This window comes from Pelagihabitans pacificus, from assembly GCF_009371985.2.
GTDB classification, from domain to species: Bacteria; Bacteroidota; Bacteroidia; order Flavobacteriales; family Flavobacteriaceae; genus Pelagihabitans; species Pelagihabitans pacificus.
The window spans coordinates 461371-505588 of sequence record NZ_VIKU02000004.1 but is presented as its reverse complement, the minus strand read 5'-3'; the positions used below and the strand labels follow the sequence as shown (position 1 = coordinate 505588).

The following is a 44218-nucleotide window of genomic DNA, read 5'->3' as shown; positions in this document are numbered from 1 at the left end:
CCAAGGAAGAGGCCCTCTTTCTCGAAAGATTCCTTAAAAGGATGAAAAGCCGAAAATTCGTTGAGAAAGTCATCGCGGACCCCGACATCCTCGACGACCTCCTGGCCGAAAGATGAACACCCCCCCCTGGTTCCCCCGAAGCGTCGGGGCTGGAGGTACCACTTGAAACCCTGCATATGCGGGGTTTTTTGTTTACAATACGCGGCGTAATTGTCAAAGCCCATGAGACCTTAGTTCATGGTACACAACTATTCTCGTGCGCCATTTCCATTTTTTATCAAATCTTCCAGAAAACCCGTTATAAATTCAGTTTTTTCGATGAATTTGAACCAACTTACCATTCATTTCCCAATATTTTCCATTTGACCAATTCTTTTCCGAGAACATCCTCTAGACCCCAATTTTGTGATAAAGAACATTGAAAATGAAAACGCTACTCTCACTTTTGAAAAAGGAATTGGACGCCGAAAACCGGTTGGCCTTTTTGACCTGTCTCGTTATTTCAATTACCATATTCTTTATTATCAAAGTGATTACTAGGCAAGTGCCCCTCTAAATTATTTGCCCTGCCTTACCGACCTTTATCTGCCAAGTTGATTAACTTTAGGGTCTTTAAAACGGCATGTAGATGGTATTGAACACTCTCAGAAAACTCTTCAAAAGAGATCTCCAAAAGTTAGCTACCGAAATTACCTCCTATAAAAGCGAAGGAGCACTTTGGGCCATAAAGGGCGATATCCTTAATTCTGGAGGTACGCTTTGCTTGCACCTGATCGGAAATCTCAATGCCTATATCGGGGCGGAATTGGGCAATACAGGTTATAAAAGGCAAAGGGAAAAGGAATTCTCGCAGCGGGATGTCCCGAAAGCGGAGCTGTTGAGAGAAATTGGAAAAACACAAAAAATGGTCGACCATACCTTGGATTGCTTGGACGAAGGTGTTTTGGAAGAGGAGTATCCGCTTTTGGTTTTCAGGGAGAAAATGACCACTGGTTATTTTTTGATTCATCTAGCGACCCATCTTACCTATCACCTTGGCCAAATAAATTATCATAGAAGATTATTAGATTCGTAACGCTAAAATATAGCTTTTGAACACTTTTGATACGATTACGCCTATTGCAGAGGTAGCGGCCTTTTTGCTTTCAAAAGGCTGGATATCAACCGATGAGAAGGTACATCATATAGAAAAACCGGGGGAGGGCAATATGAACGTAGTACTACGTGTGCGTACCAATCAACGCTCTTTTATCCTTAAACAGTCGCGGCCCTATGTACAAAAGTATCGGCAGGTCGAAGCTCCACTTGCCCGTATCGCCGTAGAACATCGCTTTTACCAACTGGTTCAAGACCCTTCCATTGCCGAACATCTTCCTGAAATCTATGCGTATGACCCTTCGGATCATCTGATGATGATGGAAGATCTGGGTCAGTGCGAGGACATGACCTATCTATACCAAGACCGGGAAATAGATGCCTCACAGCTCGGGAAACTGGTGTCTATCTTAGAAAAAATCCATCAAACATCGATTCCTGAAGATTTCCCCGAAAACCTGGAAATGCGACACTTGAACCACCAGCATATCTTTGTGCTACCTTTTTTAGAGGATAACGGGTTTGAACTGGATGCTGTTCAAGAAGGCCTCCAAAAACTATCCTTGCCCTATAAAAAAGATTGGGCACTGGCCCAAAAGATTTCCGAAATCGGAAAAAAATATTTGGCCAAAGGCACCGTACTACTGCACGGCGATTACTACCCCGGCAGTTGGATGGTGAAGGGAAAGAACCTCTATGTCATTGATCCCGAATTTGGATTTGCAGGTTTCCCCGAGTTTGATTTAGGGGTGATGGCGGCACATTTGGTGATGGCGACCATGGACGGCGAATACCTCAAAACCATTCGAAGGCATTACCAAGGAAATTTCGACCCTCACTTGATGAAACAGGTTGCGGGAATCGAAATTATGCGCCGATTGATTGGGTTGGCCCAACTTCCACTTCAACGGAGTATCGAGGAAAAAGACTATCTTTTACAGATGGCCCACAAAATGATTTTATCATGAGAAAAGTCGGTCTTTTCACAATCATGGGCGTTCTGCTCATCACGGGGTGCAAACGCCCTAAATCCAAGGTGGATATTCCTTCCCCTAAAAAAGTGGCTTATACCGGCGACTCGCTCCGGCTATCGGAGGAAGTCTATTATGATAAGGTACTAGGGGCCTTGGTCGGTTCGGCCATTGGGGATGCCATGGGCGCTTCTACCGAAATGTGGCATCGCAAGGACATTCAGTTAAAATACGGCTACATTACCGGACTTACGCCTGCGGTAAGGGTTCAGTCGCCCGAGGGCACATGGGACCATAATTTGGTGGCGGGGACTACTACCGACGACACCCGATGGAAATATTTGATGGTCAAATACTTTGGTGAACACAAAGGTGAATTGAATGCCCGAAATTTTTCCGGTTTCATTAGCGACCATTATCAAACCGTGGTAAAAACCTTGGGAGATGAGGAAGTCTTGACCGATACCGAGGCTTTGGACGAGCGCATCGAAAAAATGGAATGGATCAAGGAATGGGCCCGGGTCGCCATGGGCTATCAGGAAAGTCAAACTGCCTACCAAAAGGCACTTAACCGTTTCTACGGTGGGGAAATGTCATGTGCCGGACAATTGTACACCCCCATGTTCGGTCTGCTGGCCCATAATCCGGAAGAAGCCTATGATATCGCCTACGAACATACCCTTTTTGATTTGGGATATGCCAAGGATATTTCAGCCCTGGTCGCCGCTATGACCCATATGGCATTGCGCACCCAAGATATAGATTCCATACTTGACCCCGCCACTTTCATAGACCCTTTAGGATATCAAGACAGTCGGTTGGTGGGCCGTATTCCTTACTCCATTGCCGATGGGTCGATAAAGAGTGTACTCGCCGTGAAAGATCTTGTGTTGATCGACTCGTTAGTGGCAAAAGACTCCCTGGTTTATAGAATACCCACCGGATTTCCTGGAAGCCGTGACGAATGGGTCCGTCAGGAAATGGTCAACCAACTCTTGGAAAAAGATGAAAAGGCCATTGCATTCCATGCGGGGGAAATTTGGCAAATACTGATCACCTCACTTCAATTTGGGGAAGGCGATTTTGAAAAAACGATGCGGTTCATCGTGAATTACGGGCGGGACAATGATACGGTAGCCGCTATCGCCGGAATGATCTTGGGTGCGAAAGAGGGGTACACAAAACTTCCCGAGGATTTAAAAAAGGAGGTTCTTCGGGTAAATAGGGAAGTATTGGGAATCGACTTGGAGGTATTGGCGAAAGAACTGGTTGCACAATCCAAAATGTAAAAGTGGCACCCTTTTTTCAATGGTATGCGCCCTTAATCCAAACTAATCGCCCAATGCCCATTCCACTGCCTTATGCGCATGTATTTTGGTGGTATCAAAAACGGGAAGGGACACATCGTTTTCCGATAGTAACAACCCTATCTCGGTACAACCTAGGATGACTCCCTCGGCCCCTCGGGATTGTAGGTTTTCCGTAATCAATTTATAGCGTTCCCTGGAGCTTTCCGTCATTTTTCCATGTACCAACTCATTGTATATAATTGCGTGCACCTCCTCTCTTTCCGAAGTTTCGGGGACCAATACTTCCAAACCGAAGTCATCTTCCAGAAGGCCTTTGTAGAAAACTTCCTCCATCGTAAATTTGGTCCCTAGCAAGCCTATCTTTTGCAAGCCAATTTTTGCGATTTCCTCCCCGGTAGCCAAGGCGATATGCAAAAAAGGGATTTTTGTGTGTTGTTTGATGGCATTGCTACATAAATGCATGGTATTCGTACACAGGATGATAAAATCTGCCCCGGCTTTTTCCAAACGTTGGGCGGCATCCACCATTTTTTGGTTCAGCGCATTCCAACTTCCCACATGCTGTAAGGCTTCGATTTCGGCAAAATCGACCGAATACAACAGAATCTTGGCCGAGTGGTGTCCCCCTAGGATTTCCTTTACCTTCCTGTTAATCGATTCGTAATAAACGATTGAAGATTCCCAACTCATTCCTCCTATTAATCCGATGGTCTTCATACACTTGCGGAATCGTTACCAGATGCCCTTGAGGGGGCTTACCATTACTTCTTTTAAACGTAGCGTGGACTTGGACGTGTTTTGGACCTCCACGGTAGTATAGTGCTCCGTAGGGAATATTTGTGCTGTCATCACATACTGTCCTTTATCGATAAAGACTTCAACAGAGGACCAATCGATCAATATCCGCACCTCATACTCCCCACCTGGAAGGTTTTCAATGGGTATCTGCTGCATGGTATTTGCAAACCTCTCGTTGAAATCGGTTTTCCCCGACGCTATCCGGTCCAATAGAAAAAGTTGTTGCCCACTATCCATGGTCAATACGGTTTCTTCTCCATTTGAATTCTTGAGTTTGAGTATGAAATCCCTACCGGAAGTGGTGAACTTCACTTCGGCCTGACTCAAATTGGTAAGCTCGATGTTTTCGTTCGCTCCAACTTCCAGTTCCACCTCTTTCTTTAGGGGTTCGGTGCGTAATGTTTCCAAGGCTTTTATAGGGTAATTGAACAAGGTATACTCGTCTGCTATCTTCTCCAAATAGAGGGTTCTGGGAACCGTCATCGCACTACGCCACATTTCGGTCGGGGTCTCCCGGGCGTAGGCCCAATTGCTCATCCACCCGATAAAAATTGGTTTGTCATCAGGGGCATTGCTGTAAGTGACCCCTGCATAATTGTCGGTACCCCAGTCGAGCCATCGAGTACCTTTTTGGTCAGTAGTGAACCGCTTTCCATCAAAATCGCCTACAAAATATTGGGTGCCGCTGCCGCCGTTCGGCGCGCCGGGATTCATACTGATCAACAGGACCCATTTTTCCTCGTCACTATCCTCAACTTTTACCTTGAACAGATCAGGACATTCCCAAACCCCGCCATGCGCTCCTTGGTTTCTACCGAACTCACTTAGTTTGGACCAAACTTTCAGGTTGCTTGAGCCCCACAACTGCAAATGATCACCGGCTACCAAACTCATAATCCATTGATTGCTTTGGTCGTCCCAGAACACCTTTGGGTCCCGAAAATCTTTTAGGCCTTCATTGCCTATGACCGGATTTCCCTCATACTTTGTCCATGTATCACCATTATCCAGACTATAAGCAATTCCTTGGGTTTGATAATTATTTCTTCCCGCTTTTTCGCCCTCCATGTCGTGATACGTGAAAACTGCCACTAAAGGTGCATTGTCGGCAGTACCAAAACCGGAGGTATTGTTCGTGTCGACCACCGCGCTTCCAGAGAAGATATACCCATGTTCGTCGGGGAAAAGTGCAATAGGTTTGTGATTCCAATGTACCAAATCGGTGCTGATTGCGTGGCCCCAATGCATTGGACCCCACACAATGTCTTCGGGATAGTATTGATAGAAAAGATGGTAGATACCCTCATGGTAGACCATACCATTAGGGTCGTTCATCCACTTTTCCTGAGGGGAAAAATGGAATTGGGGCCGGAAGGCTTCCTTGTAGGAACTATCGACTGATTCCAATAAAGTTGGCTCGACTTTGGATTCCTTGTTTTTACAAGCCGCTAAACCGGCCAACATGCAAATAAACAGCACCCATTTTATGAATACACTCATCACACAATTTTTGCAATACCTACATAATAGTGATTCCATGAAAACCTCTAAAATACTATCTTTGCACCTCTTTTATTCGATTCGTATGAAATTTTTACCTTACCTAGTCATTTTCTTAATTGGACTGAGTCCCATTTTAGGGCAAAAATCCATTGAAAAGGCGCTGGAGACCTGGAACAAGGGAAGCGTTCCCTATATCGGGGTGACCGAAGTCGCAAAAATGCAAGATGTGGTTTTACTCGACGCCAGGGCCAAGGAGGAGTTTGAGGTAAGTCATTTGAAAAACGCGCTTTGGGTAGGTCATCAAGAATTCGAAATCGATTCGGTGCTAGCCCTACTGCCCGATAAAAATAAACCCGTAGTAGTGTATTGCAGTATAGGAGTGCGATCCGAAGATATCGGGGAAGAATTACTGGAATTTGGTTATACCGACGTAAAAAACCTCTATGGCGGAATTTTTGAATGGAAGAACAACGAGTATTCCGTGGTAGATCAAGAGGGAAAGGAAACCGAGAAAATTCATGCCTTTAATAAAAACTGGGGGGAACTGTTGAAAAAAGGGGAGAAAGTATACAGTAATAAGTAGTCAAACTTGGTGTTATCCTTAATTTATAAATCCGTAAGTAGTTTCTACCCAACCTAGTGTTCGCATTTGATTTTGACATATCCTTGAATTTGATACTTGAAGTAAAACTAACATAATCGCTTTTGGGCATTATCAATCCATTTAAAAAAGAACTTGACAAAAAAACGGTGCACTATCGGTTAGTGGTCCCTGGAAACTTGTTGATCATCTTTACCCGTAATCCAGAATTGGGAAAGGGCAAGCGCCGATTGGCGGCCACCGTAGGTAACCAAGCGGCTTTGGAAATCTACCGCTTTCTGTTGGCACACACCGCCAAGATAACCGAAAACCTAGCGGTAGAAAAACACGTGTATTATTCCGAAAGCATCGGAAGCGATGATCTTTGGAATGAGGGCACCTACACTAAAAAACTGCAGCAAGGCGAAGATTTGGGCGAGCGTATGGCCAATGCCTTTTTGGAAGGATTCGCCGCAGGCTTTGAAAAAATCTGTATCATAGGAAGCGATTTATACGACATGGAACAGCAAGATATCGAGAATGCCTTTCTCGCATTGACCGATAATGATTTTGTGATAGGTCCTGCGGAAGACGGCGGCTACTACCTGTTGGGAATGAAAACCTTTACCCCTTCGCTTTTCCAAGAGAAGGAATGGGGAAAGAGCACAGTATTGGATGCCACCCTTTCCAATTTAGAAAATGGCAAGGTACACTTGCTTCCTATTAGAAACGATGTAGATACCTATGAGGACATTAAGGATGTGGAAGTCTTCCATCCTTTTATAAAACATCTAAAGAATGACTAAAAAACAGCTAGAGGAATCGGTTGCCTATCTCAAAAATAAAGGGTTCGATCAGCCCGAAATCGGTATCGTACTAGGCACGGGGCTGGGGCAATTGGTAAACGAAATACAAAATTCCATAGAGGCCCATTACAACCACATCCCCTTCTTTCCGTTGGCTACTGTGGAATTTCACAGTGGGAAATTGATATATGGTACCCTTGAGGGTAAGAAAGTGGTTGTTATGCAAGGGCGTTTTCATCTCTATGAGGGCTATGATTTTTTGGATGTTACCTACCCTATCCGCGCAATGCGGGAACTGGGCATTCAAAAGTTGTTCATTTCCAATGCAGCCGGTGCGATTAACCTCGACTTCAGAAAAGGGGATATTATGTTGATCGAAGACCATATCAACCTACAAGGAGGATCTCCACTTGCCTTTCGAAATGTGGCCCAATTTGGTGAGCGGTTTGTGGATATGAGTGCGCCCTATGACAAAGAAATGTGCGAGAGATTGGTAGCCATCGCCCGTAGGGAGGGTATTTCGATGAAGCAAGGAGTGTACGCCTCCGTGATCGGGCCCCAGTTGGAAACCAAAGCCGAATACCGTATGCTCAAAATCATTGGTGCCGATGCCGTGGGAATGAGCACCATTCCCGAAGTAATCGTCGCCAATCATTTACGACTACCTGTTGTAGCAGTATCGGTCTTGACCGACGAATGTGATCCTGATAACCTGCAACCTGTTAATATTGAGGAGATTATCGAAGTAGCCGGTAAAACGGAACCTAAAATGATCCGGTTGTTTAAAGAGTTGATAAAGGAAATTTGAAAAGTGGGCGGGAAGGAGTGATGCGCAAAGCGTTAAGCGTAAAAGCGCAAAGCGTGCAACATAATGCACAGAGCGTAGAGCGTAGAGCGTGCATAAATAAAAAAAACACGACCGGACCTCGTAGGTCGTCAGCATATAAATATTGTTTACTATCCGAACTTGAATTTGATTCAGTATGAGCTATTTAGACGCCACCAACGATTTGTACAGGGAAGCAGCCTTGACACCCGATGTAGGCCTTTGTTGTACCACAAACCCCATTTGGCAGTTCCCCGGCCTATCGATTCCCAGAATAATGCAGGAGATGAACTACGGCTGCGGAAGTACCGTTTCCGCCCAAGATTTGACCAACAATCCCAAGGTTCTATATGTAGGGGTCGGAGGAGGAATGGAACTCCTGCAATTTGCTTATTTCTCCCGGCAAAAAGGGGGCGTCACGGGTGTTGATGTACTCGATGAGATGTTGAAGGCTTCCCGAGAAAATTTTAAGGTCGCCGAACAGGAAAATGACTGGTTCAAAAGCGAATTTGTGAATCTTATTAAAGGAGATGCCTTGAACCTTCCGGTGGCGGACGAAAGTATTGATGTAGCTGCCCAGAACTGCTTGTTCAATATTTTTAAGTTGGATGACCTAAAAAGGGCGGTCGCCGAAATGTACAGGGTATTAAAACCACATGGGCGGTTGGTAATGAGCGACCCAACGTGCGAACAACCAATGAACGAAACCTTGCGAAACGACGATCGGTTACGGGCCCTATGCCTCAGCGGGAGTATTCCTATCAAAGAGTATGTGAAGGTATTGACCGACGCAGGTTTCGGCACCATTGAGATCCGTGCCAGAAAATCGTACCGCGTATTATCGCCGAACCATTATCCCACGGACGAACTCATCTTTATCGAATCCATCGAAATTGCGGCCATTAAGGATCCAATGCCCGTAGACGGACCTTGCATTTTTACCGGAAAAACAGCAATCTATTATGGGGATGAAGACTATTTTGACGACCAAAAAGGGCATGTGCTCCTACAAAATCAGCCGCTTGCCGTTTGTGATAAGACGGCAGCCGCCTTGGCTAAAGCCAGCGATGAAATACATATCAGTAGGAGTACGTGGCATTACAACGGCGGGGGATGTTGTTAGCCTGCAAACGTAATTTTGTAAGGTTTTGGTACCACATCCTACTATCATAAAAGAAGTATTCAAAGTAATTGGAATGCATTACATACTCTTGTTCTCCCTACTTCTGAGTTGTTCGGGACCCATCGTCATTAAAGGCGACCAAACGGTCCCTACAGTAGATCATTCCTCTTGGAATGAGCTATTGCAAAAACATGTGGACACTGAAGGAAATGTCGATTACCAAGGTTTTGTCACAGATAAAGAAGCGTTGGCGAACTATTTAGAGCGCTTGGCAAAAAATCCGATTGCCAACAATGCGGATAAGAATGAACGATTGGCCTACTACATCAATCTGTACAATGCCGGGACCGTTCAGCTGATTTTGGACAATTATCCCCTTAAAAGCATCAAGGATATTTTCAGGCCCTGGGGTAAGGACATTATACCCATTGGCAACGACTCGTACTCGTTGGGAGATATTGAGCATAAGATTTTACGAAAGATGGACGAGCCTCGTATTCATTTTGCCATCAATTGCGCTTCCTATTCCTGTCCGAAATTGTTGAACAAGGCCTATACCGCCGACAAGATGGATGCACAATTGGAACAGGCGGCTATTGATTTCATCAACGACCCCAAACGAAACACCATCGAAGCGGATACCGTAGTACTGTCGGAAATCTTTAATTGGTTCAAAAGAGACTTTACCAAAAACGGTTCGCTATTGGAGTATATCGACCACTATGCGAATACAACGATCGATAAAAACGCGAAACTCAGTTATCGAAACTACGATTGGAGCCTGAATGAAGCTAAATAATCCAACAATAAGTATAATCATTCCCGTCCTGAATGAGCAGGAGTGTATCGGGGATACCTTGAACTATCTCCGGGAAAACAGTTCATCTTTTAACCTAAAGGAAATTTTGGTCGTAGATGGCGGCAGTACCGACCGTACTGTAGAAATCGCTCAAAAACAGGGAGTAAGGGTTGTTTCGTCGGCAAGAGGGAGGGCCAAACAGCAAAATGCGGGGGCGAAACATGCACAGGGTGATGTCTACTACTTTCTCCACGTAGATACCCTACCCCCAAAAGATTTTGACCAAAGTATTCTAGAGGCGGTAAATAAGGGGCATCAGGTAGGCTGTTTTCAGATGAAGTTCGATAGCGACAGTCGCTTTCTCAAATTTTTCGCATGGTTTACCCGTGTCAACATTAAGTTGTGCCGTGGGGGAGATCAGTCTTTGTTCATCACTAAGGACCTCTTTCAAAAATCGGGAGGCTTCAACGAACAGTACCTTGTATACGAAGACAATGAGTTTATTGGGAGACTCTATGGGTTGGCCCCTTTCAAAATTTTGCCTCGAAAGGTAAAGACCTCCGCCCGTCGGTATGAAGAAAGAGGTGAGGTCTCATTGCAATATCACTTCGGCATGATACATCTCAAAAATTATCTAGGGGCCGGACCGGAACAACTCCTAGACTACTACAAACGGAAAATAGTGTCCTAAAAATCGACTTGTCCGATTGTTTTTGAATTGGCTTGGCTATCTTTAAAACCGTGAAAACGGTTGAAGTCTTATTGGTAGTGCTACTCGCCATAGGTGCCCTTCAGGGATTGGTATATGGATTCATCCTCTGGAACAATAAAGGACCCAACAAAACGGCGAACCGTTTTTTGGCGGCCATCCTTTTCTTTTTTTCATACCGCCTACTTGTTGAAACCCTGAAGATTTTTGGTTTGGGTCGCTACGACTTTTGGTACCACACCTTATTGGAATACAATTGGGTCTATGGCGCCTTGATCTATTTCTTCGTGAAAAGTTACGTACGACCCACCTTTAAACTTGGTCGAAAAGATTGGATCCACTTTTTACCGGTTGGTATCGAGTTTGCTTGGAGTAATTTCATAAAGACACAGAATTTTTATTGGGACGGCACTCGGGAAAGCCTTTCGTGGCTAGGGTATTGGGGCTACGTTGTATGGATGCTCTACCCTACCATGTATGTTGTGGCAGGGTCGCTCATCATTTATTACACCTATAGGGCACAGTTTCTGTTGAAAAATGAAGCCGGGCCGGAAAACATTGAAATCATTCCCGGTAAAACCCGTTGGCTTTATCGCGTATTGCTAACACTCCGCATTTTTTCGGTCATCTATGTGGTGGTCATCCTCATCGACTTTTTCTTTTTCAACTTTGCCAGCAACTTCTTTTACGCACATCCGGTGTTCATAGGAATGGCCATTATCACATATTGGTTGGGTATCGAAGGATTTAATCGAAGGAACGAGATCATCGTAAAGGTGAGACAACCCCTTTCGGGAAAGGAAAAGGTTCAGATGGAGGAAATCGCCCAATCGCTGGAAAAAGCCATGAGGCGCGACCAATTGTTCAGGGATCCCGATTTAAGCCTTACCAAACTCTCCAAACAGCTCGAGGTAAAATCGTACCTTATTACCAAATGCCTCAACCTTCATTTTGGAAAAAAGTTCAACGATTACGTAAATGATTTTCGTATCGAAGCCCTAAAAGAACTGCTTAAAGACCCAACAAACGATGATTACACCCTACTTGGGCTGGCCTTCGACGTTGGCTTTAATTCAAAGGCTTCCTTTAACCGGGCCGTTAAGAAAAGTACGGGCCAATCCCCTACCCAATTAAAATCGACGCTATAACGTCTCAATTTCAAAATTGAGACCGTCGTCCATCGGCAAAAAGGTCTCAACTCTACATTTGAGACGACTTTAAAGCCTAATCGGTTCATATTTGTGACATCATAAACACAATCATCATTATGAAAAAGATCTACACCTTGGTATTCCTATTATCGATAATGAATGCCGTTGGGCAAGTACGTTACGGCACCCCAACAAATGAGCCATTGCCCGAAAAACTCCAAAATGTAAGGGTAGGTATCGAAGTAAACAACTTTCCCAAAACAATCGATCCCGTCGCCATCGATGGGCAATACTACTGGAAGCACAATACAGCGATTCTTTGTAAGGAAAGTGAGGTGAAAATAATCGAATACGGGGCCTATCTGTTCTACAACGGCAAATGGAATCTCCGCCGTTCCTATCCGTTAAAACAACTGGACAAAGACTTTGGCACCAAAAAACAGGTAATGCTACAGTCGCAACCCTATACCTGGACCGACAATTGGCGGGTCGATAGCAAGCTGTACGACGGTTGGGCCCTTTGGTACTTTATCGGAATCGGCAAGAACGGTGAAAAAGTCTGTGGTTATGAAAAAATAGAGACCACCGAGAACCTTTTAAATAGATCAGAATGAGAACCAAACTACTCCTTTTATCGTTTCTAACGTTGCTATCGCTACATTACACTACGACGGCTCAGGAACAATCCTTCAATTTGAAAAAAAGCTCCCTTGAATGGACAGGAAAAGCGGCCTTTGATGCCTATTCGCTAACGGGCACCATTAAAGCCAAAAAAGGGAACTTGAAGGTGGTAAATGGCCAGATTACCAAACTGACCGTCACCATCGATATGAAAAGTCTCGATCATGATAACAACAATCTAAAGACCCATTTGCGGGGATCCGATTTCTTCGAGGTAAAAACTTATCCTACCGCCACCTTTGTGTTAAATGAACCTGTGACGGTCAAAGAAGGTGAGGTGGTACTAAAGGGAAACATGACCATTAAAAAAACCACAATGAAAGAAAGCATCAAGGTAAAGCTGGAAAAAGTTGATGAAGGGATAAAACTCTCTTTGGACCATCTTTTAGATCGTACGCTTTACGGTGTAGAATACAACTCGCCAAGCATTTTTGAGAGTATCAAAAAAAATGCGATAGCCGATGAGTTTCAATTAAATGGCGTCATAGTCTTTGAGAACTAGGGCCACCAGCATCTAAAAGATATGCCTCTTGAAGAAGAAATCTTACTTGGTCCATACCGTCTTTGTCGAATTCTTCCAACTATTAGAACACCTTTCTGGATAAGGTTTTTCGGACGGCTCTTTCGAAGAACCCATCGACCTTCTGCAATTAATCTGCTCGCCAAAATTCAAAGGCACCCCCTTTTTCAGATTTCCCTACGGAGCGTGGATGGCCATATAAAACAGATTCGGGAATGCCCGCAATAACAAGGCTTATTGTGGCCAACTATTCCTCAAAAAACGTAAAACGTTGAGCGTATGCCATCCCTTAAGGTATGGACAACAGTAAGTTCTTCTTAGGGAAGATGGTCTAAAAATCACCCCACCGAAAAACGTTCCTTTTAAAATTTATTCATGCTTCGAAGAATTCGAAAAAGAATTGAAGTGTTTCATAGTAACCGTTGAAAAATCGATGACCTTGAAATGCTCCATGATTTTTGGGTTTTGTTGCAACTCGATAGCGGCATTTTTAGCCTGTTGCATACTCTCCCAGTAAACAATATCTAAAAATTCACCTTCCTCGTTCACCGAAATCGTTCTTTTGATAAAACCATCGAACTCTTTGATGTATGCGTTCGTTTTGGCCATGGCTTCCTGCACCTGTACGGTACTAAATGCAGGGTTTCCTTTAAAACGTACCACTTCAATACATACTAAATTTGTCATAGTTTGCTGTTTTTGAGCACTTCCCACTCCCATAGAGAGCAATAAAGTAGTGACTATTAATTGTTTCATCTTTGTTATTTGCCGACAAAACTAAATTGGGTCTATGACAACCCTATGTCACGGTTTTTAAAAACCTGGATTCTTTTCAAAATAGTCGGAAAGGGTAAACTGATTGGGAGGAAACGAATCGGAGGTTTCGATAACGGATTGGATACGATCGGTACGAAATTCCCGTAATGCCGTTCGCAAACGGCAATAGGCAATCATCACCCAATGATCCTGTGTAAAGTAGACCGCCATCGGCTCTACATCCCGCTCGGTTATTTCCCCTTTGGAGCCAGAACGGTACCGCAAGCGTAATACGGTTCTTTTGGCAATGGCCTGCTGGATCAAGGAGACGGAGCTACTGCTCTTCTCTATTGTTTTGGCCGTTGATGGACTAATACGTTCCTCGAGCAATTGCAGCTCTTTCTTTTGCGAAGTGCGCAACACCGCCGTCACCTTCTGCATTGCTTTGCCATAGGCGCCGATAAAAGAACTATCATTATTCTGGGAGACGATTTTTTTTGCGGTCAGCATTGCATGAGCTTCTTCCTCGGTAAACATAATAGGAGGCAACTGGTAGCCATCGACCAAAAAATAGCCCTCGCTATTTTCATAACCAATGGGCACCCCGGCTTCGGACAAAGCTTCCAAGTCACGATAGATGGTACGAACACTTACGTCAAAATCAGTGGCCATCTCATTGGCCCTTAAAGAGGTCTTCGATTGCAACTTGGTCAATATGGCGGTCAAACGATGGAGTCGTTTCATGGTCTTGACGTTGAAGAATGCACAAATATAACGGTAAGATAGAAGATTTTCTCTTGAAGGTATACAACCCTGGGGCCCTTCGTTCACCGTCACAGCCAGGTGAAGGGGTAACCAACACACCAAACATTTAAAGGAAGTTTCATTTGATTGCTACGCAAGCCTCCCTAGACACTTGTCATGAGGGCCTGCCCACACCTTTAGTAGTGGGTGTCAAAGCAACTTGTTTGATGCCAGTCAGGTTTTAAACCATGAGCATCGATTAAAAGACAATACCGCACGAATTCTTTTTGGAGCTACTGTATCCATCATCGTTGCGGCATAACCGCATGTTCGGGCTTGCCGGTCAATATAAAGGTACAACCCATCTTAATATTGCGGAAAAGGGAGTACGCCTTGGAGGATAATGGTATTTGGCCGGCATCCAAGCCAGCATATCTTTATGTAAAGGATTGAAGGTAAACGAACAGCAAGCCGTTACCTTCGGTATCAAAACCTGACACCTGCTCCCGGAGCAATTCGAATACTTCGAAAAAGTGATCGATTGTCTGGGCGACCCCTCCAAAAAGAACAGGCCGTTGGTTCGCAACATTCCTCAAGCCAAAGGGTTAAAAAAGGAAATTGACCGAAAAACGTTAGTTTTAATCAAAAAATGGTATTTATTTATATAGAGAAGGCTCATTTTTGTTCCTTATGAAAGTAGTCCCGCAAGCATTTTACCAGCATCCGCATATTGAGAAAGTCATGGTCGACGGACTTTCCTGCATCCTCCTAAAAAGTGTACGGCATACCGACGTACAAAACCAACGATACCTCTCGGCCCATGCATTGACATTAGTACTGAATGGCTCCCTACGGATCGAGAGCTTTGAGGGCAATCTACAAATCGTTCGGAAAAACCAGCTGATCTTTCTACCCAAGGGACTTTATATGATTTCGGATATCATCCCGAAAGACCAAGCCTTTGAGGCCGTCGTTTTCTTTTTTGATGAAGAAGTCACCGATACTTTTTTGGAAAAAAACCCTCCTTTTAAAAACGGGAAAGAGATTGAAACGATAGTCATTGATTACAACGAGGAGCTTCGTTTGTTTACCGACACGCTCCTGACCCTGTACCGAGGCAGAAAACAACATCAATTTACCAAGGCCAAACTGGTAGAACTCCTTCATTTTGTCGCCTCATCGAGTAAGGGTAAAGACTTTAGGGCCCAATTGCAATCGTTAAAAATAAGGGGGCGAAAAAAAATTCGCGCGTTTATGGAGGAGCACTTTGACAAACCCTTGGACATCGAGGATTATGCCTATCTAACAGGCAGAAGTATCTCTACCTTTCAGCGCGATTTTAAACGTCGATTTCAAATTTCACCCAAAAAGTGGTTGATTGACAAACGGTTGAAAAAAGCGGCAAAGCTATTACGGGAACCTTCCGTTTCAGTCAATGAAATTACTCTCGAGGCGGGTTATGGGAACACATCCCACTTCATCAAGGCCTTTCGTAAAAAGTTCGGGACCTCCCCTAAACAATATCAAATACAACATCGGGAAAATACCTTTATCTAAGCTTTTGACCGAAAATCACGATTTTTTTCATTTACAACGGTTTTTTCTGATTTCGCTAGAAGATATTTGCCTTTACAACACGTTTCCCGAGCTCTCGGGGAGTTAAATTAAAATTATGGATATTGGATTTATCGGATTAGGTATCATGGGAAGCCGCATGGCCCTAAATCTTCAAAAAGCCGGACATACCCTTACCATCTTCAACCGTACAGTGAAAAAGACCCATGACTTAAAGGAAAAAGGGGCAAAAACCGTACTTAAACCCTGTGAGGTCCCTATGGGCAATGATATCGTCATCACCATGCTCTCTACTCCCGAAGTAGTACGGGAAACCGCTCTGGGCGCAGATGGATTTCTAGAAAAGATGTCTTCGGGCACACTTTGGCTCAACTGTAGCACAATCAACCCGTCCTTTGCCAAAGAGATGGGAATAATTTCAGCCGAAAAAGGCATCCGCTATATCGACGCCCCCGTAGCCGGAACCAAGGGTCCTGCCGAAAAGGGCGAATTGGTATTCTTGGTCGGGGGCGATCTCCAGGATGTTGCAGTGATTCAGCCTTTACTGGACATCATGGGGAAAAAAACGCTTCATCTAGGAAAAGTGGGCCATGGATCTAATATGAAAATGCTGATCAACCTGCTATTGGCGCAATCGATGTTGGCCTTTAGCGAAGCTATGATATTGGGCGAGGAAATGGACCTGCCCCGAGAAACCTTGTTCGATGTCTTATTGAATGTACCAGTGACCGCCCCATTCTTAAGCATGGTACGGCCCAAGCTCGAAAACTATGATTATGAAGCAAACTTTCCGTTGCAGTGGCTTCAAAAGGACCTGCATCTGGCAACCGTTACCGCCTACGAACAAGGCTTAGCAATGCCTTCCTTAAATGTTTCAAAGGAACTATTTGCCTTAGCCAAACAGAACGGTTATGGGGAGAAAGATTTTTCGGCTATTTACGCATATTTAAAAAAGGGTAGCGTCTAACGAATCGGTCCTATTTCGCCACCCTCGAAATCGAGGATAACCCCCTCAGAAATCCATTTAGCCAAAGCCTGTCGGTTGTCGGGATCCAAAATGCGTCGTTGATCTTTTTTGTTTCGGATGTTGCCGATTTCGATAAAGGTCATCGCCGGGTGTGTTTTCTTCACCAAATAGAGCGAGGTTCGGTCTTCAAACGTACCCGTATATGTTCGGTTGGGTTGGTATTTTTTATACTTTTTTTGGAATGTCTTATGAATGCTTTCGGCCAGTTTTTTGCCATTCTTGCTCTTTTCATGATGGTAAAAGAACACATCAATATTCTGTCCTTTGCTACGACTATCTACATGGGTCACGATCAACCGTTGAAACTTGCCCCGGTTCTTTCGATGAAGCTCGTTGATGATATCAACGCGCTGTCTTAAACGGGCCACCTGATTTAAAGGAATGGTCTTGTCCCCATAGGCCACTTCATCATGGTCTATTTTTAAAATACGCTCGTCCCGGATACCATCGTCGGCATCACGAATGATAACATAGACGGTAGCCCCATGTGAAAGTAGCTCCTTTGCCAGACGTAGGGTAATATCATAAGCGTACTCATCCTCCGAAATTTTGGTCCCGGCATAATTGGCCATCGCTCCTGGGTCTGGTCCTCCATGGCCGGAGACCAAATAATAAACCGCCCCTTTGAGCTTTTCGCTCCTGGGGAGTACGGCGGCATGCTTTTTCCCAAAGATGGGGAACTCTTTTCCAACCACCTTTTTGATTTCCTTTGACCTCTTTGCGATCGTATCGACGACGATGACCGAATCAACCTTTGAAAGAGGAATCCTGTAGGTACGGCCCTCATAGAGATGCACGCTGTCACGCAGGTTTTCCATATTCATCGCGATAAAGTCATCGTACATTTCATATGGATTCGCCCCTTGTTTCCGCAAAAGGGACAGAATACCATCCCCTTTCTCAGCGGTGACCGTCACCAAGGAATCTTGTGAAAGGCAATACGGACCCATCAAGAAAACAAACAGTGCGGCGAATAATCCTCTAGACGGAAGCATTCTCAAAATCATACCAGCGCAATTTCTTTTTTGCAAACCAAAAATAGTGCCTAATCGACATTTTCAATACAAAATTAAAGAATGAAGGGGGAATGCGGAAGGGACAATAAAAAATTAGTTAACGATTTATTCAACAATCCAATCGATCTCTATAAGACAACATTGACTAAAAAAGCATACCTTAGCAAGTGATTACTCACTTGAATGACGGATAAGAAGAAGCAAATATTGGCGGTTGCCCTTGAACTTTTTGCAAACGATGGTTTCAACGGAACTTCTACGAGTAAGATAGCAAAAGAAGCAGGCGTTTCGGAAGGTTTGATATTCAGACATTTTGAACACAAGAACGGTCTATTGAACGCCTTGGTTCAGCAGGCGGTAGAGCGAATACGCCTGTTGATCGAACCCATTCTTATTGAAACAGATCCAAAAAAGGTAATTCAAAAAAGTATTGACCTGCCTTTCGCCCTCCCGGAAAGCGAGTATCCGTTCTGGAAGCTTCAGTTCAAACTGAAATGGGAAAACGATTATGAGCAGGATAAAATGCGGCCATTTATCGAAAAATTGACATGGGCGTTTTCCAATTTAGGTTATATCCAGGCAAGGAAAGAAGCGGAAGTTTTGAACCATATCATCGAAAGTATATCCATCGGAATTTTACGCGAGGGGAGAAAAAGTCAGGAAGGTTTAAAAGAATTCATATTACGGAAATATCTCAAATAACAGGCTTATGAAAACCATACCCCATAGTATTCCCATAATCCTTCTTCTGGTCGGTGGAATTCTTATGACAGCCATCTATTCCCGCGGCGTAGTTTCAAGCTATTCATCGACCACCATTCCCAACAACGAGGTTTTAAAGGATACCCCTTTCGACAAAATGATGCAGGTATTGACCCACGAACGGTGTATCAACTGCCATCCAAATGACAACATTCCCAAACAAGGGAAAGATAGTCATCCACACTATTTCGGAATGAAGCGAGGAGAAGATAACCTCGGGTTCACCGCTACCCAATGTACTACCTGTCACCAGCCGGAAAACAACGACTATTCGGGAGTCCCTGGAGCACCGCATTGGTCATTGGCCCCAAAATCAATGGGTTGGCAAGGACTCGACAAATATGAAATCGCCAAGGCCATGCTCGACAGGGCCAAAAACGGAAATCGTTCCCATGATGAATTGGTCCATCATTTAACCGAGGATTCGCTGGTGCTATGGGCTTTCGACCCGGGTGTAGATCACGAGGGAATCCCAAGGGAAACACCACCGATTTCCGAAGCCGAATACAAAGCGGCCGTAATAGCATGGTTCGAAAACGGGGCCATCATTCCGAAAGAGTAAACGAACATAAAATTGATACAATGAAAATATCTTTCTCGGTAAATGAAGTTCCACATTCCATTGAAATTAAGGATGAAAACACGCCCCTACTCTGGGTCATTCGAGACATGCTACATCTCAAGGGCACCAAATACGGTTGTGGCAAAGCGGCCTGTGGGGCCTGTACGCTCCATGTAGACGGGGAGGCGGTGCGCTCCTGTTCCTATGCGGTCAAGTTTGCCGAGGGAAAGAAAATTAGGACTATTGAAGGATTGGGAACCAAAGAGAATCCCCACCCCGTACAGCAGGCATGGATAGAAGAAATTGTACCCCAATGCGGCTATTGCCAACCCGGTTTTATGATGGCTACCGCCGCTCTAATCGATAAGATTCCCGAACCGACGGATGACGATATCGATCGAAACATCATCAACGTATGTCGCTGTGCCACCTACTACCGAATGCGCAAGGCAATCCATCGCGCGGCGCAAATTCAAAGAACCACCTCAAAAACAATGGAATAATGGCAAAGGAAAAAAAGAAAGTATCGCGCCGAAAGTTTTTAATTAGGGGTGGATTGGGCACCCTTGGTGTCCTGGCCATTGGGACCTATGTATTTCGTAATACGATTCGAAGACAAATCGCAGGAATGGTAGATACCGCCGAAGCGCCCTATCTCGGAAATACCGATTCCCCCCTTATATGGTTCGAGATTACCAAAGATAACAAGGTCATCCTTTACAGCCCAAAAGTAGAAATGGGCCAAGGCATCTTTACAGGCTTGGCACAAGTAGCGGCAGACGAATTGGCGATATCCATGGATCAAATAAAAGTAGCCCATGCTCCGTCAGCTTCTGGGAATTTGGACGATTTTGCCACCGGTGGAAGCACTTCTATGTCAAGTTTATGGCAACCGCTTAGGGAATTGGCCGCCACCATGCGCGAAATGATCAAGGCAGAAGCGGCTCAAAAACTAGGTGTTTCCGTGGGTTCCCTATCGGTCAAGGATGGTATTATCTCGGGAGGGGATAAAACGATTACCTATGCCGAAGCCGCCACGAATGTTGTGGACTGGGATATCCCGGATACTCCCACCTTGAAGGATATCAAAGACTATCAATTCATAGGAAAACCCTTCTCGCGGGTCGACCTCAGGGACAAGGTGTTCGGCACACCCCTTTTTGGAATGGACGCTACCATGCCCGATATGCTCTACGGCGCCGTGGTGCGGCCTACGGTAATCGGAGCCACCTATATCGATGCCGATACTTCAAAAGCAGAAAATATGCCCGGCGTTGTCAAGATTGTAAAGGAGGCCGATTTCGTCGGTGTAGTCGCCAACTCCATGTTAGAAGCGGAAAATGCCAAGAATGCAATCGTTGTAACATGGGATATTCCCAAAGTGTGGCAGACCCAAGACATAGAGGCTATGATCGAAGTAGGTAAAGGGAAACCGTATGTGATTCAAAAGGAAGGGAGCCCAAAAGAACTATTGAAGGAAGATGAAAAACTCATCGTCTCGGAATTCAAAAGTCCCATCGGGGCACACGCCCAGTTAGAGCCGAATGGTGCCTTGGCCTTTGTAGAAGAGGATAGGGCCACCGTCATGATGTCGACACAGGTAGTGAAGATTACGCGTAACGAAATCGCCAAAAGACTGGAGTTGGATGAGGAGCAGGTGAATATCGTACCCACCTTTCTAGGGGGTGGATTTGGCCGGCGATTGCACACCCCAAATGGCATTCAAGCGGCTGTATTGTCCAGAGCGGTCGGAAAGCCGGTAAAGTGCTTCCTTACCCGGAAGGAAGAATTCCAGAACGATACCTTTCGCCCGCCCACCCACCATGTCTTAAAGGCCAAATTGAACGGGAAAGGATTGATTGAAGCCATAGAACACAATGTTTCCAGTGGTGATGTCGCCTGGGGTTCGCCGATGCTGCCCAGTATACTGGAGACTATTATGGGAGCCGATTTGGGTGCTTGGCGTGGAGGAATGATCCAATATGGGGCCATTCCTAATTACCGGGCTATTTCATGGCGGGTGAAGCTACCCTTTGCCACCAGTTGGTGGCGTAGCCTTGGACTCCTGGCCAATACCTTTGCCATTGAAAGCTTTATGGATGAATTGGCCGTAAAAGCAGGAAAAGACCCGGTGCAATTTCGTTTAGACCAAATCCAGGACGATAATCGGGGCTATCGCCTCAAGGAAGTAATCAAAGCAGCGGCCGATAAAGCCGGATGGACCAATCAAATCGTTGCTGGTCGTGCGATGGGTTTCGCCGCTTCTACCGATGTGAATACCCCTTGTGCGCAGGTGGCGGAAGTATCGATTGTGGATGATGAAATCAAAGTCCATAAGGTTACCTGCGCCATGGATCCCGGTCTTGTCGTGAACCCCGATCAGGTGAAGGCGCAATGTGAGGGAGCGATTATTATGGGCATGAGTGCCTCGCTATTCGAACGCATGTATGTAGCGGACGGACAATTGCAACCCACCATCTACGGACCCTACGAGATGGCCTTAATGAAACACGCCCCAAAGGAAATCGATGTAGTGCTCTTGCAAAACGCAGAAGCGCCAGGGGGCGTCGGGGAGCCTCCCCTAGGACCCATCGGGGCGGCGATTGCCAATGCCGTATTTCGGTTAACGGGACAACGGTTACGGGAGATGCCTTTAAAGCTTGCCTAACTATTCGGAAGGACTAATTTCCTTTCACTTTGATTTCAAGTTCGTTGGTCACCGGTTGGCTCAAGATGCCTATTTCGGCCTTGCGATCTGAACCCTTGACGAAGGTATCGAACAAATCGAGGGAATTGGCTCCATTATACAATTTCACGCCCTCATTCAGTCTGGCAACAGCCTCATGACCGGTATTGTCCCCTTTTACCAAAACCTGATAACGCGGTGCGGACGCGTTCATCTGATCGTAGCCCTGCAACCGCCAATTTTCCTTATTGATCGTTTTGGGCCCGTTCATATTCTTTTTCTGTTCCCCAACAACCGTAAAAATGGCCGTGTCCTTAATGAAGCTATATCCATTTGGGGTCTTGGTGATACCATACTGGTCGGGCGAGTATCCCGGAGGCGACATGGCATAGACCGCTTTGATGGCCGAGGCGCGGTAGTTGCCATGGGTAGTATTCATTCCCGCGGCAAATAAGCCTTCCATAGCACCGGCCGAATGTCCCGTATAGCCCTGGTTAGTGCCATTTACCTTCCCTTGAAAACCTATACAGTCCAACAAGCATTCCTCGATTGCTTCCGAGAGATAATTGACTTCCTCCCCCGAAGTTTGGCGATATTCGCGATATCGTTGCCCGCATTCCGATGGTCTACTTGTATCACCACATATCCTTTCGAAACATAGTAGTTAACGTAGGACAACAACCGTCCCCGCCCCTCACCAAACCCGTTACCTCCCCCTGGGATTATTATTACCAATGCTTCGTCTTCCTTTTCCAACGGAAAGGAAACCCGGTAAGACAAGTCACCGAAGGGAGTCGTGAGGACGGCATCGATGGAAATGTCCGAAAACGATTCCAATTCTTGTTGTTCTTGTTCCTGTCCCGTTTCGGGATTAGGAATCCCTTCATTCTTGAAACATGAAAAAAATAAGATGAGTAGGATGATGCCAAAAAAAGCGTGTTTCGCGGTTTTCTTCTTTGGACTCCCAACCAATCTTGAGGTTCAATTGGTTTGAATCATACCATAATGGCCATCAAAATATTTGAAAATCCGTTTCTAAGGAAAGTATCCCAAAAAGTGCACTTTTTCCCATCATGAACCCAAGAAATCTATTTTTGTCACATTGAGCAATTTGAAACGTCCTTATAAAAAGTAATACATCAACCATGAAGAAAGTACCGTTAGTGACACTGTTGACCCTTTGTTTTCAAATGCTTATAGCCCAGGGTATTGATTCTTTGGGCCTACAGTTACAAAAAATCGTCGATACCACCGAAATTCCCGGATTCGCGGTAGCTGTTGTTGGGAAGGACCGGATTCTTTACAAAAAAGGGTTTGGCTTTGCCGATGTCGAACAGGGCATTCCCTACACGGACAAGACGATTCACAACATCGGTTCGACCACCAAGACCCTCATCGCTTTTTCGTTAATGAAACTGGTTGACGAAGGCAAAATTTCTCTGGATGACCCCATTAATAAATACCTTCCGTTTAAGGTTGTACACCCGAGCTTTCCCGAGAGCGATATTACGATTCGACAGCTAGCCACCCATACGTCCAGCCTCACCGACGGCGTAGATGACCTATTGATAGAGAAAAGCTATTTATTCCACGGACCAATTAATTTTAAGAAAGAAGAATTGCCAGAAGATTACTTCGACTATTTTGAGATATACCAAACCAATCATGCCGTAAGCATGTCCGAATTTTTAAAAAATATCTATACCCCGGAAGGGGCTTGGTATGAGAGTTCGAATTTCTTGGAAGTATCTCCCGGCACTGCATACCACTACACCAACATTGGTGCTACGCTCTTGGCGTTCATCATAGAGCAAGTATCCTTGACCGACTTTGCCGAATATACAAAACAAATACTGTTCGGTCCTTTAAACATGAGCCATTCCTTTTGGGCGCTCGATGCCGTTCCGAAGGATGTGCTCGCCTCTTTATATTTATCAAACGGACTCAAAATACCACATTACGAGTTGATTACCTATCCCGATGGCGGACTGTTCACCAACATCTCCGACTTCAGCGTATATCTGATGGAAATGATCAAAGGAATCAACGGGGAAAGTAGTCTCTTGTCAACGACCTGGTATACAGAGATGATGCAGAATCAATTGACCGGGAAAAACTTTCCGAAGGGTAGCTTTGAAACCTCTAAGGGTCTTATGTGGTCGGTGAACCCGGAAGGTGACAACATTTCCGTGAACGGTGCCGACCCGGGTGTAATGAGCTACACCCTGTTTACTACGCAGGGGAACGTCGGAATCGTCATTTTCATGAACAAAACCATCTATGATAATGAAGAGCTTGAGTCTGCCTTTAAAGCGATTCGAGCAACGTTATTTCAGAATGCAGGGAAACTGATGAAGCGATAAACAAATTCCCAACCAACGGCAGCGGTAAAGTCAAGTTAAAAATACTGACCGATCCCGAACACCAATCCACGATCGGCATCCTTGGTAATACCATACCCATAGTCGATTCGGAAGATGGCATTGAAAATACGTTTATGCATGAAACGAAGGCCAACTCCAGGATAAATACGGATGTTTTGGTCATCGCCAAAATCACTAAAATCCCCTCCCGGATTTCGCCAAGACCCTCCATCTATGAATGCATTGCCCTGCAATACAAACCAGTGCTTGTCAATCAATGTATGTCGGTACTCGGTGTTGAATACAATGGCACCCGTACCCCGATCAATGGTATTGCCCACCCCTCGAATGTTTAAATTGTTATCGACTGTAAAGGGAGCGAAAGGAGTGTCGATATTGCTTGCCAAGCCTAAACGCAATCGGGTGGCCCAATTGCCCCGTTTTCCGATTCTTCGGAAATAGGCAAAATCGTTGAATCCGATTAAAAAGGGGGGCAACACTTGATTGGAAGTACCTACGTACTGAAAGTTCAAAGAACTCCGAAAACCGGATAGGTATTGGTACTCGTATGATACAGCATCAAAATTGTAAATGAGCTTTATCAAGTGCTTGTCGACCTTTAGCGCTTGAGGAACATCAGGGTCGGTAGCGCCCGCTAAGTATTCATAGTCCTCGGTAAATAGACTGCCTCCCAGATCGATACGGTTCTTGAAGTTGAGCTCATAGAGCCCCAAAAGCTCGAAACCCTCGTTGTTGTAACGATAGTCGGCCGTGTCGTCTGCAAAGAACACGGGTTCCTGGGTAGTAAAATTATTATAATTCAACGCCAGCCCCCATTTATTGCCGAATAGATAGGGGGCCCGGATGCTTATCCCGTAGGAATTGAATACATCCAATTGATAAAAACCTCCCAAGGTAATATTACGGCCGAAGGCGTTGAACTCCTGCAGGCCCGCACGAAAAGCAAAATCGTCGTTGGCAGAACTGAATAGGTTGGCAAAAGGAATCAGGGTGAAATTTTCCTCAATAGTATAGAATACGCTATGCCGACCGTCGTCAGCAGAGAACACCTGATAGTAGGCATGTGATATAGATGGCAATCGCTTTAAACGGGTCATGTCTTCTTCCATCAGTATAGAGTCCAACACCATTCCAGGCTGCAGGCCAACGATTTTTTTTAGGAAGGAAGGCCTAGTTCTTTTAAACCCCTGAATTTTTACATCGGCGACAACGGATTCTTGGGAAAACCCGAACGTGAATATCCACATGAAGACAAAAAATGGAAAAACTCTAACCATAGGGGACATCCGACTCGTTGACGGGGCCAAAGATACTGGATACCATAAACAAAAACATCACGATGGCCGATCAAACGAGATTGCTTCGGATGAAAATCAATTTCCGAAAACGGATTCACTCTTTATCACACATTTGTGATGATGCTATAGAAAATCCAAGGACTGTCTTTCGTACTTTATAAAGGGTATGTTTTCTGATGGCCTGTCTCAAGTTTTCAAGTAGATACCTTAAATAGCATTTTGGGATATCGGCACCTTAAACCGATCTGTAGCAGCCATTTTTGAATGGCTTTGGAGTTCAACGGTCTGTAAACAGGCGCCCAGAATTGGGAAACCTATCGTACCATCTCAATACATCTTGTAGAATTCCCGAATAACCTCTTGTGCTGGTTTGTTCTGTGGGGTAAACCGATTGTCTTCGGCCCCGCCCGACCTGTCGTGCTGAATAAACCATTTCCAAACGTAGCCGCCCGCAAACCACTTTTCATTCCAAAATTCGGAGAAAATCGCTTTTTTAGCGTTCACTTGCGCCTCTAAATTGACGTTCTCATCATTGCGATCAACCAACCAGGGCTTCTTGGCAGTATAATCCATACTGCGGTATCCAAACTCTGTGAACAAGACTGGTTTATTTTTCGTTTTGGCGAGTTGGGAAATTTTTTCCTTCCAAGGTTGCCACCCTTTTTTCAGTTGCTCTACGGTTGGGGTCTTTTCCTCAGACAAGGGAAAATAGGCATCGATGCCGATAAAATCCAGGTCTTCCCAAAAGGTGGTTCTTGGAAATTCATCCCAATTGGCGGCATAGGTCAGTTTTCCATCGTATACCTTTCTGATTTTTTTTATGAGCGTCTTCCAGTAGTCAGGCCTGTTCTTTACAAACTGTTCCAGCTCTGTACCAATGCAAAGTAGTTCGGCCTTGGTTTCCTGGGCAAGCTCGGCATAGTTAAGAATAAACTGATCATAGGAGGCCTCCAAAGTCTTCCAATCTTCCTCCGATTTCATTTTTAAGGTACCCGTGAATTCCCCCCGCCATATCCAGATTTGGGGCTTGATCATTACCTTGACACCGTTTTTCTGCAACAGACTTATGTACTGTTTGGCCCCTTTCCTGGTTTCCCCAAACCACTGTCTTTCGGTATCAAAAATGATTTCCGGGGAACTAATATCCCTTATAAAACCAAACGGCATGACCGCAGCATGGTTGGCGTGTATCTTAATTACCTCATCAACATGGGCCTGAACGGCCTCTTCCCTTGAGGCGACAAAACTGACACCGTTGATTTTTTCCACAACCTGTCCCGTGCATGAAGCTTGTAAAAAACACAGTAACAACAATTCTAAAGCCCTCATTCATTTGCAATTAAGACTCTAAAATAAGTTATTTTATTTATAAAATTCAGAAAATAGCGCGCAGACCCAGATTAAAGGTCTGCCCAAGGCCGGTATTACTCCCCCTTACAAAATTGGTATAGAGCAACTCTAAGTTGAGGGCATCGGTCAACTGATATTTTGCGCCGCCGCCCAAAGCGGTAAAATCTTGCGGGAAGTCATTTCCCAAATCGATTCGTTGGGAATGCTGGGCCAGCACTAGAACAGTAAACTTTGAACTAGGGAAATAACTAAAAAACACGCCAGGAGTCAAGTTAAGGCTATTATTGGCAAAACTCTTTTCCCCATCCCCAAAACTAAGCTCTGAATTCAACTCAGTGAATAACTGAAATTTATCGCCTGGAAAAGTGTAATCATAAAAGAATCGATTTTGCCAGATAAAACCATTCTGATCTAAAAATACGTCGTTTTCAACCTCGTTATCGACCAATGGAAAGAAAAAGGAACTTTGGATACTGAAGTTGCTAACGGAAGCAATCGGCACGAACTTCACCGAAGGGGCAATGGAGGTGAACCCGGAACGTGCCGTGCCTTCTTCACCATCGAACCGAAATATCTCCAACGCACCGCGATCATTGATGACGTTGGAACGGAACTCAAAAATGGCGCCGACATTCCATCGCTTATTTTGTCCAACACCCGTATACACCTCCAATGTTGATGTGAAGAAGGTCTCCCTGGGCTCCCTCGCGTCGGAAAAAGTACTCCTGGTCTGGGTATATAGGTTGTTAAACCATTTCAGGTCTACCTGCCCTTTGCCGATCAGTTTAGACGGGGTGTATTGTTGAATGTTGCTTTTCTGAGGTTGGGGTTGGTCGTGAACGGCATCTTGGGCAAAAGCGCCCATCGTTACAAAAAAGATTCCTACGGTTATTACATAATTTCCAATTAATCTCATTGTATTATTGTTTTGTTGGACACTTATTAATACTGGAGGCCTCTCTCCACCAAGGTCTTCAAAGAAAATTTCACGATTTATTTTGATGTTTTTTTACTCGACCTCGTTCAAAGTCCAATCATACGGATAGTACGATAGCCTCGCTTTTTCAGGAAGTTTTTCGGTCTTATATTTGTTAATGAAGTCGGTAACACTTCCCCCCTTTTCAAAATCACCTTTATACCATTCGAAGATCTGGGAAATTTTTACCTTGTTTTTATTCACTTGAATAAAAGCGGGATTGTTCAAGGCGGCAATCGTTTGTCGCTCTAATTGTGCTTCCAACTTATCAGGAGTGTATGCTTCATTGATAATCGGCGGACAACCCAATCCTGCACAGACCAACACAAAGTGAAAGCGGGGCTCTTTTGGGAAATTAGCTCGGAGCAATTTATTCTCGATATCGTTCAGGGTAATGCTTGTACCCCCAGCCGTATAGTCGGTCTTATCGAAAAACCCGGGAACATCCAAGGGTTGTTTTAAGGGGTAATTCTCGACGACACCTTTGATCACTGCAAGATTGTACACATTGATCCAAAAAGCTTGGTATTCTGAGGCCTTCTCCTTTGAAACCGATGTATTTTGGGCCATCTCCAACAAAGCGTTCAGGTCGGAAGAATCGGCCTTGATATCTTTATAGGCTACCCGTCCGTCCCTTACATGGGTCTTTAAAAAACTATCTGTCCGAGTAAAAAATTCAGGGGTATTCTGTGCTTGCCCAAAAGAGAGGATGGCAATAAAAAATATCGTAAATAAGTGATTCCTAGTTCTCATTGCAATTGGTTTTCGTTAGCGTTTAATTGCCGCATAGGTCGAACCTTTTGAATCGACCCTACAAAAGAATGTCGATTTTATGAATTATTTAAGATTATCAAAATCAGTAGGTTACAAGTACGAAAACACCGCTAGAACCTTACAAAATAGGTTCATATTTAAATTCTTTCTAAATTGAACGGAATATTTTAAGTTCATTCCCACATCAACGACACAGCATACAACCACCAACAAAAAATACATGGAACACATTGTAATTATCGGAAATGGGATTGCGGGCGTTACGGCCGCAAGACATATCCGAAAGAATTCCGATAAGAAAATCACCATCATATCGGCGGAGACCGATTACTTCTTCTCTCGTACGGCGCTCATGTATGTTTACATGGGACACATGAAATTTGAGCATACGCAACCCTATGAAAACTGGTTTTGGAAAAAGAATCGGATCGAGCTGGTCAAGGGCTATGTCGATCAAGTAAACCATACGAGCAAAAAACTGGTCCTTTCCAACAAATCGGAAGTGGCGTATGACAAATTGATCATTGCAGTAGGATCCAAGCCCAACAAATTTGGTTGGCCTGGACAGGGCTTGGAAGGGGTGCAAGGACTCTATCACAAGCAAGATTTGGAAAATCTCGAAAAGAATGCGCCCAATAACAAAGTATGTAAAAGGGCCGTCATAGTTGGTGGAGGACTCATTGGCATCGAGTTGGCCGAGATGTTGGTCACCCGCAATATTCCCGTTACTTTTTTGGTACGGGAAACCAGTTTTTGGAATGGGGTGCTACCGAAAGGCGAATCGCAAATGATCAATGAACACATTCTAGAACATCACATCGATCTGCGTTTGGATACCAACTTGGTAGAAATAATTGCCGATGAAAACGGAAGGGCCAAAGCGGTAACAACCGATAAAGGTGACACCATCGAATGCAATGTCGTAGGTCTTACCGCCGGTGTCTCCCCCAATGTAGCCTTCTTGAAGGATTCGGGAATCGAACTGGGACGCGGTGTAAAAGTGAACCGGTATCTCGAGACGAATATTCCGGACATCTATGCCATAGGAGACTGCGCCGAACAGCATGAAGCCATCGGCAACCGTCGTCCGGTAGAAGCGGTATGGTATACAGGGCGGATGATGGGCGAAACAGTAGCCCATACTATCTGTGGCAATAAAAGACAGTATGATCCCGGACATTGGTTCAATTCGGCCAAATTCCTCGATATCGAATACCAAACTTATGGGTGGGTATTTAGCGAGCGCAATATGAAGGAAACGGAGCAGCATTTCCATTGGCGACATCCGAATGAAAAACTATGCATCACCATGGCCTATTGTCATAAGACACAGAAGTTTTTGGGTATCAATACATTTGGTATTCGTATGCGACATGAAATATTCGATCGTTGGCTGACCGAGGAACGTGATATACACTATGTGATGGAGCATCTGAAGGATGCCAATTTCGACCCCGAGTTTTATGCGCAGTACGAGGAAGAAATAGTGGCTAGCTATAATTCCGAGCTTGGGACTTCGATATTGCCTAAGAAAAAAAGCTGGAAAAGAATCTTCGAAAGAATATAACACCACATGCGAATTAAAACCATCTATAAACTACAACTAATACACTAACAACCCTAATATGAGCACTTACGATAACAACATGGCCCTTACAGGGGAGCCACCAAAAGCCTTGAACACAGGTCAAAAATTGGCGACACTGGTGGGAATGATCGGTTTGGGAATCTTAACCCTCAACCTGTTTAACCTAGAATTCCCAAATAGTGGATTATGGCTTACCATTTCTTTAGCAGCGATATTTGTTGGTGTAGTTTGGTTTTCCAAAGCGGCATACGGCCACAAGTCCAAGGGAATTAAAAATGATGGGGTTTGGTTCAAATCGATGTCCAGTAGAGGAGTCTTGGCCTGGATGGCGGGGATTGCCCTTACAGGATTCTATATCGTGCTTTACTTTTATCCCCAATATTTAGGCCTGGTAAAAGATGGTGAGAATACCGGGGTTATTGCCCTTTTCGATCCCTTGAGCAAAATGTTGAGTGGCAATCCGGCTAGCCAATGGTTTGTGTATGGTACGCTTTACACGGTTGCCATACTGGCTTTCGGGATTAAGTTCATGTGGAAGTACCGACATAACTCCTATGAAAAAATTCGAACGGTTAGTGTCATGTTTTTTCAGACCGCCTTTGCCTTTATCATCCCGGAAATCATGGCTCGACTTAACGGAGATCTGCCCTATTACGACTTGAAGAACATGTGGCCCTTGAACTACTATAATTTCGAACGGTACCGAGTCAACGGTTTCATCGATGCAGGTGATGTGGGCATGGCAATGTTGTTATTCGGTATCGCATCGATATTCATTATCAGTCCGATCCTTACCTATAAATTCGGGAAGCGCTGGTATTGTTCTTGGGTTTGCGGTTGCGGCGGATTGGCGGAAACCGCGGGGGATGCGTTTCGCCAATTAAGCGATAAGAGTAAATCGGCCTGGCAAATAGAGCGTTGGGTCGTACATAGTGTAGTCGTGTTCGTTACCTTGATGACCACTGCCGTGGTCTATTCGTATCTAGGAAACGACACTTCCAAATATTGGTTGACCAAGTCAACCTTCCTCCTTGGGGTCGGAACCATCTTGACCTTGGTCTTTGCTTGGGTAATGATATACAAAAGACAGGAGCTACAAAAAGATGCCAAATATGGGGCCATTGGCTATTTTGTAGTTATCATCACGCTGATCGGATTGCATTTTTTCAGTGGAGAAGGCAACATTTTCATATTCAAGTCGGAAACGCTTCGCACGACCTATAGCTTCTTGATCGGCAGTATTTTTTCAGGCGTCATCGGTACCGGTTTTTATCCCATTTTCGGCAATCGGGTCTGGTGTCGGTTTGGCTGTCCTATGGCCGCTATTTTAGGGTTTCAACAGCGCCTTTTCTCCAAATTTAGGATCACTACCAATGGAGGGCAATGTATTTCTTGTGGAAACTGCTCTACCTATTGCGAAATGGGTATCGATGTGAGGGCCTATGCCCAAAAAGGCGAGAACATAGTGCGTTCGAGCTGTGTGGGTTGTGGTATCTGTTCGGCCGTTTGTCCACGCGGGGTTTTAAAATTGGAAAATGGCCCTTTGGAAGGTCGCATCAACCCGACCGAAGTCCTCTTGGGCAACGACCCTGACCTGATGGCATTGGTAAACAACAAATAGGGCGAAATGTCGGTTAAGAAGTCTAAAAAATAAAGCGAAGAAAGAGTTGGATGTTAACTTATCGTTATAAGCCCGACCAAGTTTAAAAAAACTGTGTTTATTCAATCGTTCCTTCTGGCCTGCATGGTATCGTTCTTCGGATATGCTTCCAATGAAATGGCGGCATACCATAAGGAATATTATCAAAGCGGACATACAAAGTCCGAGGGCTGGCTAAAAAATGGAGAGAAAACAGGCTACTGGCGATACTACCATTCTAACGGAAGAATTTCGGAAAAGGGACATTACGAAAATGGGAAACGTCAGGAATATTGGTATTTTTATACCCCTAAAGGCTTTCTTTTAAAGGAAGGCCATTATCAGAATGGGATGAAGGCCAGCTGGTGGCTTTTCTATGATGATCGGGGCAAGTTGGGCCATAAATGCCAATTGAGCAATGGGAAGAAAAATGGTTTTTGCCTTCAATATCGGAACAACAAACTGATTGCTGCGGAAAAATATCGAAATGGTAAAAAAATCAAGTCTTGGTATAGTCTTAGCAGTTTTAAAAAGGACAACAATCTCTCTGATCTAAGGTGATGCGCTATATACTCCTGGTATCCTTATTCCTTTCCTTCCTAGAAATACACGCGCAAAGCGAACTCAACTTCCCGGATATCCAATACGGTATCGAACAAATCAAGGCCAATTGGGTAAGCCATCCCGATATTCAAGGCGGCGAAGACCGGGTTATTCTATTTCGAAACGTATTTACCGTCCACAATTCCGACCAAGACTTTATCATCAACATTTCGGCCGACAACCACTACTTTCTCTACGTAAACGGCTCGTTCGTAACCCACGGCCCACAGCTGGGCGACATGCAGCACTGGAAATTCGAATCGCTGAATCTCAAGGGCCTGCTCAAAAACGGAAAAAATATCATCGCCGTCAAAGTGGTGAACTATGGCAAAAAACGTTTTTTGGGTTTTCAAAGCCTTTACACCGCCTTAATGGTCAACGGGGTAACCGAAAATGCCAAAATGCTGACGACCAAAGGTCCTGATGACGGTTGGAAATGTGTTTTGGACAATTCGTATAAAGCCTCGGAGGTGCACTGGAGAAGCCCTGGGGAAAATCGAATTATTGGGGGCTTCTACGCCAACAATCCAACTGATTACATTACCATGAAACACCATCCAAAAGGTTGGGAGCAACCGGAATTCGATGATTCTGCCTGGCAAAAAAACAGCTTCTACGAAAGTACCGGCAGTATGGGTGGTTCCATCGCCTATTTGCTTGAGCCCAGGAACCTACCTCTATTAACCTGGGAACAGGAAGGTGTTGGTACCATAGTACGTTCCCAAAACATAGGTGCTACCTCGTTTCCCACGTCTGGAAACCTGCGTATTCCGGCAAACATCAAGGCTTCCTTTCTTATCGATAAAAAAGTGGTCACCAGTGGGTTTCCAGAACTTTCCTTCAGCGGAGGCAAGGGGGCGTCCATAAAGATAAGGTATGCCGAAAACCTCTTTGGGCCCAAAAAGGAAAAAGGAGACCGAAACCAAATCGAGGGAAAGGAATTGATCGGGTATTTCGATCATGTCCTTTCCGACGGAAGCCCTGGTCAGCAATTTCTTCCCACTTGGATGCGTACTTTTCGTTTTATCCAATTGGATATCGAGACGGGACCCTCGGAGCTCGTGCTCGACCGTCTCCAAAACTACCGTTCGCGCACTACCCTCGCATCGACCGCTACCTTTACGAGTGATAATGGGACATATAATGAGATTTTTGCTATCTGCAAACGTACCGTAGATCTGTGCACGCAGGATTATTTCCTGAGTGACGCGTATTATGAAACGATGCAGTACATAGGCGATACTAAGGTACATGCGCTCATCTGGCAAGCCCTTAGCGGTAGTCTTGCCCACACTGAAAATGCCCTTCGGCAGTTTCACCATTCCCGTGACGCCGAAGGAAATCTTCTAGGGGCCTACCCCTTGCGGTCTACTTTTATCTTTCCCACCTACTCCCTTATCTGGGTCGACATGGTGGCCGACCATTATGCTTTGACCGGAGACACGACAATCATTGAAAAATACAAAGCCGGAATTGCACATACCCTGAACGGATTCGAGAAAAACATGAAGTCGAACCACTTGGTCGACAGGACACGCTACCGTTATTTTGTCGATTGGTACCAAAATCCCGACAATGGGGGAGGTACCGCCACCAAAAATGGGGGAGAGAATTCGGCTGTAGTGAGCTTGCACTATGCACATGCATTGATGAACGCGGCCAATTTATTTGAAGCCGCCGGGGATACACATCAGGCAGCACAATTCGCTGATCGGGCGAATGAAATAAAAGGGGCCGTTTACGAACTTTGTTACGATTCGGATCGAAAACTGTTTGCGGAGCGTCCCGATAAATCGGTGTACGACCAACATACCAATATCATGGCCATTCTCACGGATGCTATTGCCCCATCTGAGCAAAAATCTCTGCTAAATAGTATATTACAGGACAAAAGCCTGCTGCAAGCCACCTATTACTATCGGTTTTATCTGTTCGAAGCCATCAAGAAGGTCGGGGTGCCCGAGCTCTTCGATTTGGCCCAACAACCTTGGGAGAAAATGGTCGCCGACCATATGACGACCACCTTGGAACGTTTCGAATCGACCACCAAACCCACCCGTTCGGAAGTGCATCCATGGAGTGCCTCGCCCGCTTATTTTTATTTGACCTATTTGGCAGGTATCCAATCCAAAGAGAACAACTTCGAAGAAATTCGGATTGCACCGGTATTCGGAATACTGCAAACCATTGAGGGGTCTATGCCGACCACTAAGGGAACCATTCATTTTAACCTTAAAAGATCCGAGGGTCGACTTTTCGCCGAAATCGTGCTACCAGAAAACATCAAGGGAGAAATCATCTGGAACGGAACGACGGAGACTCTTCGACCGGGAAGACATCAATACGAATTAAACCAATAGCATGTCGGAGAAAGACATTAGAGTGATTATTCCCGCCTTCAATGAAGCCGATTCCATCGCAAAGGTCATCGAGGAGCTCCCAAAATCGGTTTCGGAGATAATAGTTGTAAACAATAATTCAACAGACGCAACGGCCAAAAATGCCCGCAATGCCGGGGCTACAGTACTTACCGAGAAAAAAAAGGGGTACGGATATGCCTGCCTCTGTGGTATGGATTACATAGCGAAACAGTCCAAAGCACCCGACATCATCGTATTTATCGACGGAGACTATTCCGATTATCCGGAAGAACTCGAAAAAGTGGTAGCACCCATTTTAAATGATGGTATTGATTTCGTGGTGGGTGCGCGGGTGAAGCAACTGAGGGAAGAAGGCAGCATGACACCCCAACAAATTTTTGGAAATTGGTTGGCTACCAGCTTGATGAAATTACTGTTCGGGGCAACATTTACCGACCTCGGACCGTTTAGGGCTATAAAGTACAACCAATTATTGGCCTTGCAGATGGAGGACAAGACCTATGGTTGGACAGTGGAAATGCAACTGAAAGCACTGAAACAAAAACTGACATATACCGAAGTACCAGTACGTTACAAACGAAGAATTGGCATTTCAAAGGTGTCAGGTACCGTAAAAGGTAGTATATTTGCGGGCATAAAAATATTAGGTTGGATTTTCAAATACAGCATCAAATAACATGGGACTAACTATCGCTTATATCATCATCGCTATCTACAGTATCGCGTTGCTATTGATTTTTTTCTACAGCTTGGCCCAGTTGAATCTTTTAATCAACTATTTGGGCTACAAAAAACAAAACCAGAACGCACCGAAATTCAATCTGATGGATCCAAGGGAAATTCCCATGGTGACCATTCAGTTGCCCGTTTACAACGAAGAATATGTAATGCAACGACTCTTGGAGAACATTGCCAAGATCGAATATCCCAAGAGCAAATTGGAAATTCAGGTGTTGGACGATTCCACGGACGATTCCGTAGTCGATACCGCCAAATGGGTCAAGGAACTTCAGGAAACCGGACTGGACATTCAACACATTCGCCGTGAAAACCGACAAGGATTCAAGGCCGGAGCGTTGAAAGAAGGTCTTAAAATAGCCAAAGGGGATTTCGTCGCTATTTTTGATGCCGACTTCTTGCCCGACAGCGATTGGCTCAAAAAGACAGTCGTTTATTTCAAAGATCCCGAAATCGGGGTAGTACAGACCCGCTGGGGCCATATCAACCGCGACTATTCGGTACTGACTAAAATCCAGGCTTTTGCCTTGGATGCCCATTTCACCTTGGAACAGGTTGGCCGAAATGCCAAAGGTCATTTTATCAACTTTAATGGCACCGCAGGTATTTGGCGAAAAGAATGCATCTTGGATGCTGGAAACTGGGAAGGCGATACCCTCACGGAAGACCTTGACCTTAGTTACCGAGCCCAGTTGAAAAACTGGAAATTCAAGTATTTGGAGGATGTAGAAACACCTGCGGAACTTCCCGTGGTCATTAGTGCCGCTCGTTCACAACAATTCCGTTGGAACAAGGGTGGGGCCGAAAACTTTAGAAAATCGGTGTGGAGTGTGATCAGTGCAAAGAACATTTCGTTCAAGACTAAATTCCATGGCGTGATGCACTTGTTGAACAGTAGCATGTTCCTATGCGTCTTTATCGTCGCGATTTTGAGTATACCCACCATGTGGATCAAAAACATGTATCCCCAGTTCGATTTGGTATTCGATGCCTTGAGTTTCTTTATTCTGAGCACAGTAATCCTGTTCGTCTGCTATTGGTTTACCTATAAAAGTATTCAGGGAAGCAGCTTCGACAACTTCGTGGATTATATCAAACTCTTTTTTACCTTTTTTTCGGTAGCCTTGGGCTTCTCTTTGCATAATTCCATCGCTGTATTGGAAGGCCATATCGGTAAGCGAAGTGAATTTGTGCGCACCCCAAAATTCAATATCAATAGCCTAACGGAAAGTTGGAAAGGCAATAAATATCTGACCAAGAAATTGTCTCCTAATATGCTCCTGGAATTCGGCTTGATGCTTTATTTTCTCTACGGTATGTATTTGGCGATTCCCCTAAACGACTTTGGACTCTTCCCTTTCCATTTCATGTTGTTCATTGGTTTTGGATTTGTCTTTTTTAAGTCGTTGACGGCCCGGGCATAACTTCTTCCTCTCTGTTTATCATAAAGGGAAGCCACTTAACCGTTCTTTAATCGATATATTTGGTACTCCTTCAAGTAAATGTAGGACCGTACTACTCGCCCTGCCCTAACGAAAAGCCTCTTTGGCCATCGAATTGATATAGGTTTTCGGTTTTGATGACATCGAATTCCTCGTGATGCAATTTTGACAGGAGGGCAATCACACTTTCGTATTCAACTGCTTCATAAATGGGCGTTCCATCGATTTGGGCATTCGATGCCACAAAACGACACCTCCAATGATCGGTACAGAAGGTTTCCGGTGACCCATTAGGATAGACCTTCACTCCGCGGTTGGTAATCATTTTTAACTTCAACTGAAAGGCAGCCGCCTTGGATAACTTTTTACCGATTTCCTCCGGATCAGAACCCTGCCAGTCAATAAACACATCGACCCCTACCAACTCTTTTTGTAGCGCTTTGCGCGTAAAGGAGGGCATATTCATTTTCCCAGCTCCAGAAACCAGGTTGGTCGATTTTAACTTTTGCGGTTCTTGGCCCAAACAAGCAATGACCACTTCGGCAAATTGGGAGGTCGATACTTTTCGAACACTGACACCTTCTTGATAGATATCGGCCGTATGATGCCCACCCTCCAAGGCGGTCAACCAAGCATCCTCAATTGTTTTCGCCACCTCTGTCTGTCCTACATGGCGTAACATCATTATTGCCGCGTTCAGCAAACCGGAGGGGTTGGCTACATTCTGTCCCGCGATGTCGGGTGCCGAACCGTGAATGGCTTCGAACATGGCCACACGAAATCCAATATTTGCTGATCCCGCCATCCCCACCGAACCGGCGATTTCGGCCACAATATCCGACACGATATCCCCATATAGATTTGAGGTAACGATGACATCATACTCTTCCGGTCTCGCTGCCAAACGGGCCGCCCCGATATCGATAATCTGGGTTTCACTTTTAATGTTTGGATATTCTGCCGCAATTTCATCGAAGACACGATGAAAAAGTCCATCGGTCAACTTCATTATATTGTCCTTGAGCATACAAGTAACCTTCTTTCTATCATGTAAACGGGCATATTCAAAAGCATAACGAACAATTTTCTCGCAACCGGGCCGTGTGATCAGCTTTAAACATTGAACCACATCCTGGGTTTGTTGATGCTCGATACCCGCATAGAGGTCTTCCTCGTTTTCACGCACAACGACCACATCCATTTTCGGGAAATGGGTATGTATATAGGGGCTCAAGGAACGCACAGGCCGCACGTTCGCATACAACCCCAAGGTTTTTCGCAGGGTAACGTTTAGGCTTTTATATCCCTTTCCTTGCGGGGTGGTGATGGGACTTTTAAGAATGACTTTAGCGTCGTGAAGGGCCTCCCATGTTTCGGGAGCGATGCCCGAAGTGTTTCCAGCCAAATACGCCTGTTCCCCCAAGAGAATCGGTTCGGTCACGATTTGGGCCCCTGCCGCTTCCATAATTTTCAAGGTCGCGTCCATAATCTCCGGGCCGATACCATCCCCATGTGCAACCGCTATCTTTACTTTTTTAATGGTTCTTTTGTTTTCTATTCCTTGAGCTGCTACTTGTATGTTCATACGGTTTTAGTTATTGTTCGAGCAAAGATCATTAAACTAATTCATATATTATTATTTATAATAATTATTGAATACATATACATAATTTATATACGTACAGAGGTTTGACGCAGGTGGTAGGATATTCAATCCGAATCATTGACACATTAACATCTCGATAACACAACCGCTAGGTTTCTCCTCAAAAACCTTTAAATTAGTCCGTAACTAACAACCTTGCTAACAAGTGCCCAGCCAACTAGTGACCTATTGGAAATTGCACAGGACTTCGATCCTATTGGCCTTATTGGCAGGGCTCTTTTATTACACCTTTGCGTACCAGCTTGTTCGCACCGATTTTATAAAGCTACTGACCCTTTTTACGGCTCTGTTTTTCCTATGTTTTAAACTGATTCAATTCGAAAAGTGGAACTTTAAGTTTCTTCTTGCAGTCGGCATCCTGTTCCGACTGGTTTTTTTGGTGGCCGAACCCAATCTTTCCCAAGACTTCTACCGTTTTATCTGGGATGGTGAATTGGTCCGTCTTGGCTTGAACCCTTATTTACATCTTCCCGACACCTTGATCCAACAGGCCGATTTGGCCATCGCCAATGCCCAGATACTTTACGAGGGTATGGGAGGTTTGAGCTCGCGGCATTTTAGCAACTATCCGCCCTTGAATCAACTTATCTTTGGCCTAGTAGCCTTGTTGGGAGGAAAAAGTGTGTTCGGTTCGATCATCGCTATGCGGAGCGTTATTATCCTCGCCGACGTAGGTCTCTTCTATTTTGGTCGCAAGTTGCTTCGTAATCTCAACAAATCGCCCCATTTAATTTTTTGGTATTTTCTGAATCCCCTAATAATCATCGAACTAACCGGAAACCTTCATTTCGAAGGGGTCATGCTCTTCTTTTTTGTTTGGGCCCTCTACTTGCTATCGATAAAAAAATGGTTTCCTGCAGCAGTTATTTATGCTTTTTCCATTTGTGTAAAATTAGTGCCACTTCTGTTTCTACCTCTTTTTTTAAAATATTTTGGATTCAAGAAAAGCATCCTTTTCTATGTTGTAGTAGGTGTCACCTGTTCGCTGTTGATACTGCCATTTTACTCTTCCGATTTTATCGATAACTACTCAAAGACGGTCGGGCTTTGGTTTTCAAACTTCGAATTCAATGCCGGTTTGTACAACGGTATCAAAAAACTGGCCGTGCAGTTCAATGCGAAACCCTGGGAACTGATCAAGACCTATGGGAGGATTACCCCTTGGCTAACCATTGCGGTGGCCCTGTTGCTGACCTTTTTTCGCAACAATCAAAAACTTGGGGTCTTAATGGGTTCTATGCTCTGGTTGCTGAGCTTCTATTATTTTTCATCCTCCACCGTACATCCTTGGTATCTAATCTTCCTGGTCACCTTATGCATTTTTACCGAGTATCGCTTTGCTATCCTTTGGTCGGCAGTGGTGGTTTTGAGTTATTTTGCCTATTCCAATGGCGACTTTAAAGAAAACCTTGGGCTATTGGCGATTGAGTATTTTGCGGTATACGTCTTTTTAGGATACGAAATTATCACACGACAGGGTAAAAAAATGTTATTTCGCAAAAAATAGCGCACGTATCCCTTCAATTCAATATAATTTGTACATTTGGTGGGTAATGCAAAATGAACTACATTCTATTTCTATCCTTCTACCGATTGTTCCGGTACGTTCTTTTGCGCCCGTTCGTCGTCGCCCGTAAGGGTGCGCTTCCAATTTTGGAAATAGGTGAGTCCATTTCCGTTTTCGACCGAACAGTTTTCCCATTTAATTTTTAAAAAAAGTTTCAATGAACATCGTCATTGCTAACGAGTCCCATTTTAAGTATGCCCCGATCATTTGTGACACTATTGGCGAATCGGCCAAGGTAAGGGGCACGGGTATTGCCAAGCGTACCCCGGAGTATATCCATAAAAAATTGGAGAACGGAAACGCCGTCATCGCCTTGGATGGGGAGACCTTTGCCGGTTTTTGCTATATAGAAGTTTGGGGCCATAATAAATATGTTGCCAACTCAGGGCTCATTGTGCATCCGGACTATCGGGCGCAGGGATTGGCTAAAAAAATAAAGAAAAAGATTTTTGAACTGTCACGACAAAAATTTCCCGACGCCAAAATCTTCGGAATCACCACAGGCCTGGCCGTGATGAAAATTAATTACGAGTTGGGCTACAAACCCGTGACCTTTTCCGAATTGACCGACGACCCCGAATTCTGGAAAGGATGCCAAACTTGTAAGAATTTTGACATTCTCACGAGAACCGAACAAAAGATGTGCCTATGTACGGGTATGTTATACGACCCGAACGTTAAAGCAAAACAGGAAAACAAAGAAACAAAGAAAGTAAACAGCAAGGCCTTCCGAAGATTAAAGAGTATTAAAGAGAGCTTGTTCCTAAGTAAAAACAAAACAAAGTAACCCTGTCGTTTCGAGCGGATATCGAGATGCATCCTATCTTAAAATTCAATTCCGGTTCCGCTTGAAACGACATACTAGAATAGCAGATTATGAAAAAACTCGTATTGGCGTATAGCGGCGGATTGGATACCTCTTATTGCGCAAAATACCTTTCACGGGAAAAAGGATATGAAGTACACGCGGTCAGCGTGAATACCGGCGGATTTTCAAAAGAAGAAATTGCGACAATTAAAGAAAAGGCACTACAGTTGGGAGCCAGTTCCTACACTTCTATCGATGCGGTTAAGACTTTTTACGACAAAGTGGTCAAATATCTGATTTTTGGAAATGTCCTGAAGAACAACACCTATCCGCTATCGGTCAGTTCCGAGCGAATTGTACAGGCCATTGAAATCGTGAACCATGCCAAGAAAATTGGCGCCAAGTACATTGCCCATGGTAGTACCGGAGCCGGGAACGATCAGGTTCGGTTCGATATGATCTTCCAGATCATCGCCCCCGATATTGAAATTATCACCCCTATTCGGGACGAACAACTATCCAGGGAACAAGAAATTGCCTACCTCCAAAAACATGGCATCGATTATTCATGGGAAAAGGCGAAATATTCCATCAATCGAGGATTATGGGGTACCTCGGTGGGCGGAGAGGAAACCTTGACCTCGGAAAAACCGCTACCCGATAGTGCCTACCCTAGTCAATTGGAGGAGAAAACACCTTCCGAAGTAACACTTACTTTCGAAAGAGGGGAACTAGTGGCCATTAACGGTAGGCAAGATTCGCCCGTCGCGAATATCGAAAAACTAAATGCTATGGCCTCTAAGTATGCGATCGGAAGAGACATTCATGTGGGCGACACCATTATAGGCATCAAAGGCCGGGTCGGTTTTGAAGCTCCCGCACCACTCATTATCCTAAAAGCACATCATTTGCTCGAGAAGCACACCCTGAGCAAATGGCAACAGTACCAAAAGGAACAAATGGGTAATTTCTATGGAATGCTTTTGCACGAGGGGAATTATCTCGACGCCGTAATGCGAAATATCGAAGTATTTTTGACCGACACCCAAAAAACGGTCTCGGGGGAGGTGTTCGTAGGGCTCTACCCCTTCCAGTTTCGTTTGAATGGTATTTCCTCAAAGCACGATTTGATGAATGCCTCGTTCGGAAGCTACGGTGAAATGAACAAAGCCTGGACATCCGAGGACGCTAAAGGGTTTATCAAAATCCTTTCCAACCCTGGTAAGATTTATAACTATGTAAACCAAGATGATGATTAAAACAGGTATCATAGGTGGCTCGGGATATACCGGAGGTGAGCTGATACGTATTTTACTGCAGCACCCACAAGCCGAAATCGATTTTGTCTATAGTACCACAAGAGCTGGCAAAAAAGTGGCTTCTGCCCATCCCGATCTTACGGGTGAGACCGAAATGGAATTTACAGGGGGGGTGAACCTCGACATTGACGTGGTGTTTGTATGTTTGGGACACGGGAATTCAATTCAGTTCCTAGGTGATCATCAATTTTCGGCAAACACCAAGATTATCGACCTGAGCAATGATTTCCGTTTGCAGAAGGATGCCGCCTTGGGCGGAAAGCAATTTGTATACGGCCTGCCCGAGTTAAACAAGGAGGATATACAACGGGCAAACCGTATTGCCAATCCTGGCTGTTTTGCCACTGCGATACAGCTGGCCCTTTTACCTCTAGCGAAAGCAAATAGACTAGGAAGGGATGTACACATCAACGCCCTTACCGGAAGTACCGGGGCCGGTGTGCGCCCTTCCGAAACAACCCACTTTAGTTGGCGAAACAACAATGTGAGTTGGTACAAGCCCTTTACCCATCAGCATTTGGGAGAAATCGGTGAAAGCCTACGGTCGCTACAGGAAGACGTCGGCGAGTTGCTATTTCTACCCATACGGGGGAATTTCACCAGGGGTATCTTTGCCACATGTTACACCCATTTTTCGGGAAGCGAGGCGGCTGCCAAGGAACTATACCAAAAGTTTTATGCGGATGCGGTGTTCACCCAAATGGCCGAAGCACCCATTCATTTAAAGCAAGTCGTGAACACGAACCAGTGCCACATCCATGTGCACAAGCACAACGATACGCTTTTGATTACCTCGGCCATTGATAATTTATTGAAAGGGGCATCAGGACAGGCCGTACAGAACATGAACCTGATGTTCGGATTGGAAGAAACGATGGGACTGCGCTTAAAAGCAGGGGTTTACTAACGAAGGAAAACAGAATAAGAAAACTAAGATTATGAAAATAGCCATCATAGGAACCGGAAACCTGGGCCTATCCATTGCCAAGGGTATCTTGCACAGCAACGGGGCCACCAAGATGTACCTCACCAAACGCCATATCGAATCGATCAAGAACTTCGAAAACTATGGAAACGTCGTGGTGACGTCCGACAACAGGGAAGCAGTACAAAACTCCGATATCCTGATTTTTGCTGTCCAACCTGGACACTTTGCACAGATCCTGGAGGATACCAAAGACCTGTTAACGGATAAACACGTGGTCATCTCCACCATTACGGGATTCAGCATTGCCAAAATAGAAGGAATCATCGGAAAGCACAACTTCATCATCCGTAGCATGCCCAACACTGCTATTTCGGTGGGAAAATCGATGACCTGTATCTGTGCAAATACCATGGGTGAAAAACGTATTGAACTGGCGAAGGCCATTTTCAACAGAATGGGGCACTCACTGAAAGTACCAGAAGAGCAAATGCAGGCCGCCACGGTAATTTGTGCCAGTGGTATTGCCTTTTGGATGCGATTGATCCGCGCCACTACCCAAGGTGCCATTCAACTGGGATTCGACGCAAAGGAAGCCCAGGAACTCGCCATGCACACATGCGAGGGAGCCGCCAACCTATTAATCGAATCGGGCAATCATCCCGAAGAGGAAATTGATCGGGTGACCACCCCCATGGGTTGTACTATTCAGGGTCTGAACGAAATGGAACATCAAGGACTCAGCTCGTCGTTGATTCAG

General features: G+C 44.9%; 45 protein-coding genes (1 of these 45 cut by a window edge). 31 read left to right on the top strand and 14 right to left on the bottom strand.

Going from position 1 to position 44218, the window contains the following annotated elements; translation table 11 throughout:
* The first annotated feature begins 424 nt into the window (after nucleotides 1-424).
* The 4 genes from FK220_RS20215 to FK220_RS15290 all read left to right on the top strand — a co-directional run bounded on the left by FK220_RS20215 (nucleotide 425) and on the right by FK220_RS15290 (nucleotide 3355).
* Nucleotides 425-556, top strand: coding sequence for a hypothetical protein (locus FK220_RS20215; RefSeq protein ID WP_262887911.1), 132 nt, complete (start codon nucleotides 425-427; stop codon nucleotides 554-556).
* Between the two features lie 72 nt (nucleotides 557-628).
* Entirely contained in the window at nucleotides 629-1075 is a 447-nt protein-coding gene (locus FK220_RS15300) for a DinB family protein (RefSeq protein ID WP_152575205.1), read from the top strand.
* 16 nt (nucleotides 1076-1091) lie between these two features.
* Nucleotides 1092-2063, top strand: coding sequence for a phosphotransferase (locus FK220_RS15295; protein ID WP_238719045.1), 972 nt, complete (start codon nucleotides 1092-1094; stop codon nucleotides 2061-2063).
* Entirely contained in the window at nucleotides 2060-3355 is a 1296-nt protein-coding gene (locus FK220_RS15290; RefSeq protein ID WP_152575204.1) for an ADP-ribosylglycohydrolase family protein, read from the top strand. The genes FK220_RS15295 and FK220_RS15290 overlap by 4 nt, the downstream gene beginning before the upstream one ends.
* A 42-nt stretch (nucleotides 3356-3397) precedes the next feature.
* Here FK220_RS15290 and FK220_RS15285 read toward each other — a convergent pair whose 3' ends face one another.
* Nucleotides 3398-4093: an aspartate/glutamate racemase family protein gene (locus FK220_RS15285; RefSeq protein ID WP_152575203.1), complete on the bottom strand. Its 696-nt coding sequence runs from the start codon at nucleotides 4091-4093 to the stop codon at nucleotides 3398-3400.
* Between the two features lie 15 nt (nucleotides 4094-4108).
* Nucleotides 4109-5674 (bottom strand): glycoside hydrolase family 32 protein, encoded by a 1566-nt coding sequence (locus FK220_RS15280; RefSeq protein WP_238719044.1) that lies wholly within the window; start codon nucleotides 5672-5674, stop codon nucleotides 4109-4111.
* 85 nt (nucleotides 5675-5759) lie between these two features.
* Between FK220_RS15280 and FK220_RS15275 the strand changes: the two genes are divergently transcribed.
* From FK220_RS15275 to FK220_RS15235, 9 genes are all read left to right on the top strand, one after another.
* Nucleotides 5760-6260, top strand: a complete 501-nt coding sequence (locus tag FK220_RS15275; protein ID WP_152575202.1) for a rhodanese-like domain-containing protein — start codon at nucleotides 5760-5762, stop codon at nucleotides 6258-6260.
* 122 nt (nucleotides 6261-6382) lie between these two features.
* Entirely contained in the window at nucleotides 6383-7063 is a 681-nt protein-coding gene (locus FK220_RS15270) for a TIGR04282 family arsenosugar biosynthesis glycosyltransferase (protein ID WP_238719043.1), read from the top strand.
* The gene (locus tag FK220_RS15265; protein WP_152575201.1) at nucleotides 7056-7871 is read left to right on the top strand and encodes a purine-nucleoside phosphorylase; all 816 of its coding nucleotides are present in this window, start codon (nucleotides 7056-7058) and stop codon (nucleotides 7869-7871) included. Before FK220_RS15270 ends, FK220_RS15265 begins: the two co-directional genes overlap by 8 nt.
* 175 nt (nucleotides 7872-8046) lie before the next feature.
* Nucleotides 8047-9012: an arsenosugar biosynthesis arsenite methyltransferase ArsM gene (arsM, locus tag FK220_RS15260; protein WP_152575200.1), complete on the top strand. Its 966-nt coding sequence runs from the start codon at nucleotides 8047-8049 to the stop codon at nucleotides 9010-9012.
* 73 nt (nucleotides 9013-9085) lie between these two features.
* The gene (locus FK220_RS15255; RefSeq protein ID WP_152575199.1) at nucleotides 9086-9811 is read left to right on the top strand and encodes a DUF547 domain-containing protein; all 726 of its coding nucleotides are present in this window, start codon (nucleotides 9086-9088) and stop codon (nucleotides 9809-9811) included.
* Nucleotides 9798-10502, top strand: coding sequence for a TIGR04283 family arsenosugar biosynthesis glycosyltransferase (locus FK220_RS15250; protein ID WP_152575198.1), 705 nt, complete (start codon nucleotides 9798-9800; stop codon nucleotides 10500-10502). Before FK220_RS15255 ends, FK220_RS15250 begins: the two co-directional genes overlap by 14 nt.
* Nucleotides 10503-10552: 50 nt before the next feature.
* Nucleotides 10553-11668: a helix-turn-helix domain-containing protein gene (locus FK220_RS15245; protein WP_152575197.1), complete on the top strand. Its 1116-nt coding sequence runs from the start codon at nucleotides 10553-10555 to the stop codon at nucleotides 11666-11668.
* Nucleotides 11669-11787: 119 nt separating this feature from the next.
* Nucleotides 11788-12285: a hypothetical protein gene (locus tag FK220_RS15240; RefSeq protein WP_152575196.1), complete on the top strand. Its 498-nt coding sequence runs from the start codon at nucleotides 11788-11790 to the stop codon at nucleotides 12283-12285.
* Nucleotides 12282-12854: a YceI family protein gene (locus tag FK220_RS15235; protein ID WP_152575195.1), complete on the top strand. Its 573-nt coding sequence runs from the start codon at nucleotides 12282-12284 to the stop codon at nucleotides 12852-12854. The genes FK220_RS15240 and FK220_RS15235 overlap by 4 nt, the downstream gene beginning before the upstream one ends.
* Nucleotides 12855-13241: 387 nt before the next feature.
* Here the strand turns inward: FK220_RS15235 and FK220_RS15230 are convergent, their stop codons facing one another.
* The 3 genes from FK220_RS15230 to FK220_RS15220 form a co-directional block, all read right to left on the bottom strand.
* On the bottom strand, nucleotides 13242-13559 hold the full coding sequence (locus FK220_RS15230; protein ID WP_152575194.1) for a hypothetical protein: 318 nt from the start codon (nucleotides 13557-13559) through the stop codon (nucleotides 13242-13244).
* A 126-nt stretch (nucleotides 13560-13685) separates the two neighbouring features.
* Nucleotides 13686-14372: a helix-turn-helix transcriptional regulator gene (locus FK220_RS15225; protein WP_152575193.1), complete on the bottom strand. Its 687-nt coding sequence runs from the start codon at nucleotides 14370-14372 to the stop codon at nucleotides 13686-13688.
* 437 nt (nucleotides 14373-14809) lie between these two features.
* Complete coding sequence (locus FK220_RS15220; protein ID WP_166204939.1) at nucleotides 14810-14968, bottom strand: hypothetical protein; 159 nt, start codon at nucleotides 14966-14968, stop codon at nucleotides 14810-14812.
* 94 nt (nucleotides 14969-15062) lie between these two features.
* On the opposite strand from FK220_RS15220, the gene FK220_RS15215 reads away from it, so the two are divergent.
* Together FK220_RS15215 and FK220_RS15210 are read left to right on the top strand one after the other, a co-directional pair.
* Complete coding sequence (locus FK220_RS15215; protein ID WP_152575192.1) at nucleotides 15063-15929, top strand: helix-turn-helix domain-containing protein; 867 nt, start codon at nucleotides 15063-15065, stop codon at nucleotides 15927-15929.
* A 115-nt stretch (nucleotides 15930-16044) separates the two neighbouring features.
* Nucleotides 16045-16914 (top strand): NAD(P)-dependent oxidoreductase, encoded by an 870-nt coding sequence (locus tag FK220_RS15210; protein ID WP_152575191.1) that lies wholly within the window; start codon nucleotides 16045-16047, stop codon nucleotides 16912-16914.
* Here the strand turns inward: FK220_RS15210 and FK220_RS15205 are convergent.
* A complete protein-coding gene (locus FK220_RS15205) occupies nucleotides 16911-17981 on the bottom strand; it encodes an N-acetylmuramoyl-L-alanine amidase family protein (RefSeq protein ID WP_317168339.1) in 1071 nt (356 codons plus the stop codon). The two genes, FK220_RS15210 and FK220_RS15205, sit on opposite strands and share 4 nt — an antisense overlap.
* 192 nt (nucleotides 17982-18173) lie before the next feature.
* On the opposite strand from FK220_RS15205, the gene FK220_RS15200 reads away from it, so the two are divergent.
* Genes FK220_RS15200 through FK220_RS15185 form a run of 4 tightly spaced genes read left to right on the top strand, consistent with a single transcriptional unit; the run spans nucleotide 18174 to nucleotide 21982 of the window.
* Complete coding sequence (locus FK220_RS15200) at nucleotides 18174-18692, top strand: TetR/AcrR family transcriptional regulator (protein ID WP_152575190.1); 519 nt, start codon at nucleotides 18174-18176, stop codon at nucleotides 18690-18692.
* Nucleotides 18693-18699: 7 nt separating this feature from the next.
* Nucleotides 18700-19314 carry a hypothetical protein gene (locus tag FK220_RS15195; RefSeq protein WP_152575189.1) on the top strand — a complete coding sequence of 205 codons (615 nt, stop codon included), beginning with the start codon at nucleotides 18700-18702 and terminating at the stop codon, nucleotides 19312-19314.
* 20 nt (nucleotides 19315-19334) lie between these two features.
* The gene (locus FK220_RS15190; RefSeq protein WP_152575188.1) at nucleotides 19335-19817 is read left to right on the top strand and encodes a (2Fe-2S)-binding protein; all 483 of its coding nucleotides are present in this window, start codon (nucleotides 19335-19337) and stop codon (nucleotides 19815-19817) included.
* Nucleotides 19817-21982 (top strand): xanthine dehydrogenase family protein molybdopterin-binding subunit, encoded by a 2166-nt coding sequence (locus tag FK220_RS15185; protein ID WP_152575187.1) that lies wholly within the window; start codon nucleotides 19817-19819, stop codon nucleotides 21980-21982. Before FK220_RS15190 ends, FK220_RS15185 begins: the two co-directional genes overlap by 1 nt.
* Before the next feature lie 13 nt (nucleotides 21983-21995).
* On the opposite strand, the gene FK220_RS15180 is transcribed toward FK220_RS15185, so the two are convergent.
* A complete protein-coding gene (locus FK220_RS15180) occupies nucleotides 21996-22538 on the bottom strand; it encodes a hypothetical protein (RefSeq protein WP_152575186.1) in 543 nt (180 codons plus the stop codon).
* The gene (locus FK220_RS15175; protein ID WP_152575185.1) at nucleotides 22523-22972 is read right to left on the bottom strand and encodes a hypothetical protein; all 450 of its coding nucleotides are present in this window, start codon (nucleotides 22970-22972) and stop codon (nucleotides 22523-22525) included. Before FK220_RS15175 ends, FK220_RS15180 begins: the two co-directional genes overlap by 16 nt.
* A gap of 173 nt (nucleotides 22973-23145) precedes the next feature.
* Between FK220_RS15175 and FK220_RS15170 the strand changes: the two genes are divergently transcribed.
* Nucleotides 23146-24363: a serine hydrolase domain-containing protein gene (locus FK220_RS15170; protein ID WP_152575184.1), complete on the top strand. Its 1218-nt coding sequence runs from the start codon at nucleotides 23146-23148 to the stop codon at nucleotides 24361-24363.
* A 35-nt stretch (nucleotides 24364-24398) separates the two neighbouring features.
* Here FK220_RS15170 and FK220_RS15165 read toward each other — a convergent pair whose 3' ends face one another.
* The 4 genes from FK220_RS15165 to FK220_RS15150 all read right to left on the bottom strand — a co-directional run bounded on the left by FK220_RS15165 (nucleotide 24399) and on the right by FK220_RS15150 (nucleotide 28761).
* Nucleotides 24399-25631 carry a POTRA domain-containing protein gene (locus FK220_RS15165; protein WP_238719042.1) on the bottom strand — a complete coding sequence of 411 codons (1233 nt, stop codon included), beginning with the start codon at nucleotides 25629-25631 and terminating at the stop codon, nucleotides 24399-24401.
* Nucleotides 25632-26009: 378 nt separating this feature from the next.
* Complete coding sequence (locus FK220_RS15160) at nucleotides 26010-27011, bottom strand: glycoside hydrolase family 113 (protein ID WP_152575182.1); 1002 nt, start codon at nucleotides 27009-27011, stop codon at nucleotides 26010-26012.
* A 46-nt stretch (nucleotides 27012-27057) separates the two neighbouring features.
* On the bottom strand, nucleotides 27058-27897 hold the full coding sequence (locus FK220_RS15155) for a hypothetical protein (protein WP_152575226.1): 840 nt from the start codon (nucleotides 27895-27897) through the stop codon (nucleotides 27058-27060).
* A gap of 144 nt (nucleotides 27898-28041) precedes the next feature.
* Nucleotides 28042-28761, bottom strand: a complete 720-nt coding sequence (locus FK220_RS15150) for a DUF547 domain-containing protein (protein WP_152575181.1) — start codon at nucleotides 28759-28761, stop codon at nucleotides 28042-28044.
* Nucleotides 28762-29002: 241 nt separating this feature from the next.
* Between FK220_RS15150 and FK220_RS15145 the strand changes: the two genes are divergently transcribed.
* From FK220_RS15145 to FK220_RS15120, 6 genes are all read left to right on the top strand, one after another.
* Nucleotides 29003-30349 (top strand): NAD(P)/FAD-dependent oxidoreductase, encoded by a 1347-nt coding sequence (locus FK220_RS15145; RefSeq protein ID WP_152575180.1) that lies wholly within the window; start codon nucleotides 29003-29005, stop codon nucleotides 30347-30349.
* Nucleotides 30350-30407: 58 nt separating this feature from the next.
* Nucleotides 30408-31991, top strand: coding sequence for a 4Fe-4S binding protein (locus FK220_RS15140; RefSeq protein ID WP_152575179.1), 1584 nt, complete (start codon nucleotides 30408-30410; stop codon nucleotides 31989-31991).
* Between the two features lie 123 nt (nucleotides 31992-32114).
* The gene (locus FK220_RS15135) at nucleotides 32115-32570 is read left to right on the top strand and encodes a toxin-antitoxin system YwqK family antitoxin (RefSeq protein WP_152575178.1); all 456 of its coding nucleotides are present in this window, start codon (nucleotides 32115-32117) and stop codon (nucleotides 32568-32570) included.
* Complete coding sequence (locus FK220_RS15130) at nucleotides 32570-34972, top strand: alpha-L-rhamnosidase-related protein (protein WP_152575177.1); 2403 nt, start codon at nucleotides 32570-32572, stop codon at nucleotides 34970-34972. The genes FK220_RS15135 and FK220_RS15130 overlap by 1 nt, the downstream gene beginning before the upstream one ends.
* 1 nt (nucleotide 34973) lies before the next feature.
* Complete coding sequence (locus FK220_RS15125) at nucleotides 34974-35669, top strand: glycosyltransferase family 2 protein (RefSeq protein WP_152575176.1); 696 nt, start codon at nucleotides 34974-34976, stop codon at nucleotides 35667-35669.
* Between the two features lies 1 nt (nucleotide 35670).
* Nucleotides 35671-37155 (top strand): cellulose synthase family protein, encoded by a 1485-nt coding sequence (locus FK220_RS15120; RefSeq protein ID WP_152575175.1) that lies wholly within the window; start codon nucleotides 35671-35673, stop codon nucleotides 37153-37155.
* Between the two features lie 91 nt (nucleotides 37156-37246).
* Here the strand turns inward: FK220_RS15120 and FK220_RS15115 are convergent, their stop codons facing one another.
* A complete protein-coding gene (locus FK220_RS15115) occupies nucleotides 37247-38758 on the bottom strand; it encodes an NADP-dependent isocitrate dehydrogenase (protein ID WP_152575174.1) in 1512 nt (503 codons plus the stop codon).
* Nucleotides 38759-38984: 226 nt separating this feature from the next.
* Here FK220_RS15115 and FK220_RS15110 point away from each other — a divergent pair, with 226 nt between their 5' ends.
* The gene (locus tag FK220_RS15110) at nucleotides 38985-40346 is read left to right on the top strand and encodes a mannosyltransferase (RefSeq protein ID WP_152575173.1); all 1362 of its coding nucleotides are present in this window, start codon (nucleotides 38985-38987) and stop codon (nucleotides 40344-40346) included.
* A 71-nt stretch (nucleotides 40347-40417) separates the two neighbouring features.
* On the opposite strand, the gene FK220_RS15105 is transcribed toward FK220_RS15110, so the two are convergent.
* The gene (locus FK220_RS15105) at nucleotides 40418-40564 is read right to left on the bottom strand and encodes a hypothetical protein (protein WP_166204937.1); all 147 of its coding nucleotides are present in this window, start codon (nucleotides 40562-40564) and stop codon (nucleotides 40418-40420) included.
* Between FK220_RS15105 and FK220_RS15100 the strand changes: the two genes are divergently transcribed.
* The 4 genes from FK220_RS15100 to proC form a co-directional block, all read left to right on the top strand.
* Nucleotides 40564-41193 carry a GNAT family N-acetyltransferase gene (locus tag FK220_RS15100; RefSeq protein ID WP_152575172.1) on the top strand — a complete coding sequence of 210 codons (630 nt, stop codon included), beginning with the start codon at nucleotides 40564-40566 and terminating at the stop codon, nucleotides 41191-41193. The two genes, FK220_RS15105 and FK220_RS15100, sit on opposite strands and share 1 nt — an antisense overlap.
* Before the next feature lie 89 nt (nucleotides 41194-41282).
* A complete protein-coding gene (argG, locus tag FK220_RS15095; protein ID WP_152575171.1) occupies nucleotides 41283-42473 on the top strand; it encodes an argininosuccinate synthase in 1191 nt (396 codons plus the stop codon).
* A complete protein-coding gene (gene argC / locus FK220_RS15090) occupies nucleotides 42466-43440 on the top strand; it encodes an N-acetyl-gamma-glutamyl-phosphate reductase (protein WP_152575225.1) in 975 nt (324 codons plus the stop codon). The genes argG and argC overlap by 8 nt, the downstream gene beginning before the upstream one ends.
* 31 nt (nucleotides 43441-43471) lie before the next feature.
* On the top strand, nucleotides 43472-44218 hold the 5' portion of the coding sequence (gene proC / locus FK220_RS15085) for a pyrroline-5-carboxylate reductase (protein ID WP_152575170.1). 48 nt of this gene lie beyond the right edge of the window; only the first 747 of its 795 coding nucleotides appear in the window; it begins with the start codon at nucleotides 43472-43474; the stop codon falls past the right edge of the window.

Excerpts from the sequence above, each read along its gene's own strand:
- argG (WP_152575171.1), top strand. The coding sequence starts at position 41,283 with ATGAAAAAACTCGTATTGGCGTATAGCGGCGGATTGGATACCTCTTAT.
- FK220_RS15115 (WP_152575174.1), bottom strand. The coding sequence starts at position 38,758 with ATGAACATACAAGTAGCAGCTCAAGGAATAGAAAACAAAAGAACCATT.
- FK220_RS15235 (WP_152575195.1), top strand. The coding sequence starts at position 12,282 with ATGAGAACCAAACTACTCCTTTTATCGTTTCTAACGTTGCTATCGCTA.
- FK220_RS15140 (WP_152575179.1), top strand. The coding sequence starts at position 30,408 with ATGAGCACTTACGATAACAACATGGCCCTTACAGGGGAGCCACCAAAA.
- FK220_RS15165 (WP_238719042.1), bottom strand. The coding sequence starts at position 25,631 with ATGTGGATATTCACGTTCGGGTTTTCCCAAGAATCCGTTGTCGCCGAT.
- FK220_RS15100 (WP_152575172.1), top strand. The coding sequence starts at position 40,564 with ATGAACATCGTCATTGCTAACGAGTCCCATTTTAAGTATGCCCCGATC.
- FK220_RS15150 (WP_152575181.1), bottom strand. The coding sequence starts at position 28,761 with ATGAGAACTAGGAATCACTTATTTACGATATTTTTTATTGCCATCCTC.
- FK220_RS15185 (WP_152575187.1), top strand. The coding sequence starts at position 19,817 with ATGGCAAAGGAAAAAAAGAAAGTATCGCGCCGAAAGTTTTTAATTAGG.
- FK220_RS15255 (WP_152575199.1), top strand. The coding sequence starts at position 9,086 with ATGCATTACATACTCTTGTTCTCCCTACTTCTGAGTTGTTCGGGACCC.
- FK220_RS15265 (WP_152575201.1), top strand. The coding sequence starts at position 7,056 with ATGACTAAAAAACAGCTAGAGGAATCGGTTGCCTATCTCAAAAATAAA.
- FK220_RS15205 (WP_317168339.1), bottom strand. The coding sequence starts at position 17,981 with ATGATTTTGAGAATGCTTCCGTCTAGAGGATTATTCGCCGCACTGTTT.
- FK220_RS15170 (WP_152575184.1), top strand. The coding sequence starts at position 23,146 with ATGAAGAAAGTACCGTTAGTGACACTGTTGACCCTTTGTTTTCAAATG.
- FK220_RS15240 (WP_152575196.1), top strand. The coding sequence starts at position 11,788 with ATGAAAAAGATCTACACCTTGGTATTCCTATTATCGATAATGAATGCC.
- FK220_RS15225 (WP_152575193.1), bottom strand. The coding sequence starts at position 14,372 with ATGAAACGACTCCATCGTTTGACCGCCATATTGACCAAGTTGCAATCG.
- FK220_RS15120 (WP_152575175.1), top strand. The coding sequence starts at position 35,671 with ATGGGACTAACTATCGCTTATATCATCATCGCTATCTACAGTATCGCG.
- FK220_RS15250 (WP_152575198.1), top strand. The coding sequence starts at position 9,798 with ATGAAGCTAAATAATCCAACAATAAGTATAATCATTCCCGTCCTGAAT.
- FK220_RS15195 (WP_152575189.1), top strand. The coding sequence starts at position 18,700 with ATGAAAACCATACCCCATAGTATTCCCATAATCCTTCTTCTGGTCGGT.
- FK220_RS15160 (WP_152575182.1), bottom strand. The coding sequence starts at position 27,011 with ATGAGGGCTTTAGAATTGTTGTTACTGTGTTTTTTACAAGCTTCATGC.
- FK220_RS15285 (WP_152575203.1), bottom strand. The coding sequence starts at position 4,093 with ATGAAGACCATCGGATTAATAGGAGGAATGAGTTGGGAATCTTCAATC.
- FK220_RS15130 (WP_152575177.1), top strand. The coding sequence starts at position 32,570 with ATGCGCTATATACTCCTGGTATCCTTATTCCTTTCCTTCCTAGAAATA.
- FK220_RS15145 (WP_152575180.1), top strand. The coding sequence starts at position 29,003 with ATGGAACACATTGTAATTATCGGAAATGGGATTGCGGGCGTTACGGCC.
- argC (WP_152575225.1), top strand. The coding sequence starts at position 42,466 with ATGATTAAAACAGGTATCATAGGTGGCTCGGGATATACCGGAGGTGAG.
- FK220_RS15275 (WP_152575202.1), top strand. The coding sequence starts at position 5,760 with ATGAAATTTTTACCTTACCTAGTCATTTTCTTAATTGGACTGAGTCCC.
- FK220_RS15210 (WP_152575191.1), top strand. The coding sequence starts at position 16,045 with ATGGATATTGGATTTATCGGATTAGGTATCATGGGAAGCCGCATGGCC.
- FK220_RS15190 (WP_152575188.1), top strand. The coding sequence starts at position 19,335 with ATGAAAATATCTTTCTCGGTAAATGAAGTTCCACATTCCATTGAAATT.
- FK220_RS15290 (WP_152575204.1), top strand. The coding sequence starts at position 2,060 with ATGAGAAAAGTCGGTCTTTTCACAATCATGGGCGTTCTGCTCATCACG.
- FK220_RS15280 (WP_238719044.1), bottom strand. The coding sequence starts at position 5,674 with ATGAGTGTATTCATAAAATGGGTGCTGTTTATTTGCATGTTGGCCGGT.
- FK220_RS15200 (WP_152575190.1), top strand. The coding sequence starts at position 18,174 with ATGACGGATAAGAAGAAGCAAATATTGGCGGTTGCCCTTGAACTTTTT.
- FK220_RS20215 (WP_262887911.1), top strand. The coding sequence starts at position 425 with ATGAAAACGCTACTCTCACTTTTGAAAAAGGAATTGGACGCCGAAAAC.
- FK220_RS15230 (WP_152575194.1), bottom strand. The coding sequence starts at position 13,559 with ATGACAAATTTAGTATGTATTGAAGTGGTACGTTTTAAAGGAAACCCT.
- FK220_RS15155 (WP_152575226.1), bottom strand. The coding sequence starts at position 27,897 with ATGGGCGCTTTTGCCCAAGATGCCGTTCACGACCAACCCCAACCTCAG.
- FK220_RS15300 (WP_152575205.1), top strand. The coding sequence starts at position 629 with ATGGTATTGAACACTCTCAGAAAACTCTTCAAAAGAGATCTCCAAAAG.
- FK220_RS15135 (WP_152575178.1), top strand. The coding sequence starts at position 32,115 with ATGGTATCGTTCTTCGGATATGCTTCCAATGAAATGGCGGCATACCAT.
- FK220_RS15215 (WP_152575192.1), top strand. The coding sequence starts at position 15,063 with ATGAAAGTAGTCCCGCAAGCATTTTACCAGCATCCGCATATTGAGAAA.
- arsM (WP_152575200.1), top strand. The coding sequence starts at position 8,047 with ATGAGCTATTTAGACGCCACCAACGATTTGTACAGGGAAGCAGCCTTG.
- FK220_RS15125 (WP_152575176.1), top strand. The coding sequence starts at position 34,974 with ATGTCGGAGAAAGACATTAGAGTGATTATTCCCGCCTTCAATGAAGCC.